Origin of the sequence: Bartonella sp. WD12.1, assembly GCF_002022415.1 — a bacterium.
Classification (GTDB): domain Bacteria; phylum Pseudomonadota; class Alphaproteobacteria; order Rhizobiales; family Rhizobiaceae; genus Bartonella.
Genome location: NZ_MUBG01000001.1, coordinates 807,400 through 865,070 on the forward strand (window position 1 = coordinate 807,400; position 57,671 = coordinate 865,070).

The 57,671-nt window shown below is 36.1% G+C and carries 39 protein-coding genes, 1 tRNA gene and 1 pseudogene (2 of these 41 only partly in view); 23 read left to right on the forward strand and 18 right to left on the reverse strand.

Annotated elements, in window-relative coordinates:
- The 10 genes and pseudogenes from rpe to BWD121_RS03590 all read left to right on the forward strand — a co-directional run.
- A protein-coding gene (rpe, locus tag BWD121_RS03540; RefSeq protein WP_078663408.1) for a ribulose-phosphate 3-epimerase crosses the window boundary here: on the forward strand, nt 1–349 show its 3' portion. Its footprint begins 326 nt before the window's first position; 349 of the gene's 675 nt are visible here — the last part of the coding sequence; the start codon falls outside the window, past its left edge; the stop codon is at nt 347–349.
- Nucleotides 350–358: 9 nt separating this feature from the next.
- Complete coding sequence (gene purB / locus BWD121_RS03545; protein ID WP_078663409.1) at nt 359–1,660, forward strand: adenylosuccinate lyase; 1,302 nt, start codon at nt 359–361, stop codon at nt 1,658–1,660.
- Between the two features lie 76 nt (nt 1,661–1,736).
- A complete protein-coding gene (locus BWD121_RS03550; RefSeq protein ID WP_078663410.1) occupies nt 1,737–2,285 on the forward strand; it encodes an alpha/beta hydrolase in 549 nt (182 codons plus the stop codon).
- Nucleotides 2,286–2,599: 314 nt separating this feature from the next.
- On the forward strand, nt 2,600–3,364 hold the full coding sequence (gene purC, locus BWD121_RS03555; RefSeq protein WP_078663411.1) for a phosphoribosylaminoimidazolesuccinocarboxamide synthase: 765 nt from the start codon (nt 2,600–2,602) through the stop codon (nt 3,362–3,364).
- 80 nt (nt 3,365–3,444) lie between these two features.
- A complete protein-coding gene (purS, locus tag BWD121_RS03560) occupies nt 3,445–3,684 on the forward strand; it encodes a phosphoribosylformylglycinamidine synthase subunit PurS (protein WP_078663412.1) in 240 nt (79 codons plus the stop codon).
- Between the two features lie 12 nt (nt 3,685–3,696).
- Nucleotides 3,697–4,364 (forward strand): annotated as a pseudogene (gene purQ, locus BWD121_RS03565) (phosphoribosylformylglycinamidine synthase subunit PurQ).
- Nucleotides 4,365–4,710: 346 nt separating this feature from the next.
- Nucleotides 4,711–6,921 (forward strand): phosphoribosylformylglycinamidine synthase subunit PurL, encoded by a 2,211-nt coding sequence (gene purL / locus BWD121_RS03575; RefSeq protein WP_078663414.1) that lies wholly within the window; start codon nt 4,711–4,713, stop codon nt 6,919–6,921.
- A gap of 55 nt (nt 6,922–6,976) precedes the next feature.
- On the forward strand, nt 6,977–7,213 hold the full coding sequence (locus BWD121_RS03580; RefSeq protein WP_078663415.1) for a BolA family transcriptional regulator: 237 nt from the start codon (nt 6,977–6,979) through the stop codon (nt 7,211–7,213).
- Between the two features lie 100 nt (nt 7,214–7,313).
- The gene (gene grxD, locus BWD121_RS03585) at nt 7,314–7,646 is read left to right on the forward strand and encodes a Grx4 family monothiol glutaredoxin (RefSeq protein WP_078663416.1); all 333 of its coding nucleotides are present in this window, start codon (nt 7,314–7,316) and stop codon (nt 7,644–7,646) included.
- A gap of 76 nt (nt 7,647–7,722) precedes the next feature.
- Nucleotides 7,723–8,970, forward strand: coding sequence for a multidrug effflux MFS transporter (locus BWD121_RS03590; protein WP_078663417.1), 1,248 nt, complete (start codon nt 7,723–7,725; stop codon nt 8,968–8,970).
- Nucleotides 8,971–9,091: 121 nt separating this feature from the next.
- On the opposite strand, the gene parC is transcribed toward BWD121_RS03590, so the two are convergent.
- Both parC and aspS read right to left on the reverse strand, forming a co-directional pair.
- On the reverse strand, nt 9,092–11,341 hold the full coding sequence (parC, locus tag BWD121_RS03595; RefSeq protein ID WP_078663418.1) for a DNA topoisomerase IV subunit A: 2,250 nt from the start codon (nt 11,339–11,341) through the stop codon (nt 9,092–9,094).
- 284 nt (nt 11,342–11,625) lie between these two features.
- The gene (gene aspS, locus BWD121_RS03600) at nt 11,626–13,416 is read right to left on the reverse strand and encodes an aspartate--tRNA ligase (protein WP_078663419.1); all 1,791 of its coding nucleotides are present in this window, start codon (nt 13,414–13,416) and stop codon (nt 11,626–11,628) included.
- Between the two features lie 137 nt (nt 13,417–13,553).
- Between aspS and rnd the strand changes: the two genes are divergently transcribed.
- Nucleotides 13,554–14,708, forward strand: coding sequence for a ribonuclease D (rnd, locus tag BWD121_RS03605; protein ID WP_078663420.1), 1,155 nt, complete (start codon nt 13,554–13,556; stop codon nt 14,706–14,708).
- Nucleotides 14,709–14,814: 106 nt separating this feature from the next.
- Here the strand turns inward: rnd and ppx are convergent, their stop codons facing one another.
- Nucleotides 14,815–16,326, reverse strand: coding sequence for an exopolyphosphatase (gene ppx, locus BWD121_RS03610; protein WP_078663421.1), 1,512 nt, complete (start codon nt 16,324–16,326; stop codon nt 14,815–14,817).
- Between the two features lie 7 nt (nt 16,327–16,333).
- Complete coding sequence (locus BWD121_RS03615) at nt 16,334–18,514, reverse strand: RNA degradosome polyphosphate kinase (RefSeq protein ID WP_078663422.1); 2,181 nt, start codon at nt 18,512–18,514, stop codon at nt 16,334–16,336.
- Between the two features lie 188 nt (nt 18,515–18,702).
- On the opposite strand from BWD121_RS03615, the gene BWD121_RS03620 reads away from it, so the two are divergent.
- Both BWD121_RS03620 and BWD121_RS03625 read left to right on the forward strand, forming a co-directional pair.
- Nucleotides 18,703–18,951 (forward strand): zinc-finger domain-containing protein, encoded by a 249-nt coding sequence (locus BWD121_RS03620; RefSeq protein ID WP_078663423.1) that lies wholly within the window; start codon nt 18,703–18,705, stop codon nt 18,949–18,951.
- A gap of 27 nt (nt 18,952–18,978) precedes the next feature.
- Nucleotides 18,979–20,217: an FAD-binding protein gene (locus BWD121_RS03625; RefSeq protein WP_078664060.1), complete on the forward strand. Its 1,239-nt coding sequence runs from the start codon at nt 18,979–18,981 to the stop codon at nt 20,215–20,217.
- 60 nt (nt 20,218–20,277) lie between these two features.
- Here the strand turns inward: BWD121_RS03625 and dnaE are convergent, their stop codons facing one another.
- On the reverse strand, nt 20,278–23,766 hold the full coding sequence (dnaE, locus tag BWD121_RS03630) for a DNA polymerase III subunit alpha (protein ID WP_078663424.1): 3,489 nt from the start codon (nt 23,764–23,766) through the stop codon (nt 20,278–20,280).
- 338 nt (nt 23,767–24,104) lie between these two features.
- Between dnaE and recG the strand changes: the two genes are divergently transcribed.
- A complete protein-coding gene (gene recG / locus BWD121_RS03635) occupies nt 24,105–26,213 on the forward strand; it encodes an ATP-dependent DNA helicase RecG (protein ID WP_078663425.1) in 2,109 nt (702 codons plus the stop codon).
- Between the two features lie 366 nt (nt 26,214–26,579).
- Here recG and glmS read toward each other — a convergent pair whose 3' ends face one another.
- The 5 genes from glmS to BWD121_RS03660 all read right to left on the reverse strand — a co-directional run bounded on the left by glmS (nt 26,580) and on the right by BWD121_RS03660 (nt 32,123).
- Nucleotides 26,580–28,403, reverse strand: a complete 1,824-nt coding sequence (glmS, locus tag BWD121_RS03640) for a glutamine--fructose-6-phosphate transaminase (isomerizing) (protein WP_078663426.1) — start codon at nt 28,401–28,403, stop codon at nt 26,580–26,582.
- Nucleotides 28,404–28,577: 174 nt separating this feature from the next.
- A complete protein-coding gene (gene glmU / locus BWD121_RS03645; RefSeq protein WP_078663427.1) occupies nt 28,578–29,927 on the reverse strand; it encodes a bifunctional UDP-N-acetylglucosamine diphosphorylase/glucosamine-1-phosphate N-acetyltransferase GlmU in 1,350 nt (449 codons plus the stop codon).
- A gap of 14 nt (nt 29,928–29,941) precedes the next feature.
- Entirely contained in the window at nt 29,942–30,730 is a 789-nt protein-coding gene (locus BWD121_RS03650; RefSeq protein WP_078663428.1) for a cytochrome c biogenesis CcdA family protein, read from the reverse strand.
- A 46-nt stretch (nt 30,731–30,776) separates the two neighbouring features.
- Nucleotides 30,777–31,733, reverse strand: coding sequence for a carboxypeptidase regulatory-like domain-containing protein (locus BWD121_RS03655; protein ID WP_240536689.1), 957 nt, complete (start codon nt 31,731–31,733; stop codon nt 30,777–30,779).
- 66 nt (nt 31,734–31,799) lie between these two features.
- Nucleotides 31,800–32,123 (reverse strand): iron-sulfur cluster assembly accessory protein, encoded by a 324-nt coding sequence (locus BWD121_RS03660; RefSeq protein WP_078663430.1) that lies wholly within the window; start codon nt 32,121–32,123, stop codon nt 31,800–31,802.
- Between the two features lie 107 nt (nt 32,124–32,230).
- Between BWD121_RS03660 and BWD121_RS03665 the strand changes: the two genes are divergently transcribed.
- The 5 genes from BWD121_RS03665 to BWD121_RS03685 all read left to right on the forward strand — a co-directional run bounded on the left by BWD121_RS03665 (nt 32,231) and on the right by BWD121_RS03685 (nt 39,465).
- Nucleotides 32,231–33,430: a deoxyguanosinetriphosphate triphosphohydrolase gene (locus tag BWD121_RS03665; protein WP_078663431.1), complete on the forward strand. Its 1,200-nt coding sequence runs from the start codon at nt 32,231–32,233 to the stop codon at nt 33,428–33,430.
- Between the two features lie 30 nt (nt 33,431–33,460).
- A complete protein-coding gene (gene argS, locus BWD121_RS03670) occupies nt 33,461–35,218 on the forward strand; it encodes an arginine--tRNA ligase (RefSeq protein WP_078663432.1) in 1,758 nt (585 codons plus the stop codon).
- A gap of 176 nt (nt 35,219–35,394) precedes the next feature.
- Complete coding sequence (locus BWD121_RS03675; RefSeq protein ID WP_078663433.1) at nt 35,395–36,405, forward strand: hypothetical protein; 1,011 nt, start codon at nt 35,395–35,397, stop codon at nt 36,403–36,405.
- 17 nt (nt 36,406–36,422) lie between these two features.
- Entirely contained in the window at nt 36,423–37,814 is a 1,392-nt protein-coding gene (locus BWD121_RS03680) for an SPOR domain-containing protein (protein WP_078663434.1), read from the forward strand.
- 547 nt (nt 37,815–38,361) lie between these two features.
- Nucleotides 38,362–39,465 (forward strand): branched-chain amino acid aminotransferase, encoded by a 1,104-nt coding sequence (locus tag BWD121_RS03685; RefSeq protein WP_078663435.1) that lies wholly within the window; start codon nt 38,362–38,364, stop codon nt 39,463–39,465.
- A 118-nt stretch (nt 39,466–39,583) separates the two neighbouring features.
- Here BWD121_RS03685 and glpX read toward each other — a convergent pair whose 3' ends face one another.
- Together glpX and BWD121_RS03695 are read right to left on the reverse strand one after the other, a co-directional pair.
- Nucleotides 39,584–40,573 (reverse strand): class II fructose-bisphosphatase, encoded by a 990-nt coding sequence (gene glpX / locus BWD121_RS03690; RefSeq protein WP_078663436.1) that lies wholly within the window; start codon nt 40,571–40,573, stop codon nt 39,584–39,586.
- A gap of 167 nt (nt 40,574–40,740) precedes the next feature.
- The gene (locus BWD121_RS03695) at nt 40,741–42,057 is read right to left on the reverse strand and encodes a homoserine dehydrogenase (protein WP_078663437.1); all 1,317 of its coding nucleotides are present in this window, start codon (nt 42,055–42,057) and stop codon (nt 40,741–40,743) included.
- An 899-nt stretch (nt 42,058–42,956) separates the two neighbouring features.
- Here BWD121_RS03695 and BWD121_RS03700 point away from each other — a divergent pair.
- The 3 genes from BWD121_RS03700 to BWD121_RS03710 all read left to right on the forward strand — a co-directional run bounded on the left by BWD121_RS03700 (nt 42,957) and on the right by BWD121_RS03710 (nt 49,315).
- Nucleotides 42,957–43,031: transfer RNA gene (locus tag BWD121_RS03700), tRNA-Glu, on the forward strand.
- 854 nt (nt 43,032–43,885) lie between these two features.
- Nucleotides 43,886–44,023 (forward strand): hypothetical protein, encoded by a 138-nt coding sequence (locus BWD121_RS08285; RefSeq protein ID WP_158078243.1) that lies wholly within the window; start codon nt 43,886–43,888, stop codon nt 44,021–44,023.
- A 309-nt stretch (nt 44,024–44,332) separates the two neighbouring features.
- The gene (locus BWD121_RS03710; protein ID WP_078663438.1) at nt 44,333–49,315 is read left to right on the forward strand and encodes a type ISP restriction/modification enzyme; all 4,983 of its coding nucleotides are present in this window, start codon (nt 44,333–44,335) and stop codon (nt 49,313–49,315) included.
- A 620-nt stretch (nt 49,316–49,935) separates the two neighbouring features.
- Here the strand turns inward: BWD121_RS03710 and BWD121_RS03715 are convergent.
- Nucleotides 49,936–50,574, reverse strand: a complete 639-nt coding sequence (locus BWD121_RS03715) for a hypothetical protein (RefSeq protein WP_078663439.1) — start codon at nt 50,572–50,574, stop codon at nt 49,936–49,938.
- 301 nt (nt 50,575–50,875) lie between these two features.
- Between BWD121_RS03715 and BWD121_RS03720 the strand changes: the two genes are divergently transcribed.
- Entirely contained in the window at nt 50,876–52,090 is a 1,215-nt protein-coding gene (locus BWD121_RS03720) for an NADP-dependent isocitrate dehydrogenase (RefSeq protein WP_078663440.1), read from the forward strand.
- Between the two features lie 915 nt (nt 52,091–53,005).
- On the opposite strand, the gene tgt is transcribed toward BWD121_RS03720, so the two are convergent.
- The 5 genes from tgt to gyrA all read right to left on the reverse strand — a co-directional run.
- The gene (gene tgt / locus BWD121_RS03725) at nt 53,006–54,139 is read right to left on the reverse strand and encodes a tRNA guanosine(34) transglycosylase Tgt (protein ID WP_078664061.1); all 1,134 of its coding nucleotides are present in this window, start codon (nt 54,137–54,139) and stop codon (nt 53,006–53,008) included.
- A gap of 954 nt (nt 54,140–55,093) precedes the next feature.
- Nucleotides 55,094–55,606: a peptidylprolyl isomerase gene (locus tag BWD121_RS03730; protein ID WP_078663441.1), complete on the reverse strand. Its 513-nt coding sequence runs from the start codon at nt 55,604–55,606 to the stop codon at nt 55,094–55,096.
- A 17-nt stretch (nt 55,607–55,623) separates the two neighbouring features.
- Complete coding sequence (locus BWD121_RS03735) at nt 55,624–56,199, reverse strand: peptidylprolyl isomerase (protein ID WP_078664062.1); 576 nt, start codon at nt 56,197–56,199, stop codon at nt 55,624–55,626.
- Between the two features lie 2 nt (nt 56,200–56,201).
- Nucleotides 56,202–56,708 carry a pantetheine-phosphate adenylyltransferase gene (gene coaD / locus BWD121_RS03740; protein ID WP_197684872.1) on the reverse strand — a complete coding sequence of 169 codons (507 nt, stop codon included), beginning with the start codon at nt 56,706–56,708 and terminating at the stop codon, nt 56,202–56,204.
- Nucleotides 56,709–56,731: 23 nt separating this feature from the next.
- On the reverse strand, nt 56,732–57,671 hold the end of the coding sequence (gyrA, locus tag BWD121_RS03745) for a DNA gyrase subunit A (RefSeq protein WP_078663443.1). Its footprint extends 1,844 nt past the window's final position; 940 of the gene's 2,784 nt are visible here — the last part of the coding sequence; its start codon lies beyond the right edge, outside the window; it ends in the stop codon at nt 56,732–56,734.

Genomic DNA, 57,671 nt, shown 5'->3' on the forward strand with positions numbered 1-57,671 from the left:
GGGAAAAAAAGCTGGAGTTTCAATTAACCCAAGCACGCCAGAATACGTGTTGGAGTATTTGCTTGATCAATTAGATCTCATTCTTATTATGACTGTCAATCCAGGTTTTGGTGGACAAAGCTTCATCCCAGAAATGAAAAATAAAATCGAACGAGTAAAAAGTATGATTGCCAATCGACCTATTGATCTTGAAGTTGATGGTGGCATTACAGTTGATACAATTGGAATAGCTGCAAAAGCTGGTGCAAATGTATTTGTTGCAGGATCTGCAATTTATAAAAATGGTAACAAAAATCTTTATAAAACACGTATTCACGCACTGCGCCAAGCAGCAAAACTCTCACAATAAGGAAAAATTATGATCGAGCGTTATTCTCGCCCTGAAATGGTAGCAATTTGGTCACCAGAAACTAAATATCGTATTTGGTTTGAAATTGAAGCACACGCTTGTGATGCATTAGCTCAGCTTGGTGTTATTCCAGAAAAATCAGCTAAAATCATTTGGGAAAAAGGTGCTGCTGCTGAATTTGATATTAATCGTATTAATGAAATTGAAGCGACTACAAAGCATGATGTTATAGCATTTTTAACCCACTTAGCTGAATTTATTGGGCCAGAATCTCGTTTTATTCATCAAGGCATGACATCATCAGATGTGTTGGATACAGCATTCAATGTTCAATTAATGCGCGCTAGCGATATTTTGTTGAGAGATATAAATCAACTTCTTGAAGTATTAAAAAAACGTGCCTTTGAACATAAAGAGACGATTACTATTGGACGTAGTCATGGCATTCACGCCGAGCCCACAACATTTGGAGCTAAACTTGCCCTTGCATATGCTGAATTTCTCCGTTGTCGCAAACGCCTGCTTGCTGCACGGAAAGAAATTGCCACTTGTGCTATTTCAGGAGCTGTTGGCACTTTTGCTAATATTGACCCACGCGTTGAAGAACATGTAGCACAAGCATTAGGTATGCGTGTCGAACCTGTTTCCACCCAAATAATACCACGTGACCGTCATGCTATGTTCTTTGCAACACTTGGAGTTATTGCTTCATCTATTGAAAGATTAGCCATAGAAATACGCCATCTGCATAGAACGGAAGTTCTTGAAGTGGAGGAATATTTCTCACCTGGGCAAAAAGGTTCATCTGCTATGCCTCATAAACGCAATCCGGTTTTAACAGAAAATTTAACTGGATTGGCACGTATGGTGCGCGCATTTGCGGTACCTGCTATGGAAAATGTTGCGCTTTGGCATGAACGTGATATTTCACATTCATCTGTTGAACGTTATATTGGCCCTGATGCTACCATTACGCTTGATTTTGCTCTTTCTCGATTAACATCTGTGATTGAAAATTTAATTGTTTATCCAGAAAATATGCAAAAAAATCTCAATAAATTCCGTGGTCTTATTCATTCACAACGTGTGCTTCTAGCGCTCACACAAGCTGGTATAAGTCGTGAAAATGCTTATCACATTGTTCAACGAAATGCGATGAAAGTTTGGGAACAAGGAAAAGATTTTTTAGAAGAATTGTTAAAAGATGAAGATGTCACAAAAGCTTTAAATGAAGCAGATCTTCGCGAAAAATTTGACCTTGCTTACCATACTAAGCATGTTGATACAATTTTTAGACGTGTGTTTGGATAATAGTAACAACTGTAAAAAAATAAAAGATCTTTTGTTTTTGCTAGTTCAAAATACGTTTTCATAAAGAAAGACATTCATGAAAGCAAATCAACTCGATATTCTTATTGTCCCCGGCTATAAAGGATCTGGTCCGGATCATTGGCAAACACGTTGGGAACAAAAATTATCTACTGCCCGCCGTGTTCAACAAACTCATTGGTCAAAACCTGTATGTGAAGAATGGATTAATGAAGTAAAAAATGCCATCGCACAAGCTAATAAACCTGTTGCTATTATTGCTCACTCATTGGGAGTGCCAACGGTTATTCACGCAATTGCGCAAAATGCAGAAAAAGTTTGTGGTGCTTTCTTTGTTGCTCCACCAGATGTAGAAAATGAAAAAATACGCCCCAAACATTTAATGACATTTGGTCCATATCATCGCAAAAAACTCCCCTTCCCTTCAGTGGTTATAGCAAGTCGCAATGACAAATTTTGCCAATTTTCAGTAGCAGAAAGTCTTGCAAAAGACTGGAATGCGCTTTTTGTTGATGCTGGACAATCCGGACATATTAATGTGGAATCTGGTCATGGTCCCTGGCCTGAAGGACTTATAATTTTCTCCCATTTTCTCGCAAAGCTTTAAAGGTAATATGAATTATTCTCAGAATAATACATTTTATATTACTTTACCCAATATTATTTAACACATACCCTATAAGAAGCTTAAATATTTTTGTCTGCACTGGTTTCATGCTAAAAAACATAAAACAAATTATTCACTTTGCCTGATTGCATTAATGTCTTTGCCAGACTATAAAAAGTTTAAATCTCGTTTAATATGCTTTAAATAATAAAAATTGTAGTAAATATTATAGCAATTCATTGAGAATTGTTATTAATTAAGATAATGTTTTTTCATTAACAACATTAAGATTTTTCAACGAATAGAGAGTTATGATGAACCGTCGTCACCGCATTTATGAAGGTAAGGCCAAAATCCTATATGAAGGGCCTGAACCGGGTACTTATATTCAGTTTTTTAAAGATGACGCAACTGCATTTAATGCAAAAAAACATGAAATCATTGATGGTAAAGGAGTCTTAAATAACCGTATTTCAGAGTATATTTTTACTCAACTTGGTCGTTTAGGCATCCCAACACATTTTATCAAACGGATTAATATGCGTGAACAGCTTATCAAAGCAGTCGAGATTATTCCGCTGGAAGTTGTTGTACGTAACGTTGCTGCAGGTTCCCTTTCTAAGCGCTTAGGATTAGAAGAAGGAGCAGTTCTTCCACAATCTATTATCGAGTTTTACTACAAAAATGATTCTCTTGATGATCCAATGGTAACGGAAGAACATATTACTGCTTTTGGGTGGTCTGCTCCACAAGAAATAGAAGAAATTATGCAACTTTCAATTCGCATTAACGATTTTCTCTCTGGGCTTTTTGCAGGTGTTGGCATTCAATTGATTGATTTTAAAATAGAATTTGGTCGTTTATGGGAAGGTGAAACGATGCGCATCGTCCTTGCTGATGAAATTTCACCTGATTCTGCTCGTTTATGGGATATGCAAACACGAGAAAAAATGGATAAAGATCGTTTTCGTCGTGATATGGGTGGGCTTATTAATGCTTATCAAGATGTTGCAAAGCGTCTTGGTATCATGAATGAAAATGACCCTCAACGACCAAGCGGCCCAGTTTTAGTCAAATAAGAAACAAAGTGATGCAATATAGCCTTGCTTTATAAAAAAGCCATTCTTCTTAAAAATGCTTTAAATAACAGGAAATAAAAATGAAAGCGCGCGTTATAGTTACCTTAAAAAGCAGCGTTCTTGACCCTCAAGGAGAAGCGATCACTAGTGCTTTAAATAGTTTAGCTTTTACTGGTATTCAATCTATTCGCCAAGGAAAAGTATTTGATATCATTCTCGATAACATACCCGCTGAAACAGCAAAACAAAAACTTGAACAAATGTGTGAGCAATTGCTTGTAAATACTGTCATTGAAAACTACACTATAGAACTTCTTTAAGCGGATCACTCGATGAAAACTGCTATTATTCAATTACCCGGATTAAATCGCGATCAAGATATGATTGCGGCATTATATCACATAACAGGCATTCAACCACTTAAGATTTGGCAAACGGAAACAACAATTCCTCAGGTTGATATGATTGTTATCCCTGGGGGTTTTCCTACGGTGACTATCTAAGATGTGGTGCTATTGGTGCGCGGATGCCAGTTATGCAAACTGTGCGTGAAAAAGCACAAAAAGGCGTCATGATTATGGGGGTATGCAATGGTTTTCAAATTCTGCTAGAATCCGGATTGCTACCAGGCGCTTTAATGCGCAATGCTTCATTGAAATTTGTTTGTCGTGAAATAAAACTTGAAGTCGCTAACACCGATACAAAATTTTCTCGATGCTATTCTAAAGGACAAATTATTCGCTGCCCTGTTGCCCATCACGATGGAAATTACTTCGTTGACAATGATACACTGAAACAAATGGAAGACAATAAGCAAATTGTTTTCCGTTATGCAGAAAATACAAATCCTAATGGCTCAATTAGTGATATTGCTGGTATTATCAATAAAACTGGCAATGTTCTTGGTATAATGCCTCATCCTGAAAACTTCATTGAAGATGCGCATGGTGGCGATGATGGCCGTTTATTGTTTCAAAGTGTTTTAGAATCGAAAAATTAATGTATGAAGTGAACCTTACCAAGCAAATTTCTACACTTACAATAATGCAATATATTATTCTAAATATACATCAGGTGTGGTTTGAAAGCTTAAAGTTTCATTATAAATTTGGTTCTTCTTTTAAATTTTATGCTTATTATTCAAACTCAAATCACTTTCATATTTTAATCGTGCTTTATAATTTTTTAAAAAATTTGACCACTGAGTTTAAAGCACAACTAATTAAAGCCTTAACTTATAGTCCTTTAATAGCTTCATTATCAAATAATGAAATTACCAATACACCAAACAACTGGATTAAAAGTGATAATACATATTAAATCTGATCAATATAACGGAAATACTAATGAACTTTCGCAATAACATTGCCATTACACCAGAATTAATCGCACAACATGGCTTAAAACCCGATGAATACCAACGTATTTTAGAGTTAATCGGGAGAGAACCAACACTAACTGAGCTTGGAATTTTTTCTGCAATGTGGAACGAGCATTGTTCATATAAATCTTCTAAAAAATGGCTCAAAACTTTACCGACAAAAGGAAAGTGTGTCATTCAAGGTCCTGGAGAAAATGCTGGCGTTGTTGATATAGGTAACAATCAATGCGTGGTTTTCAAAATGGAAAGTCATAACCATCCCTCTTATATTGAACCTTATCAAGGCGCAGCAACAGGTGTTGGTGGCATTTTACGTGATGTTTTTACAATGGGTGCTCGCCCTGTCGCAAGTATGAATGCATTACGATTTGGATCTCCTGATCATCCCCGAACGCGTTATCTGGTTTCAGGTGTTGTTTCTGGAATTGGTGGTTATGGCAATGCTTTTGGTGTCCCTACTGTTGGTGGAGAAGTCAATTTTGACAAGCGTTATAATGGCAATATTCTTGTTAACGCTTTCGCGGCTGGTATAGCAAAAACAGATTCTATTTTTTATTCCAAAGCGCAAGGTGTAGGACTTCCTATTGTTTACCTTGGTGCCAAAACAGGACGTGACGGTGTTGGTGGAGCTACAATGGCTTCTGCTGAATTTGACGATACAATCAATGAAAAACGCCCGACTGTTCAAGTGGGTGATCCTTTCACTGAAAAATGCCTACTTGAAGCTTGTTTAGAATTGATGGCATTAGGAGCCGTCATTGGTATTCAAGATATGGGTGCAGCAGGGTTAACATGCTCTGCAGTTGAAATGGGTGCAAAAGGAGATTTAGGAATAGAGCTAAATCTTGACAACGTACCTGTTCGTGAAGAAAATATGACAGCCTATGAAATGATGCTTTCTGAAAGTCAAGAACGTATGCTTATGGTTCTTAAGCCAGAACTCGAAAAGCAAGCATCTGAAATTTTTAATAAATGGGGACTTCATTTTGCTATCATTGGAAAAACAACGGATGATTTACGTTTCCGCGTATTACACCAAGGGCAAGAAGTGGCTAATCTACCAATAAAAGAACTTGGAGATGAAGCTCCAGCTTATGATCGCCCTTGGATAGAGCCCCCTAAAAAGCCAATTCTTAAAGTAGAAGAAGTTAAAAAAGTTGAAAACCTCGGTGATGCACTGCTTACCTTATTAAATTCTGCCAATCAAAGCTCACGGCGATGGGTTTATGAACAGTATGATACAATTATTCAGAGTAACAGCCTCACTCGCCCAGGGGGTGACGCAGGTGTTATCCGCATAGACAATAGTGACAAACGTGCCCTTGCTTTTTCCTCTGATGTAACACCTCGCTATTGTGAAGCTAACCCTTATGAAGGAGGAAAACAAGCCGTTGCAGAATGTTGGCGTAATATTAGTGCCACAGGTGCAACACCACTAGCTGCTACTGATAATCTCAATTTTGGCAATCCTGAAAAACCTGAAGTTATGGGGCAGCTCGTCTTTGCCATTAAAGGTATAGGTGAAGCTTGTAGAGTACTCGATTTTCCAATCGTTTCAGGAAACGTTTCCCTTTATAACGAAACTAATGGAGAAGAAATTCTTCCTACACCTACAATCGCGGGGGTTGGTATTCTTAATGATTGGTCAAAAATGGCTACAATAAATAATATGCAAAACGGAGATATTATAGCCTTAATTGGGCCTTGTGGCTCGCATTTGGGACAATCAATCTACGCACGTGATATTTTAAATATTGAGGCTGGCGCACCGCCTTATGTGGATTTACAGCTTGAAAAAAAGAATGGTCAATTTGTTCGCGATGTTATTAATTGTGGTTTTATTCATGCTGCTCATGACATTTCCGATGGAGGATTGGCTATTGCTCTTGCAGAAATGGTAATTAAAGCAAACAAAGGAATTAAAGCAAAATTAAGCAACAAATTACCACATCATGCTGAACTTTTTGGTGAAGATCAAGGGCGTTACTTGTTGGCAGTTAATCCCAATAAATTTAATGACCTTAAAACACTTGCTCAAACAAGTGAAGTTTCTTTAATGGAACTTGGTATAGTTGAAGGCAATGCACTTGATATAAAAGATGTATTAACACTTCCAGTATCTGAACTGACACAAGCTTATGAAAGCTGGTTTCCAGAGTTTATGGGTGATAAATAATGATTTATTTCCATTGGCTATATAAAAATAATAAATAAATAGAGGAGAATAACTCATGGCAATGAATGCTCATACAATTGAAACTCTTATTCGTGAAGGCATCCCCGATGCAAAAGTAACAATCCATGATCTTGCAGGAGATGGCGAACATTACGCTGCAGAAGTTATTTCAGAAAGTTTTCGGGGTAAAAGCCGTGTTCAACAGCACAAAATGGTTTATGATGCTCTTAAAGGCAATATGGGAAGCGCGCTTCATGCTTTAGCACTTCAAACAAGTGTACCTAATAAATAATCTAAAAATTTCTTCTTGCATTCATTTTGTTAATACGATTTAAAATAAAACCAATACAACTGTAATTTTCCTAAAATAATAGCCAATATAAGGAATAAAAATGACTACTGCTTATGATTTTATTGATAATGAAATTAAAACAAACGATGTCGTTTTATTCATGAAAGGAACACCTAATGCTCCGCAATGCGGATTTTCTGGGCAGGTTGTTCAAATCCTTGACTATTTAGGATTAAACTATAAAGGAATTAACGTTTTAACTTCTGATGAATTGCGTCAGGGGATAAAAGATTATTCAAATTGGCCAACAATTCCACAACTCTATATCAAAGGTGAATTCATTGGCGGTTGCGATATTATTAAAGAAATATTTCAAAGTGATGAGTTACAAAAATTACTCAAAGAAAAAGACATTACCTATAATATATCATAAAAATTAACTTTAATTTTATTCAGCCTCTTAAGTGAACTGCTATTCAGCCAGAGTTTTTTTATTTTAAAGGGTGTATATGTCGTATTCGGTTGACGAACAAAAGCATATAGATGCAATCAAAAAAAGAATTGGATATAAAGAATTTGTCATTATCATTGCAGCACTGATGGCAATTAATTCTATAGCTATTGATATTATGCTGCCAGCTATGCCTAATATTTTAAATAGCTTTAATATTATTAACGAAAATGATCAGCATTATATCATTTCTTGTTACCTTATCAGCTTTGGTGTTACACAAATATTTTTTGGTCCAATAAGTGACCGTTTCGGGCGGCGTAAACTTGTTCTCATGGGTCTTACACTTTATTCATTAACAGCACTTGGCTGTGCATATGTAACAAGTTTTCCCTTATTGCTTATTCTACGTATTTTGCAAGGCATTGGGGGTGCTGCAATGCGTGTGCTTACAATCTCCATGGTACGAGATCTCTACAACGGTCGAGAAATGGCAGAAGTTATGTCCATAGTCATGATGGTCTTTCTCATCGCAACAATGCTTGGACCAATAATAGGACAGACGATTTTATTTCTTGAGCATTGGCAACTTATTTTTATATTCATGGCATTTGTTGGTTTTGGATTGATGATTTGGATTTACCTGCGCTTACCTGAAACTCTCCATACACAGCGCTCTCTTTCCTTTTCTTCTATTAAAAGTGGTTTATGCCTTGTCATTACCAACCGGACTGCACTTTGTTACACGCTCGCTACTTCTATTATGTTAGGCTGCATCTTTATTGCTGTTAACACATCGCAACAAATATATGAAGGAATCTATAACTTAGGTTTTTTATTTCCTGTAGCTTTTGCAGCTAGTGCTGCATTTCAAGCAGTATCAGCTTTCTTAAATTCTCGACTTGTTCATCGTCTTGGAATGCGATGCATTGGTCATAGTATGCTTCTACTATTTTGTACCATTTCATGCGTCTGGCTTATCGCATCCATTTTAACAGGCGGTATTATCTCTTTTTCTTTTTACATGATACTGTATTCTATATTAATGTTTACGTGCGGTGGTATTATGGCTAATTTCAATACACTTGCTCTTGAGCCTTTAGGAAAAATTGCTGGAACAGCAGCTTCTGTATCTGGTTTTCTTCAAACATCCATCGCTACAGGTATCGGTTTCTTCATCGCACAACGCTTTGATGAAACAATGATCCCCAATTCAGCAGGATTTTTCTTTCTCAGTCTCATAGCTATCTTTCTTGTATTATGGGCTGAGCGTGGAAGTCTTTTTAGTAAACATCACTCTAAATAAACATAGCTCTTAAAGGGATTTTATAAAAATCCCTTTAAATTGCTATTGTCGATAAATTTAAAAGAGCCTAAAGCCTATTGCTAGTGCACTTTAAGCCAATGATTTATATGCTACTGTTATATTAATTAGAAAATTTTCCTGATTTTGGAAATCCTTTTGGAACCAAGCGCCCCACTCCAGCACGTGTTCCCATCCACTCAATAAGCTCATCAGGCTGGCGATTAAAACTGCGTTCAGCTGTATCTTGCCAACTTAAACCTTCTGACAAATTAAAGGTTTTGGCATCAACAACACCACCATCTTTATAACGTTGCAAACGAACACCTTTACCACGGCTCATTTCTGGTATTTGCTCTATAGCAAAGATAAGCATTTTTCGGTTTTCTCCAACCACTGCAACATAATCACCATTTACTGGAACGCAAAGCTTTACCTTATCAGGAGATTTTACATGCATAATTTGCTTTCCTTTTCGCGTATTGGCAATCACTTCATTTTCAGAAACAATAAAACCATTCCCATATGCTGAAACTAAAAGCCGCTTTTCCTGCGCATTATGTACAAAAGCTGTCAAAATATCATGTTCACCATCCATATCCACTAAAATACGAATTGGTTCACCGTGTCCTCTTCCTCCAGGTAAAACATTTGCACTAATAGTAAAAAATTTTCCACCAGTACTTACCATGACAATTTTATCTGTAGTAAATGCTGGCAATGCTAATTTTAAGCAATCACCCTCTTTAAAAGAAAGCATCTTGTAATCATTCAAATGACCCTTTAAAGCACGCATCCAACCTTTTTCAGAAATAATAATAGTTACTGGCTCTCTTTCAATCATTGCTTGCTGAATATCATTGACATCGTGCTTTGGAGCATCTTCAAACGTTGTACGTCTTTTGCCTAAAACAGTTTCAGGTCCAAAAATTTTCCGAACTTTTGTGATTTCATCTGAAATCATTTTCCACTGTTTCATATTGGAGGCTAATAAGGCTTGTAATTGCGCCTCTTCAGTCTTAAGAGACTGGAATTCTTTACGAATTTCAAATTCTTCAAGTTTCCGTAAAGAACGCAACCGCATATTAAGAATAGCTTCAGCCTGATTATCCGTTAATTTGAAATGTTCAATCAATTCTTTTTTGGGTTCATCTTCTTCACGAAGAATTTGGATCACCTTATCAAGATTTAAATACGCGATAAGATATCCATTAAGAATTTCCAATCGGTAATTAATTTCATTAAGTCGATAACTTGAGCGACGAACAAGCACTTCTTTACGATGCTCAAGCCATTGCTGTAAACTTTCACGCAAAGAAAGAACATTAGGCACTTTACCTAGAGTCAAAACATTAAGATTAAGAGGAAATCTTACTTCAAAATCAGTTAATTTAAAAAGTGACTCCATTAAAAGTTCAGCATCAACTGTACGATTTTTGGGAACAAGGACAATACGAATATCTTCTGCAGATTCATCATGAATATCTTCAAGCATCGGCAAACGCCGTGCAAGTAATAATTCTGCCGTTTTTTCAATAAGGCGTGATTTTTGTACTTGATATGGAATTTCAGTAACAACAATGACATAAGAACCGCGGCTACTTTGTTCTTGATGCCAACGTGAACGCAACCGAAACAATCCACGCCCTGTACGGTATGATTCTTCAATACTCTTTTTAGGCTCAACTAAAATACCACCTGTTGGAAAATCAGGTCCAAGTACAAACTGATTTAAATCCTCATTGTTTGCACTGGGGTGAGCAATCAAATGCAATGCCGCATCACATAATTCAGCAACATTATGCGGTGGGATAGATGTTGCCATACCAACAGCAATACCTGATGAACCATTAGCTAAAAGATTAGGAAAAGTCCCCGGTAAAACAACAGGCTCTTCATCTTCCTCATTATAAGTTAAACGAAAATCAATGGCGTTTTCATTAATCCCTTCAAGTAACAATGCTGCAACTTCAGTCATACGTGCTTCTGTATAACGCATGGCTGCAGCATTATCACCGTCAATATTCCCAAAATTGCCTTGCCCATCAATTAATGGGTAACGAACAGCAAAATCCTGAGCTAAGCGTACTAATGCATCATAAATAGATGCATCACCATGAGGGTGAAACTTACCCATAACATCACCCACAATCCGCGCACATTTAGCATAGGACTGTCCAGGATTAAGCTTTAATAAACGCATCGCATGGATAATACGCCGATGCACTGGCTTTAACCCATCACGTACATCAGGTAACGCACGGTGCGTAATAGTAGAAAGTGCATAAGCCAAATAGCGCTCCTGCAAAGCGGAACACAATTCTACTGACTCAATACATTCTTTATCAAAAGGCTGACTCATTTTACCTGACATAGTACGTGAATAGAAACTTCCAAAATAAAAAATAAGTATGCCATAAGGCCTATTAAGTGCAAATTTTTAGTACCTGAACATTTTATAAAAACTATATTATGTAAATAACTATTGTAAGTAAAAAATAATAAGGAATTAAATTAATCCTGAAAATTCAGAAAAGAATGTTTATTATTTATTTTATCAGTCAATAGGAGAAAATGAAGTATTACTCCATAAAACTTATTTTATCATTTTTAAATACAACCTCTAATAAAATAGCACCAAAATGACAATTAATTTTATTAATCATTTTTAGCTGTGCGAGCAATTCGAATTCCTAAATCAGACAACTGTACAGCAGAAACTTCAGATGGAGCACTCATCAAAAGATCAAGCGCTTGTTGATTCATAGGGAATAAGGAAATTTCACGTAAATTTTTTACACCTTGCAAAAGCATGACGATACGATCGATACCAGCCGCCATGCCACCATGAGGCGGAGCTCCATAATGAAATGCACGATAAAGACCACCAAAACGTTCTTCGACAACCTCTTCAGAAAGGCCTGCAAGCTTAAAAATCTTCAACATCATTTCTGGTGAATGATTACGAATTCCACCTGATGCAATCTCATAACCATTGCAAACAAGATCATATTGAAAAGCTTTGATAGTGAGAGGATCTTGACAATCAATAGCCTCTTCTCCACCCTGAGGCATTGAAAAAGGATTATGTGCAAAATCAAGCTTTTTCTCATCCTCATTCCATTCAAAAAATGGAAAATCAACAATCCATGCTAAAGAAAAACATTCACGATCGATAAGATCTAATTCTTCTCCTACCCGTGTACGCGCAGCACCAGCGAAAGACGCAAATTTTTTCGGATTTCCTGCAACAAAAAAGCAAGCATCACCACTTTCAAGCCCAAGTTGCGCACGAATAGCTTCAGTTCTCTGCTCACCAATATTTTTAGCGATAGGGCCAGCTCCTTCAAAGACTCCATTTTCCTGACGCCAAAAAATATAGCCAAGACCGGGCTGCCCCTCACCTTGCGCCCATGCATTCATACGATCACAAAAAGAACGGCTTCCCCCTGTTTTAGCGGGAATAGCCCATACCTGCGCATGTTTATCACTAGCTAAAATCTGAGCAAAAACCTTAAAACCCGAATCGTAAAAATGTTGAGAAACACTTTCCATAATAATTGGATTACGTAAATCAGGCTTATCTGAACCATATTTCTGGATTGCTTCATCGTACGAAATACGAGGGAAATTTTGTGTAACACACTTTCCATCTGCAAATTCTTTAAAAACAGAACGTATAATAGGCTCCATCGTTGCAAGAACATCTTCCTGCTCAACAAAACTCATTTCAACATCTAATTGATAAAACTCACCTGGCAAACGGTCTGCACGCGGATCTTCATCTCTAAAGCATGGAGCTATTTGAAAATAACGATCAAAACCAGAAACCATTAATAATTGTTTATATTGCTGAGGTGCCTGAGGCAGTGCATAAAACTTTCCTTGATGTATACGACTTGGAACCAAAAAGTCGCGTGCTCCTTCCGGTGATGATGCCGTTAAAAGTGGCGTTGTAAACTCTGTAAAGATACAATCTTGCATATGCTTTCTTATGGAAGCAATAATTTCAGTGCGACGCATTATATTCTTGTGCATAGTTGTTCGACGCAAATCAAGAAAACGATATTTCAATCGAATATCTTCTGGGTAATCAGGTTCACCAAAAACTGGTAAAGGAAGTTCATCAGATTTTGAAAGAATTTCCACCTCACTTGCAAAAACTTCAACCTCACCCGTCAGTAAAGCGGCATTAATAACCTCATCAGCACGTGCACGTACTTCCCCATCCACACGAATAACTGATTCAGCACGCACCTTCTCAACAATTTTAAAAGCAGGTGAATGAGGATCAACAACAATCTGTGTGATTCCAAAATGGTCTCGTAAATCAATAAAAAGAATTCCGCCATGGTCACGAACACGATAAACCCACCCTGAAAGACGGACTTGTATTCCTACATCGCATTTACGAAGCTCGGCGCAATTATGACTGCGATAACGGTGCATAGTTTTCTGCCTTTAAATTATAATTGTTTCATACGCGTTACAAACGATTTTTGGCAGCTACTTGTCAAGATACCCCCTAAAAAACCTAGAAAAAAATACAATAAAAGACAAATTTAACCTACTTATGCTATAATATAGTGATGAAACTTATTACACAAACAACAGAACTTGAAATTGCAATTGCCGCTTTGAGTAATTCTGATTTTGTAACCGTAGATACTGAATTTATCCGCGAAACAACCTTCTGGCCACAATTGTGCTTGATTCAGCTTGCGTCTCCAAATGTTACAATACTTATTGACCCAATGGGACCCGATATTGATCTACAATCATTTTTCAACCTGATGGTAGATGAGAAAATTGTTAAAGTTTTTCATGCTGCACGCCAAGATATAGAAACTATTTATCATCTCGGAGGAATCATTCCCTATCCTCTATTTGACACACAAATAGCAGGATCAATTTGTGGATTTGGTGATTCTATCTCCTATGATCAAATTGTACAACGCTGCACTGGACATCATCTTGATAAATCATCTCGCTTTACAGACTGGAGCCATCGTCCCCTCTCTGAAAAACAATTGCTCTATGCTCTTGCTGATGTAACTTACTTAAGAGACGTCTATCTTTCATTGAAAAAGAAATTAGAAAAAAACAAACGAACTCATTGGATGAATGATGAACTTGAGATTCTTTTAACACCGACAACTTATGATATACCAGAAGAAGACGCATGGAAAAAAGTAAAAGGAAAAGTTAAAGCACCTCGTGAATTGGCTGCATTACAAAAAGTTGCGGCTTGGCGTGAACGTGAAGCACGCAAGCATAACGTTCCACGTCGTCATATTATGAAAGATGAGTGCCTTATCGAACTTGCAATTCAACAACCAAAAGACGAACTTGAACTAAAACGTTTACGCAGCCTAAAAAAAAGCGGGTATCACCCATCAACCACACAAGCATTAATCAAAGCTATCCATGAAAGTTTTGAAGTTGATATTGCTTCTTTACCTGACCTTCCCAAGCATAATCCTATTCATGATAAAACAGCTGCTGCAATTGAGCTGCTTAAAGTATTATTAAAACTTGTTGCAAATGAAAATGACATTGCTCCTAAAATTATCGCAACTTCCAATGATTTAGAAAAAATCGCTCATGGTGGTATAATGGAAAATATCCCTGCCATGAATGGCTGGCGTTATGAAATATTTGGTCAAAAAGCAGAACAAATGCTAAAAGGCCAGCTAGCATTTTATTTTCATAATGGAGAGATAACAACTAAGCGACTTTAACTTAACAGAAGATATTTCTACATAGAGATATATCCATTAAGCGTATAGTAAGTTCGAATGTGTGATTTTTTCAGCAAAATAGATTCTTAATTCATCTATGAGAGAATCATGAAATTTCAAACGTCAGAGATAATTTTGTTATCTTTGATAATTGTTTTAATCGTCCAAAAGGCCGTTCACCTATTAAATCAGCATGGCGCATTGGAATACGTAATATAACATGATCTTGTTTTTTCTGCCATAATAAATCAGGTAAAATTCCTGTAGTAAAAGCACTAAAAAGATTAGCAATACGCATAACCCCCCCAAGGATACGTGCCTTTTCAATCATATCACGAGTCGCTAATTTAAGAATATCTGGAATTTCTTTATCGGCAAATAAACCTGCATTACGAAAAAAAACAGCTAATGCAGCATAAACACGCCCCTCATGAGAAATTCCTGGGTAGGATCCTAACGCTATTTGATTAGCTGCCTCATTACCTCGATAATCTGGATGTATACGCCAACCAATATCAGAAAGAAGGCAAGAAGCTTTACGATAACGATATTCATCTTCAGTTTCTGAAACTCCAAAAGTTTCAAACGCATTTGTAGTAAAATCAATGAGTTCATCTGCCTGCTTTGGTGAACGCGCCCGTAAAATAGCCATTTCTTGACAGGCCGCAATTAAAGGATCAGAAATGCGAACTTCTTGCAATAATTGTGAATAGAGAAAACCTTCACGAACTCCAGCACCAGAAAAAACTATTTTTTTAAAACCCATATACTGAATAAGTTCAATAAGAACGACTGCTCCATAGGCTAAAAGTTGACGACGATTCTTTGAAATAGCTGAAATACCTTTCAAGTTATCAATATTATCACTAGCAACAAGGTGTAGAAAATCCTTCATCTCAAGTGCATCAACTTCATAACCGTGTACAACAGGTAACAAATAATGTTTAGCTGCCATATGAAGTTTTGCCAGATTACGCCACGTACCTCCTACTGCATAAAAATAATGTGGCATACTTTTATGCATAAAAGAAGCTTCATAAAGTTTCTCATGAGCAATCTTTGCTGCTGCTGCAATATTGTTATTAGACATATACTGCAACCGCAAACTACCCAATGGTAGCGTTATTCCTTCACCCAAGTTAGAATCACAAATATTGATAAGCTCAAGACTTCCACCACCAAGATCACCAGAAACACCATTGGGACGATAAAAGGTAGAAATAACTCCATAAGCTGAATAAATTGCCTCTTCATTTCCTGAAAGAATGCGTATGCTATCATGTAGGATTTTTTCAGCATCTTGAATAAAAGCTACCCCATTTTTTGCTTCTCGCACTGCTGCTGTTGCAAAAGCATGAATCTCATCTACACCAATCTGTTGGCAAAGCGCACAAAATCGTTTCAATGTGTGCAATACCATTTCAGTTGATTTTTTTTCTAAAAAGCCAGTCTTTGCAACACCTTGACCAAGACCACAAAGAATTTTTTCATTAAATAAAACCGTCGGTGAGCGTACAAGACCTTCATAAACAACAAGCCGAACAGAATTCGAACCAATATCGACCACAGCAATGGGTTTACATCCCTTCAGCCTGCCTTGAGCACTTATATATGTCATTGATATTTCAGTCTTTATTTGTCTTTTTTTTCTGCCGACGCAATGCAATTAAACGTAAAGCAGAAGATTTAAAAGATTTGTCCCCCTCAGAAAGACTTGCATTGGTCATAAAATACTCCTGCGCATTAAACAGCTTCTCACCTTTTAATGGTGTTATACGTTTTGATGTTCCATCGCTCAATATATCAAAGCTTTGTTGGTTATCAATAATATTAGCTAACATAATTTGTGAAAGAATTTGTTGACGAACTGTCTTATTAAAAACTGGAACCAACACTTCAATACGATGATCAAGATTACGTGTCATCATATCGGCTGAACCAAAATAAACTACGGTATTTTCACTCGGCAAATCTTCACCATTACCAAAACAGAAAATACGGCTATGCTCAAGAAACCGCCCTATTATTGATTTTACACGAATATTATTCGAAATTCCTGGAATACCGGGTCTTAAACAACAGATACTACGAACAATCAAATCAGTCTCTACACCAGCTTGGCTTGCACGATATAAAGCATCAATAATTTCAGGATCAACTAACGAATTCACTTTCATCCAAATAATAGCAGGTCGCCCCTGTTGTGCATTGACAGTTTCTTCTTCGATATGTTCAAGAATACGATTGCGCAATGTTAATGGAGAAAAAGCAATTTTCATTGCTTCCTTTGGCTGCTCATATTGAGTAATATAATCAAAAAGTAATGCAACATCACGACCAATGCCATCATCAGTGGTAAAAAAAGAAAGATCAGTATAAATTTTAGCGGTAATTGGGTGATAATTGCCTGTTCCAAGGTGTACGTAAAAGCGAAGGCGATTTTCTTCGCGTCTCATTACTAAAGACATTTTAGCATGTGTTTTGAGCTCAATAAAACCAAAAACAACTTTAACACCCGCATGTTCGAGATTACGTGCCCAGCGAATATTAGCTTCTTCATCAAAACGCGCTTTAAGTTCTACTAAAGCGGTTACTGACTTACCTCGTTTGGCAGCATCAATCAACGCGCTAACAATCGGACTATCATTCGACGTGCGATAAAGAGTTTGCTTGATTTCAACAACATCAGGATCTTGAGCAGCTTGACGTAAAAACTGCACAACAAAACTAAATGATTCATAAGGATGGTGAATAATAATATCACTCTCACGAATAGCTGCAAAACAATCACCATTATACTTGCGAACACGTTCAGGAAAGTAAGGATTATAAGGAACAAATTTCAAATCATCACGTGGGACAGAAACAATTTCTGATATCATATCAAGCGCCAACAATCCATTTAAAGTACTGATACAATTATCAGGAACTGCAAGTTCACTCGTTATAAGTTGACGTAAATTTTCAGGCATTTTCATATCAAATTCAATTCGAATGACTTGCCCACGACGACGCCTTTTAAGTGCAACTTCAAAAAGATGAACAAGGTCTTCAGCCTCTTCTTCCACCTCTATATCACTATCACGGATAATTCTGAATATACCGTTTCCCTTAACTTCATAATCAGGAAATAAATGGCTAACAAAAAGGCTAATAACATCTTCAAACGTGATAAAACGAAAACTCTTCCCCTCTTGAGGAAGTAGAATAAAACGTCTCAAATCAGCCGGCATACGTAATAATGCCGTCACACAGTGTTGATCAATATGGTGCAACAATTGGAATACAATAGAAAGACCTAAATTAGGAATAAATGGAAAAGAGCAAGAAGAATCAATAAATAAGGGCGTTAAAGTAGGAAGAATCGTGTTAAGAAAATGCTCTTCAAGCCATAATCTTTCAAGTTTTGAAAGGTTGTTAGAGTGAATAATTTCAATATTATTTTGTTTTAATTCATGACATAAAACACAAAATTTCTGTTGCTGATTAGTTTGCAGATACGAAATTTCAGTTAATATAAAATCAAGTTGTTCCTGCGGGGTCCGTCCATCTGCACTGCGTTCTATAATCCCTGCACAAATTTGACCAACAAGGCCAGCAACACGAACCATAAAAAATTCATCAAGATTAGTCGCTGAAATTGCAAGAAAACGTAAACGCTCTAATAAAGGATGCTTCGGATTAGCAGCCTCCATTACCACACGATTATTAAATTCTAGCCACGAAAATTCTCGATTAATAAATCGTGCTGGATCTTGCATCGTTATATTCTGAGCAGCAATCTGATCCGTTATCGTCTGTTTCATATCTCTCAGATTAATCTGTCTTTACATTAATTTTAAAATAATTGGAAGAATTCTCATTTGCAAATTGTCTTAAAAAGCATTTTGCATTATAGCGTATTTAATTACAAATTAATAAAGTTAACGTGTGATTTAAAATATTTGATCCCAATCATGTCTTATTAGACAATTTAGCTGGAGGCTTGTACACAATGTCTGACCACAATATTCTCCATTTCCAAAATGACCGTGGATATAAAATAATTGAAATTGGTGTAAAAGAATTCATGTGTGTAGGTACTACAGAACCATTTGACCATCCTCATATTTTTATCGATATGGGAGCAGATGATGAAAAAATTTGCCCCTATTGCTCAACGCTTTACCGTTATAATCATTCATTGCCATTCAATCAAACAAATCCAACAGGGTGCATATATCATATAGATAACCCGCTATAACTTCTAATATAATATACAATGGCTATCATTGATCAACCGCCAATCATTATCGGGGCGGGAATTGCTGGTTTAAGTTCTGCTTTAGCACTTGCCCAAAAGGGAATTGCAAGTACTCTTATTGAAAAATGTAAACAACTCGATAGTGTAGGCGCTGGCATTCAGCTTACCCCAAATGCAACGCGCATTCTTGCCCACTGGGGGGTTTTAAAAAAATTAATCGAATTAGGTGTTGAACCACATTTTCTTGAGCTAAAAGACGGTATATCGTTAAAAACGCATTTTCATGTTGATCTTATCAATTTATCTGAAAAACGTTGGAAAGCTCCTTATATCACGATTCATCGAGCTGATTTACAGAAAGTTTTATATAGTGCTGTTCTTAAAAACCCTCTTATCACACGCAAATTAGGTGAAAATATCGTATCATCTACTCACACTACAACCCACAGCATTAATATAGAAACTATAAAAACAGAAGAATTAACTAAAATACAACAACACCAATTTTATTCTACATCACTTCTTATCGGATGCGATGGTGTTTGGTCGAAGTTACGCCAACTTGCCCCCTTCCATGAAAAAGCAGATTTTAGTGGTTTAATTGCTTGGCGTGCAACAGCAACATTTGAAAGTCTTCCTCCAAATTTTCGTTCTTTATTGCAAAATATAAAGACAATTACCGCCTGGATGGGACCTAAAAACCATCTTGTTGTCTATCCCATTCAATCAGCAAAAATTTTTAACTTGGTAGCTATCACTCATGGAGACAATGCACAAAAAAAATGGAATCAAAAAGGAGATAAAGAAAAACTTAAAGCTCTCTTTAATAATTGGAATCCCAAAATCCTCGAACTCTTTGATCATATTGACACTTGGAATTATTGGCCACTATTTCAAATGAATCGTGATCGTTTTGTGGGTTTAAAACAGCAAATATTTGTTGGGGACTGTGCACACGCAGCCTTACCTTTTGCAGCGCAAGGCGCTGCTATGGCGATAGAAGATGCCGCCACATTAGCAGAAGTACTTTCAATTAGTGACCTTTCACTCATTGAGGCTATTTCACTTTATGAAAAAATACGCAAACCTCGCGTTACAGCCATAAAAAAACGTGGAGATTTTAATAAACTAGTTTATCATGCAACCGGTCCTTTAGCGATTGCACGCGACTTTATAATGAAAATTCGTTCATCAGAAAATATTATATCCAGCCTTGATTGGCTTTACACTTATGATGCTATGAATCTGGCAGAAAATAACATTTAAAAATGATATAATAAAAACTACAAAATCTGCACTTTAAATAACAGTCACTTCACTGTTGATCTAACTCAACTCTACGTCGATCACACCATGAATTGCTTTTATAGCATTTGCCATCTGTAAATTCACTTTATATCGTTTTGAAAGCACAACTTCAACTTCCCGTACCCCATTTTCTTGAATCAGAATAAATGCCACTTCCCCATTGCCACCAGGCTTTAAATGCTGCTCAATTTGCGGAAGAATGTCTGCTGATTTTATAAAAAGGCGCATTGTTTTACGATCCCGTATTGATTCTTTTTCTAAGGACTGAATAGTTTCAATACGTAAACCAATCCCTTCAGAGCGATCTTCTGCAATCACTGTAACAATAAAAGACTTTCCCGGTTCTAACATATCTTCGTAAATAGAAAGTACCTCAGAAAATATAACTGCCTCATAGTGACCACTTGTATCGGAAAACTGAATAACTCCCATTTTCTTACCAGATTTTGTCTTGCGAATTTGTTTTGCCACAACAGTTCCAGCAAGCCGAGCAGCAGTTGCCCCTTTTTTAACTGCATCAGCAAAATCACTCCAATTTTGAACGCGTTTTTTCGTAAGAACAGTCTGATACTCATCCAAAGGATGAGCAGAAAAATAAAAACCTATTACTTGAAATTCGTGATGAAGTTTTTCAGCCAAAGACCATGGAGATGCTTGTGATAAAATCAAAGGTTCTTTCGGCCCATCCATCATCCCAAATATATCAGTCTGCCCACTACAATTATTATCAAGAATACGAATAGCACGTGCATTAAGAGTTCCAAGACTTGCTAATAAAACCTCACGTGCAACTTGAAAACAATCAAGAGCACCTGCATAAATCAAACTTTCCATCGCACGTTTATTAACAATACGAGGATCAACACGCTCACAAAAATCTTCCAGATCCTTAAATGGCTTATCTCCCCGACAAGCGACAATATGATCAACCACTAAATCACCTATACCTTTAATAGCGGCAAGGGAATAATAAATACACTTTTCACCAATTTCAAAAACACGACATGATGTTTGCACACAAGGTGCAACAACTTCAATTCCTAGCCTTAATGCTTCGCGTCGAAAATCATTCAACTTATCCGTATTTGTCATATCACATGTCATGGAAGCAGCTAAAAATTCAACTGGGTGGTGTGCTTTCATATAAGCTGTCTGATATGAAACAATTGCATAAGCGGCAGCATGCGATTTATTAAAACCATAGTCTGCAAATTTTGCTAAAAGGTCGAAAATAACATCAGCCTGATCTTTATCAATACCACCATCAACAGCGCCATTTACAAAACGCGTACGCTGTTTTTGCATTTCTTTGTGAATCTTTTTACCCATAGCTCGGCGCAATAAATCTGCTTCTCCAAGAGAATAACCAGAAAGTACCTGCGCAATCTGCATAACCTGTTCTTGATAAACAATAACGCCTTGTGTCTCTTTAACTAGATGATCTATTTTAGGATGAATAGAAGCAATTTCCTCTTTCCCATGTTTGCGTGCATTATATGTTGGAATATTCTCCATCGGACCAGGACGATAAAGCGCTACAAGCGCAATAATATCTTCAATGCGGTCCGGTTTCATCCCGATAAGTGCCTTACGCATACCAGAACTTTCAACTTGAAATACACCAACTGTCTCACCACGTGCTAACATAGTATAAGTCGTTTCATCATTAAGAGAGATATTCGATAAATCTATCTTTACACCTTTTCGTGCAACAAAATCCGTAGCCATTTTTAAAACAGTGAGCGTTTTTAAACCAAGAAAATCAAACTTCACCAAACCAGCTTGCTCAACGCATTTCATGTTAAATTGGGTAACTGGCATATCAGAACGTGGATCGCGGTACATTGGTACGAGCTCTGATAACGGCCGATCACCGATAACAATTCCTGCAGCATGGGTTGATGCATGGCGGTAAAGTCCCTCAAGCTGAAGTGCTATATCCAACATGCGTCCAATGACAGGATTCTTTTTCTTTTCTTCCTTAAATTTAGGTTCATCTCGAATAGCCATTGCCAATTCAACATTACTGCCAGGCATAGCAGGAACTAATTTGGTAAGATAATCAACCTGACGATAGGGCACTTCCAAAACACGTCCAACATCGCGCAACACCGCACGTGCCTGCAATTTACCAAATGTAATAATTTGAGCCACTTGATCACGTCCATATTTCTCTTGAACGTATTGAATAACCTCTTCCCGCCGATCTTGACAAAAATCGATATCAAAATCTGGCATAGAAATACGATCTGGATTGAGAAAACGCTCAAACAAGAGAGAAAAACGCAAGGGATCAACATCAGTGATAGTCAAAGCATAAGCAACAAGTGAACCAGCGCCAGAACCACGCCCTGGACCGACAGGAATATCATGACCTTTTGCCCATTTTATAAAATCCGAAACAATAAGAAAATAGCCAGGAAACTGCATACGTGTGATAACTGAAATTTCATAATCCAGTCGTTGCTCATAATCTTCAACTGTATAACCTTCAGCCAAACCAATCGTTTCAAGACGCATTTTTAAACCAGCTTTAGCCTGATTTAATAATTCCTTAACCTCGTCTTCTAAAGCAGAATCTGAATCTACAGATCGTTCTGTAAAACGGGGTAAAATAGGTTTTCGAGTTGGTACAAAAGTATGACAACGTAACGCAATTTCAACGCTATTTTCTAAAGCTTCTGGAAGATCAGAAAATAATGAAACCATTTCATCTTGTGACTTCAAATAATGATCTGGCGTCACACGCCTGCGATTTGGATTGGAAACAATCTGCCCTTCTGCCACGGCCATCAATGCATCATGAGCCTCGTATCCTTCTTTATTCAGAAAAAAAGCCTCATTGGTTGCAACAAGAGGAATTTCATGCGCATAAGCTAATTCAACAAGCGCAGCTTCAACTTTCCGATCGTAAGAACTATGTCGTTGTAATTCAACATAAAGACGATCACCAAAAATTTGCTTCAAATAAGTTAAATGCTCAACAGCCCGTTCTTTTTTATTTTCTACTAAGGCCAAATTAATGGGGCCATTCCACCCCCCAGTTAAAGCAATAATTCCTTCATTTTGCGATAATAGCCAATCAGCCTTAATATGAGGAGGATCCGTATCACCTTTATCAAGATAAGCGCGACTAACAAGGCTAATCAAATGAGCATAGCCAGCTTCGCTAGCAGCAAACAAAACGATAGAAGCAAAATCAGAAGGGTTGCGTGGTTTGATTAAACGTGGATCACAATTCTCATGTTCAAAATCAATCGCAAGCTGACAACCAATAATAGGTTGAATACCATCTGTAAAACAATGTTGAGAAAACTCTAAAGCACCAAATAAATTATTCGTATCTGTAATGGCTATCGCTGGTGCATGATCAGAAATTGCATGCTGAATAATTTGCCTGATTTTCAAAGCCCCTTCAAGAAGGGAATAAGCTGAATGAACCCTCAAATGAATAAAGCGAGGAAGAGAATTTTTACTGTTTAGTATTTTGCTTTTTTTTTCTGGCATTTTCACAATTTCCCATCACAACATAAATGCCAAATTGCAACTATTATGTGTTTCATAATAAAAAGTACTCTAGTTTCCCCTATATTCAATCTATAATTTTAGCATTATTGTATATCTGGAAAGTACTCCAATTCTTTTCATATCATATATAACATTACCGATATTAGCTACCCTTCTTGCATTGTTCTTATCGCATTTGTTAATTTAATTTTTTATTCTTGCTATCTAAGGCTTAAAATTAAAAATAATACAATTTATTCTCATAAACTGAGTAATTTATCCCCAAAAAGCTCCTTTAAAGTACTAGAAAAAATGAAAAGAGCAGGCTAAATTTCCTTATGTATTTAAACCTCTTTAACCTTCTTTCAACCTCTATTCGCACTCTTCCAGGAGTGAACCCCAAAATATATCCCTTACTGGCTAAAATTTTAAACGCCAATCTCTCACAATATGAACCGACCATAATTGACCTTCTCCAACTAATGCCTCATTCGGTTATAGACCGAAGAATGCGACCTGATATTGCTTTTGCGCCAGAAGGAAAAATCGTTACTCTTGAAATCATAATCGATCAACACCGACCACCACCAAATAGTAACAATCGATCACCTTATCGTGTCATTGGTCATGATAAAACAGGAAATATAAATTTAGTGTTTTTTCACGCTCAACGTTCCTGGTTAGAAAGACAGCTCCCTGAAGGAAAAAAAGTAATTGTATCAGGTAAAGTAGAACGATTTAACGGGCAGCTTTCAATAGTTCACCCTGATCATATAGCGCCTAGTGAACAATTAAACCAGATGCCACTAATTGAACCTATCTATCCTTCTACCGCTGGGCTATCAGCAAGAGCATTAAAACGTGCAATGCAAGGTGCTCTTAAGCGTATTCCTCTTTTGCCAGAATGGATAGAGGAAAATCTTAAAAAACAACAACAATTTCCTTCTTTTTCTGATGCTTTGCATCGTATTCATGCACCGACAGACCCTAATGATTTGGCTTTAAAAAGTGCAGCACGTCAACGCCTTGCCTATGATGAATTTCTTGCTGGTCAATTAGCTCTTGGTCTTGTGCGTTTAAAAACAAAATCTCTTTCAGGTGCTTCCCGTCCACCAACAGGCGTTTATACAGAAAAATTGCTTGAATCCTTACCTTTTCAACTGACAAATGCACAAAAACAAGCAATACAAGATATTGCAAGTGATTTAGCTTCACCTGAACCTATGTTAAGACTCCTTCAAGGTGATGTAGGAACAGGAAAAACCGTAGTTGCACTAATGGCAATGGCGCAAATTGCTGAAAATTCAGGTCAGTCAGCTCTAATGGCCCCCACAGAAGTGCTTGCACGACAACATTTTACTATGATTGCTCCTCTTGCTGAAAAAATTGGTTTACAAACAGTTCTTTTAACTGGACGAGAAAAAGGAAAATCACGCGTAAATATTCTTAGTGATATATTGTCAGGGAAAACCTCTATTATTATCGGCACCCACGCCTTGATACAAAAGAATGTTACTTATAATAATCTTGCTTTAACCATTATTGATGAGCAGCACCGTTTTGGTGTAAATCAACGTCTTGCCCTTACAGCAAAAGGTCATAAACCTGACATATTAGTGATGACAGCCACCCCTATTCCACGCACACTGGTGTTAACAACCTTTGGTGACATGGATGTATCAAAAATTACAGAAAAACCAATTGGACGAAAACCAATCACTACAGCAACTGTCCCTTTAGAGCGGATTGATGAACTTATAGAGCGAATTGCAGTTGCGTTAGAAAAAGGAGAAAAACTTTATTGGATCTGTCCCCTGGTAGAAGAATCAGAAAACTTTCAACTCACTTCGATTGAAAACCGTTTTGCCATTCTCCATAAACGATTTGGTGCATGTGTTGGTATGATACATGGAAAAATGTCCACCACTAAAAAAAATGTAGCAATAGCATCTTTTAAATCTGGAGAGACATGTATTTTAGTTGCAACTACAGTTATTGAAGTGGGAGTAGATATTCCTGATGCCTCAATCATCATAATCGAACATGCGGAGCATTTTGGTCTTTCACAATTACACCAATTACGTGGACGCGTTGGACGAGGAGAAAAAAAATCTTCTTGTATTTTACTATATAAAGCTCCACTTACAAAAACAGCTGCAATGCGTCTTAATATCATACGTAACACAGAAGATGGTTTTAAAATTGCTGAAGAAGACCTACGTTTGCGAGGAGAAGGTGAACTTTTAGGAACACGACAATCTGGTACGCCTGAGTTCCACATAGCAAACCTTACAGTGCACCATAAACTTTTGTTAATGGCAAGAAAGGATGCATACTTATTCTTGCAACACGATTCTGATCTTTCTTCAGAACGGGGACAAGCTTTACGCTTACTTCTCTACCTTTTTAGACATGATGATGCCATTCAGCTTTTACGTTCAGGCTAACTTTTAACAAGCGTATTTACGAACAAAATTATCCAAAATTCTATTGCTAAATAAAGTTTTAATCACCCTAAAAAAATGCTCTGCAAAAAACTGTGTGTGCACTAAATGAATATCTGAGTTTTAAAACTTCTATTTTGTATAAGTTATTAGAAAACAAAATATATTATTTTTTCACACTTCCTAAAAGAACTATACCCTATTCTTTCTTAATAACCTAAACAGTAAGTTGATAAATATTTTTATAGTAAAAAAACTTCAATTAGATAATAAAAGCTTTCTTTAATAATGAATGCCAATTCTAATTTTTACATTTTGATTTTTATCTGTAATTATTTTCTATGCCTCCTAAAGACATAAAACTATTTTTTATTCGACTGTTACTGATTTTGCCAAATTACGAGGTTGATCAACGTCTGTTCCCAATAAAACAGCTATGTGATAAGCGATTAACTGAATAGGTAAAGTATAAATAATAGGTGCAATAAACTCTGGAACCTCTGGCAAAATGATAGTCGACGAAGAACTAAAACGTGTGGCCTCCATTCCTCTTTTATCCGTTATCAAAATGATACGGCCATTGCGTGCTGCCACTTCTTGCATATTAGAAAAAGTTTTTTCAAACCATTTATCATAAGGTGCAATAACAATAACTGGTAATGTTTTATCAACCAATGCAATCGGTCCATGCTTCAATTCACCCGCTGCATAACCTTCAGCGTGAATATAGGAAAGTTCTTTCAATTTGAGTGCTCCCTCCAAAGCAATTGGATAAGAAGTACCACGCCCAAGATAGAGAACACCTTTTGCATTCACTAAATCACGACAAATGTGCTCAATTGTGTTATCAAGTTTTAAAACCTCATTTAAAATTCGTGGTACTTCTGCTAATTGTTGAACTAACCGCTGTTCTACCGTTTCTAAAAGACACCCACGTTGTTTAGCTGCACACAGAGCCATTGACGCAAGTGTTGATAATTGACAAATAAAAGCTTTCGTTGAAGCAACACCAATTTCTGGGCCAGCCAATGTCGGTAAAACAAAATCAGCTTCCCTTGCCATTGTTGATTGCTCAACATTTACAACTGTCGCTGTTTTTACACCACAATCCCGACAATAGCGTAAAGATGCTAATGTATCCGCTGTTTCACCGGACTGAGAAACGAATACTGACAACACATCAGTTGTCATAGGTGGTTCCCGATAACGAAATTCAGAAGCCACGTCATTATTAACACTTAAAGCAGCAAGACTTTCAAACCAATAACGCGCAACTAAGGTCGAATAATAAGCAGTTCCGCAGCTTGCAAATAATAATCGGTTAACATTTTTCCAATCAATTGAATTTTCAAGTGGGCGAACTTTATAATTTCCAAGATCAAGATAACGCGCTAAATTATGAGAAATAACATCAGGTTGTTCAAATATTTCCTTGCGCATAAAATGACGATGACCACCTTTGGAAACAAAAAAAGTTCCATCACACAATGTTGTAATGGGACGTTCCGTCTGCTGCCCATCTGCATTATAAATTGTTACCCCTTCACGTGTAAGAACAGCCAAATCCCCATTTTCTATATAGCTTATACGATTTGTAAATGAAGCTAAAGCAATTGCATCTGACCCTACAAAAAATTCATCCTTACCATAGCCAATCGCTAAAGGGGGGCCAGAACGAACAGCAATGATCAGATTATCTTCACCTTCAAAAATAAGAGCAATCGCAAAAGCACCCTTTAATTTTTTCCAACCTGTGCATGTTGCTTCCTGCGGAGAAAGACCATTTTTTAACGCACGGGTAATTAAATGAGCAATAACTTCTGTATCAGTTTCCGTTTCAAAGGTATAACCGTCTTCGATGAGTTCTTTTCGCAATTCTACAAAATTTTCAATAATACCATTGTGCACAATTGCAAGCCGATCGGTCATATGGGGATGAGCATTGCGTTCTACGGGGACGCCATGTGTAGCCCAACGTGTATGGCCAATTCCCAAATTACCCTTTAAAGGTGTGTTTTTTAGTTTTTCTTCTAAATGAGCCAACTTACCTTCGGCTCGAATACGATGAAGGTGCCCATTAAATACTGTTGCTAAACCAGATGAATCATAACCTCTGTATTCAAGACGTCTCAAACCATCAACCAAATAGGATGCAACAGGTTTATTTCCAACAATTCCGATAATTCCGCACATTAGAAAGCTCCAACTACATCCTTAAGTTTATAACAGTCCCAATAAATAATTAGACTAATCCCATTCAAAATTTTAGGCGACCATATGAAATAAAATATGTTACGATCATAAAAAAGGATAAATTTTATTATAATTGCTTAGATCACTATAAAACAAAAAAAGAAATTGAAATATTTACTTTTTTCGTTTGTCTATTGATAAATATGTACGCAATTTTGTTGCACGATTTTCTTTTATTACCTGTCGTGCACGCCCAAAAGCCAAACTGTTTATAGGAACATCTTCAGTGATAACACTTCCTGAAGCTATATAGGAATCTTTTCCGATAATTAATGGAGCAACAAGTGCTGAATTAGATCCAATAAAAACATTGTCATCAATCATAGTTTTATATTTATGAAAACCATCATAATTGCACGTAATCGTACCAGCTCCGATATTAGTATGCGAGCCAATTTCTGCATCACCAATATAACTCAAATGGTTAATTTTAGCAGCTTCCCCTACTTTAGCTTGCTTAATTTCACAAAAATTCCCAACCTTAACTGATCGTGCTAACTCTGTCCCAGGTCGTAAACGTGCATAGGGACCAATTTGCGTATCTGCGCCAACAAAAGCCCCCTCTAAATAACTAAATGCGCGAATAACTGCACCAGATTGTACTTTAACCCCTGGCCCAAAATAAACATTTGGCTCAATCAAAACACCTGGTTCAATTTCTGTATCATAAGAAAAATAAACACTTTCTGGCTTCAATATTGTCACACCAGATAACATGAAATCACGTGCTTTACGTTTCTGCCATAAAGTATCAACTTCAGAAAGCTCAAAACAATTATTAACCCCTATAACATTATCAAAAGGTACTTCAATGGCCTTAACATTTAGCCCTTCACGTGATGCAATAGAAACAATATCTGTTAGATAATATTCTTGCTGCGCATTATTATTACTAATTTTATCCAAGAGAGAAAGCGCATGCTTTCCATTAATAGCCATTATTCCGCCATTACAAAAAGAATTCTTTTTCTCTTCATCACTTGCATCTTTTTCTTCTACAATAGCTATAAATTTACCATCTTTTTCGATAAGACGACCATATCCCGTTGGATCAGGAGCATAAAAACCAGTTATAACAACATCAGCTCCCATAGCAAGAGGAGCGCGAATCTGTGTCAATGAAGTATGTTCAATCAAAGGAGTATCACCAAAGATAATCAGGACATCATCTACTCCTTTTTGTAAAGCTAGTCGAGCAGATAAAACAGCATGAGCTGTTCCTAAACGCTCCTTTTGTTCAAAAATCATGACATCTTTTACATATGATTGAACAACTTTAGTAACATCTTTTCCACCAGCGCCCACGACAACTGCTAATTGTGAAAAACCTGCCAATTCTACTTGTTTCACCACATGGCATATAAGTGGTAACCCTGCCACCTTATGAAGTACTTTGGGGAGAAACGACTTCATACGCGTTCCCTCCCCTGCCGCAAGAACAATAGAAAGACAATTTCTAACCATAAAACACACAGAAATTAATGAAAAAAACTAAACCAACGAGAAATATCATGCCAACTGATAGCTTCGACATTACTCAGTAAAGGATAATTTTCTAAAAGCCAAAATGAAAAATTTTGAATATAACCCGTCAAAAATAAAATACCTGTAATAACCAGAAAAATACCAATAATTTTTTCAACTTTTCCTAAATGAACACGAAAAGCTCCCAAAAACTTCATAAAACTGCTTGAAAATAAAGCTGCCAATACAAAAGGCACTGCGAGACCTAACGAATAAAATCCTAAAAGGATAGCCCCCTCACCTACAGTTTCTTTTGTTCCTGCAAGCGTTATAATAGGCCCTAAGATTGGACCAATACATGGTGTCCAACCAAATGCAAAAGCTAAACCTATAACATAAGCCCCTAAAGGCCCAGTAGGAATTTTACGCGTCTGAAAACGTGCCTCCCGAGATAACAAGTTAATTTTAAAAACATGCAAAAAATTTAAACCAAAAATGATAATAATAATTCCAGCAGCAATAGCAAACCAATCACGATAATAACCAATGAATTTACCAATTGTACTTGCACTTGCTCCTAAAGCAACAAAAACAGTTGTAAACCCAAGCACAAAAGCAAAAACAGAAGATAAAAGTGCCACGCGAACAGATGTGTTTCCATTCTCCTTTTCTGAACGAAAATCATCAACACTAATACCAGCCATATAGCACAAATAAGGAGGAACTAACGGCAAAACACACGGTGATAAAAAAGATAACGCACCGGCAAAAAACACACTCAATATTGAAAATTCTAAAACCAAAATTTTATACCTATTCTCAATTATAGTTTATATTCACAAATGATAATCAATTCATCACTTCATCAAATTTCTGTATATTTTGTGTATTTGCTATAACATTTACATCTTCATCTCGACCAGAAACTACTGAAAAAACTTTTTGATAAATTTGATCTTTATTTTTAGCAATCGCAATATAATCACCTTCAGCCAATACAAGTGAAACATAAGCCCCAACTGTTTCATAAACAATATCACCAGACTCATTAGTAATCGACCAACTTGTATCTGCCAACGCCTCTCCTCCTTCTTGACGGACCAACTTTAATACAATCTGAGCTGCTTGATGTTGAAAGGTTACCTCAATAATTTTGCCCGCATCTACTTGGATATCCGAACGTGTTATGGCATTAACCAAACCATAATGAGAAACAACATGGTAATGACCTGTTTTTAAACGTACAATCGATTGAGGTTTCACATTCGACAAGATCACGCCCGTATCATCATTTTCCTCTGCATCTTTATAGATAGTAAAATGTAATTCCTTTTCGTTAACTGTGCCATTAAGTAATGTGCTGTTAAAAACAATACCACCAGCATTAAGATTAAAATTTTTGACGAACTCTTGTCCATTTTTTAAATTTACCTGATCTACCATACTTGCATGACCAAATGAAACATGCACAAGATAACTGCCCTCTTCTAAATCAAAATGTGCAGTGCCACCTTCAAAAGTTGCGATCAATGGTAATTTATTATCAATGCCCAAGATAGGTGTATAAACACGCCATACTAATCCTTTTGTAATATTCTCACTGTTACGAGTTAATCGAGCATTGAGTGTCAGTTTAGCTTGAGAATGCTCCTGTTCATGATCTTCAGAATGTGTAATGAAAGTTATTGGTTGCTCTTGTTGATAATTTTGAGGCTCTTTTTCTTCAGAAAATGCATTATCATTCCAAATCAACAAAACAGGTATTATAGCTAACCGTAAAGTCTGACGTAATATTTTTGTAAACATGCTCATCTCTACATTGTTGACCAAAGCAACAATCTTTTCAAGAAGCAATATTAGAGAATCATTATTCTAAATTGAAAAACTAACACCACAACCACATGATGAGGCAGCATTGGGATTATGTATTTGAAAAGATTGCTCCATGAGATTGTCAACAAAATCAATTTCTGCCCCTCTCATGAAAGGAAGAGAGAGTGAATCAATTAATATAACCGCTCCATCTTTTTTTATAACAAGATCATCTTCTCTACTTTCAGAAACTAAATCATATTTATATGAAAAACCTGAACACCCACCACCTTCAACAGAAATTCGTAACGCTATTTTATCGGGTTTACTTGAAAGTATCTGTGCAATCCGCTTAGCAGCAAAATCTGATATTTTTACACTCATTTTTACACACCCTTGCATTAAACTGTTGAGAAAGCGTATCCTAAACAGATAAAAGCTTGTTAATAACAAATTGATTTTAAATTTAAGGTGAGAATGGATAACTTGCAATGGATAATAATACCAATTTCAATTACCAATCTCGGGCAATATATAGCACAAATCCACAAAGAAGCCGTGGTAGATTATTTAATGAAGCTATAAGTACCATACGTACACCTTTTCAACGAGATAGGGACCGTATTATTCACTCTAATGCATTTCGACGTCTTAAACATAAAACCCAAGTGTTTATTGCAGACGAAAGTGATCATTATCGCACTCGCCTTACCCATTCGATCGAAGTTTCCCAAATCGCGCGTACATTAGCTCGTGCATTATATCTTGATGAAGATCTTGCCGAAGCCATCGCTCTTGTGCACGACTTTGGGCATACGCCTTTTGGGCATGCAGGGGAAGATGCTCTTAATGAAGCAATGGCACCTTATGGTGGTTTTGATCATAACGCACAAGCATTACGTATTGTTACAAAGCTTGAACATCGTTACGCAAACTTTGATGGATTAAATCTCACCTGGGAAACACTTGAAGGACTTGTGAAACATAATGGACCTCTTTTAGGCCCTCATTCTTCCAATAAAAACGTCCCTATTGATATTTTGCAATATAATGTACAACAAGATCTTGAACTTGACTGTTTTGCTGGATTAGAAGCGCAATGTGCTGCTATTGCTGATGACATTGCTTACAATGCTCATGATATTGATGATGGTTTACGCGCACATTTTTTAACAATTAATCAATTCGAAAATATTTCGTTAACCGCTTCATTATTACACAATATTGAACAAGAATACCCACAGCTTGACCAAACTCGGCGTGGCTACGAACTGGTACGCAGACAAATAACAGTCATGGTTGAGGATGTTATCGAACAATCACAAAAAAACTTAACACTCATAAAACCTGAAAGTGTAAACGACATTCACCAGGCAGGACAAACTATTGTTACCTTTTCTCCCACAATGGCCATTCAAGAAAAACAGTTAAAGGATTTCTTATTTAAAAATCTTTATTATCATGACCAAGTCCTCACACGTCGAAATGCAGCAAAACAGGTTATACAAAAATTATTTGATTGTTATTATAACAATCCAGAACTCATGCCTGAAAACTGGTGCAACAAAATAACTCATTTAACAAATCAGGAATTGGCACGTCTCATTGCTGATTTTTTATCAGGTATGACCGACCACTATGCATTGCGTGAATACCACCGACTATTTGACCATACAGATGATTTCGTTTAATTAATTTCGAATACAATATGGAATTAGAATATGAATATCTTTAAAAGTTTCGAAAAAAAAATTAAAGAATTAATCGAATTATCTGATATAAAAGAAAAAAATAGAGAAACTTTAGATTTATCAAAAGTTACTGTTGACCCCCCACGAGATCCTTCGCACGGTCATCTATCAACCAATGCAGCTATGGTGCTTGCAAAATCTGTTGGACTTAACCCGCGCATACTCGCAGAAAAAATTATAGAACTTCTAAAAAATGATCAGTCTATTGAATGCATTAATGTTGCTGGTCCTGGGTTTATTAATATCAAACTGACCAAATCATTTTGGCAAGACGTATTAAAATCAATGATTGAAGCAGGTGTAGCCTATGGTCGTAGCCAAATAGGACAGAGTAAACGAGTCAATGTTGAGTATGTTTCTGCAAATCCAACAGGTCCAATGCACGTCGGACATTGCAGAGGAGCCGTTATTGGAGATGTTCTTTCTAATTTACTTCAATTTGTTGGCTACAATGTCACTAAAGAATATTACATTAATGATGCTGGTGGACAAGTTGAAGTACTAGCACATTCTGTTTTGTTGCGCTACCGTCAAGCGCTTGGGCAAACAATCAATGAAATTCCAGAAGGGCTGTATCCTGGTGAGTATCTGATACCATTAGGGCAATCGCTTGCTCAAGAGTTTGGTGACCGATTGCTTACTATAGATAAATCTGAAGCTGTATCTATAGTAAAAGAGCGTGCAATTGACGCAATGATGACTATGATTCGCGATGATTTATCTGCCTTGAACATTCATCATGACGTTTTTTTTTCCGAACGAATGCTTTATGCTGATAATGCGCAAGCCATTCGCAATGCAATCAATGACCTCACTTTAAATGGTTATATCTATAAAGGTACACTCTCTCCACCAAAAGGGAAAATCGTAGAAGATTGGGAACCACATGAGCAAACCTTATTCCGTTCAACTGATGTTGGTGATGATCAAGACCGTGTTTTGATTAAATCGGATGGTTCTTACACTTATTTTGCCGCTGACATTGCTTATTTTCGTGATAAATTTAATCGCCATTTCGACGAGATGATTTATATTTTAGGTGCAGATCACGCCGGATACGTAAAACGATTAGAAGCAGTAGCAAAAGCAATTTCTGGAGATAAAGCCAAACTGGCTGTTTTCTTATGCCAATTAGTGAAACTCTTTCGGAATGGTCAACCTGTACGTATGTCCAAAAGAGAGGGGTCGTTTGTTACCCTGCGCGATGTTGTAGAAGAAGTTGGTTGTGATCCAGTGCGTTTTATGATGCTTTATCGTAAATGTGAAGCACCTCTTGATTTTGATTTCACAAAAGTGACAGAACAATCAAAAGATAATCCTATTTTTTATGTGCAATATGCAAGTGCACGTTGTCATTCAGTTTTTCGTCAAGCACAAGAAAACCTGCATGTCGACAACCTTTCAAGTAACATAATGATTCCCTATCTTGACAAGTTAATAGATGATAGCGAAATATTGTTAATACGTAAACTTGCTGAATATCCACGTATTATTGAACAAGCTGTAATTCATAAAGAGCCGCATCGACTAGCGTTTTATCTTTATGATCTTGCTTCAAACTTTCACGGACATTGGAATAAAGGTAATGATAATCCTGGTTTACGCTTTACAAAACTTGAAGATAAAGAATTATCCTTAGCTAGATTAGGTTTGATTCAAGCTGTTATGAATATTTTATCATCAGGACTTCAAATTGTAGGAATAAAAGCATCAACAGAAATGCGTTGAAAAAGTCCTACAAAGCTATAAAATAGACCTTTTATTAAAAATGTTTTTTGTATACTTCTTTTATAAAAATGCATTTTTTTTGATTGAAAGAAAAGATTTTATGATTCCAAACATAATAAATCTAAATTAACAAAAATTTACTGCATTCAAACGCAGATCATCATGTGAGAAAACCTATGAGCGATAATAATCGCAAAAATTTGCAGGAAGAAAAACAAAATCATGGACAGCATGATTCTGTGGAAGAGTTTACGCAAATTTTCAATTCAAACACACAAGATAGAAATCAAAATTCTCATCACACCTACTCTTCGTTAGAACCTGATTATTCCACACCTCAAACTCCATTCCAAAATGATGATTTTGATCTTCCCTTTTTAGAAGACAATTTTGAAAATAATTCAGTGGATGAATCGCCATTTGACAGTCAAAATGAGCAATGGAACTTACAATCAAATGTTAACAATCCAACTTCAATGGATACAGCTGCCCCTGCTTCCAATTACTCAGAAGAAAATAGTTCTTTTTCTGAAGAAATGCATTCTTATTCTCCCCATAATGATGAAGAACAAATCTTAGAAGCACTTTCCCCATTACCTATTCAGAAGAATGAGGGGCTACAAAATAAAACGGCACAAACTAATATTGATCCTTTTTTTGAAACAGATAATTTAAACACAAATTTAGAAAATTTTTTTCTTGATGAGATAGACGAACAAAATAAAAATACAATCACTAAAAAAGTATATGAAGAAACTGAAGCTTTTTTACAAACAAACGCACAACAGCCCACAACTAACAATACACAATCAAATTATGATGATAAGCAAAGCGCTTATCATACACCCGTAAATTCTCCTTATGAGATGCGGGTTAATCAACAAAATTTGGGTAATAATCATTATGATGGTGAATTCTTAAAACAAGAAGATAAAACTGCAAAAATTACAGAATATAAAGATACGCAAACCCAATATTCCCAAAACAATATAAACACTACTGAAGATATTTCTCATCAAAACAGTGCGAGTGAAATTTGGAATAATCAAAATAATTTAAGTGACACACAAGCCTTATCAGAACTTCTTAATACCACACAAACAGAAAATTTTTTCTTGATGAGCATTCTCACAATGACAATCCTCCTCCAGAGGTTGACACTTATAAATTTGCAGACGAAATCGTAGAAAAAACTGAACCCATTATGGCTTCAAAAATTCTCTATGAGGCGCCCAAACATGATGTACCTGCTGATGGTCTTCAAAAAGAATTCTCTGACATATTCAATGTAGGAAATGTCTCTTCAGAAGATTTTTTACAGCAGCAACACAATGAATCCTTCAATGAAATTTCTCATCATACTAAGCAAGATCCAGAAGAAAGTTCATCCATAAGTACCTCGCAACAGAGTGCTAACCATTCTTCTGTTGAAAACAAAGAACAACCTTTTCCCCCTCTTGCCAATAGTTCGCAACATAAATCTGCAGACGAAGTGCCCACCCATGTATTAGCAACTGCATATTCGAAAAATTTTATCAGAAAAAATTTTATTAGAAGTGTTATTCTTTTTGCTCTGATTGCAATTAGTATTTTTAGCTATTTTCGCTTTTTTATATCATCAAGTGAAAATGAAAACCCTCTCATTATTCATGCTGATAACACACCTTTTAAAGTCAAACCAGAAACAACTGACACTGAAAATAATGTTACTCATGATTTAAATATTTACAATCAAAAAAATAGTAAAGACGAAACACAGGAAAGTGCACAACAGCCTCTTGTTGACAGTTCTGAAACGCCTGAAAATTTAACAGTATTAAATGAGAAGGCACCTGAAAATATCTCTTCTGCTTCTTCTCATGATGAACCTAATATTGAAGATGCAATTACAGAAGCTCTCGACCATACCGTACCAACACGAGAAGTTCAAACTGTTATTGTAAAAGCAGATGGTACAATGGTACTTACTCCAGCGCATCAAACAAATGAAAAACTGGCAGATCAGTCTATAGAATCCACTGATCAATCTGAAGCAATTAATCAATCTGCTGATCAACCTCAAGATGACTCTGTAGATTCTGTTCAATCATCTAATATCAACAATAATCAAGTAGAAGATAGCACCGCAACAAATATTGACACAATTATTGCGGAAAGTGCTTCTATCCCTGATGATGGAAATTTCTTCACTCCTAATAAAACTCCTAATGAAAATCCTTCTATTCCTAGTACTGAAAAGAAAACTAAAGATTCATTCATACCAGTGCCTTTATCTGTAAAACCTAATTTAACTGTACAAACACATAGTAGTGATCGTTCAAATTTATCGGCACAAATAACAACACACAACTCAGAAAATTACTATGTACAACTTGCATCGCACCCAACGTCTGAATTAGCTGAAAATTCTTTGAGAAAATTAAAATCTAAATTTGGATCTCTTATTGGTGAGCGTCCTTTCAATATTCAATTTACTTCTATACCAGAAAAAGGGACCTATTATCGTATCCGTATTCAAACTCAAAATCGTAATGAAGCTATAAACCTCTGCGAAAACATCAAAATCTCTGGCGGAAATTGCTTTGTTACACGCTAAATAATATAGTAACAGCCTATTGTTGCTATATGTTTTGCTTATTTTTTGCTTAATTCAATTCTATTACAGCTTTATCCTATAAAGACGCGTTCTTGTGATTTTGTAAAAAATTCAAAAGTAAAAACAAGCAAATAATGAACACAAAGGTAGTCAAAAGCCTTTATTAAGTAAAATACGTGTTTTTATTTTTTGTTTGTTTTACAGCTCCACACGTTTCTCACATACGCGAATGAGTTTAATCAATCATTGTAAATTCCTCTTTTTATTTCCCCTAATTTTAAATCATTTAAATGATGTGCATACGTACAGTTATTCAGATTCTTATTTCAGAAGGATAATAAATATTTACAAAAGTTTTGAGTCTCTCGACAAATTCTCAAATTAAAACTCTGACGATATAATCAAAAAGTATTTAAGAATAATCTCACATCTGCAATAAAAACGTTGACACTAAGAAATTGCTAATCATAATTTACAATTGAAATATCTTGTTATCTTCTCAGTAAAAATATATAAAAATAAAATATAATCTCAGAAGGTTTCATTTATGACTTCTTTTACATCATCTCTCCCATTTAAAATAGAAAAGCATCCGTCACCTTTATCAAATGAAAAACGAGAAGAAATTCTAAAAAATCCTGGTTTTGGTCAATTTTTTACAGATCATATGGGTATTATTCAATGGACAGAAGAGAAAGGTTGGCACAATGCCATTATTTCTCAGTACAAATCTTTAGAGATCAATCCTGCAAGTACCGTTTTACACTATGCTCAAGGAATTTTTGAAGGCTTGAAAGCATACCGTGCAAAAGATGGACGTATTTTATTATTTCGTCCTGATGCTAACGCGCAACGTTTTGCAGAATCTGCCAAACGATTAGCTATGTCTGAGCTACCAAAAGATATCTTCTTAAATGCTATCAATCAATTGGTGAAAATTGATCAAAAGTGGGTTTCTGATCATCCAAATGCTAGTCTTTATTTACGCCCATTCATGTTTGGTAATGAAAGCTTTTTAAAAGTACGTCCTTCTCGAGAATATATTTTTTGCATTATAGCATCTCCAGTTGAGTCATATTTTACAGGAGAAAAAACCGTTAGTGTATGGGTTGAAACAGAATATAGTCGTGCTGGTCCAGGTGGTACGGGAGCTGCCAAATGTAGCGGAAATTATGCAGCAGGTTTACTGGCACAAAATAACGCAATTAAAAATAATTGTAGTCAAGTGCTGTTCCTTGATATGGTTGAACATAAGTGGATTGAAGAGCTTGGCGGTATGAATATTTGCTTTATCATGGCAAATAATACTCTTGTAACACCTGCATTAAATGGCACCATTCTTCCAGGAATAACACGTGATTCAATTTTGAAGTTAGCGCAACAAATGAATCTAACAATAGAAGAGCGTCCTTATTCTTTTGAATCTCTAAAAGAAGATGCAAAAAATGGTAAACTTAAAGAAGTTTTTGCTTGTGGTACTGCTGCTGTTATCACATCAATTGGACGATTTAAATATAAAGGGGGAGAATTTGTCATTGGGGATGAAACAATTGGTGACATCACAGCAAAACTTCACGCACAATTAATTGGCATTCAAAAAGAAAATATAGAAGACAAAAATGGCTGGGTACACCCTGTTCAGCTTACTTAAAAACTCATAAAAACTAGAGAATATCTTTAAGATTCATCATTCTTAAAATTTTATAAGAATTTAACTTCTAAAAGGGTTATTTTATCTTTTAAAAACAACAGCTTAAAAGAATAAAAAATCAACTAAATTTTGATTGTGTTTTGTGCTGTGTCTTAATATTACGAATTGTTCTCGTACATGAACACATCACAATAGTTTCTGTCTGAATATAATTGCGTGTAAATTTAACACCAGAAAGCATATTACCATCAGTCACACCCGTTGCAGCAAACAAGACATCACCCTTTGCCATTTCCTCTATTGTATAAGCTTTATTGGGACCACTAATTCCCATTTTGGCAGCGCGTGCAATCTTTTCTTCTGTATCAAGTTTTAAACGCCCTTGCATTTGCCCACCAATACAACGCAAAGCCGCTGCAGCTAACACCCCTTCTGGTGCTCCACCAGTACCCATGTAAATATCAATACCCGTTTCATCTGGATCAGTTGTATGAATAACACCAGCAACATCACCATCACCAATCAAACGGATAGCTGCACCAGTTGCACGTACTTTACTAACCAATTCTGTGTGTCGAGGCCGGTCCATAATGCATACAGTAATTTGGTCAACAGCCACTCCTTTAGCCTTTGCAAGAGCATAAATATTGTCTGCAGGTTCAGCATCTATATCAACCAAACCCTTCGGATAGCCCGGACCAATAGCAATTTTTTGCATATAAACATCTGGAGCGTAAAGCAAGTTACCTTTTTCAGCGATCGCAATTACTGCAAGTGAATTAGCTAAATTTTTAGCGCAAATTGTAGTTCCTTCAAGTGGATCAAGTGCAATATCAACTTCTGGCCCAGTGCGAAGCCCTACCTTTTCTCCAATATAAAGCATAGGAGCTTCATCGCGTTCACCTTCACCAATCACAACCGTACCATTAATAGGTAAACGATTAAGTTCCTGACGCATTGCATCCACAGCAGCTTGATCAGCTGCCTTTTCATCACCACGCCCTCGTAAACGTGCAGCTGCAACAGCAGCACACTCAGTCACACGAACTAATTCAAGCGTTAAAATACGATCAAGTCCATTTAAGATGTTTTGAGTTACTTTGGGCATATGAAAAATCCTACCAGATTAGTATGAGCTAACAACATTAGCACTCACTATCAAATATTAACAATAAAACTTTCTCGTAAAAATGAAAGCTTTCTACAAAAAATAATCAACTTTCCCCTTTATCACCATAAAATAAACAGGATCATATAAAATAAATTTCCGTAATTTTATGTCATACGTTCGATACGAATGAATCGAGATCTTGCAACAAGATGACCATCTTTTGCGATTCTTGCAAGTGCTTGTTGTATGTTTGCTTCTGTTGTTTCATGCGTAATTAAAATAATTGTTTTTGTCCCCCCAATTTGGCCTTCTATAAAAGACCTCTGAACAATTGATTCCAATGAAATATCATGATCAGCCATATGCTTTGCAACCGTCGCAAAAACACCAGCACGATCATGCACACTCAAACGAATAAAGTAACCCCCTGCGTGGGTAGCAATACATGCTTTTTTATAAGGGATAAGCGCTAATGCTGGCCGTCCCAAAGCAGATCTATATTGAAAACCAGAATGTGCTTTTGCTATGTCAGCTAAATCCCCAATAACTGCTGAAGCTGTCGCTGCCCCTCCAGCACCAGGACCAGAAAATAGTAATTCACCCAATAAATCACTTTGAATGGCAAGTGCATTAGTAACACCATGAATTTGCGCAATCACAGATGATGCGGGTACCATTGCTGGATGAACACGTTGCTCAATTCCTGTATCAGTTTTCAACGCAACTCCTAAAAGTTTAATACGATAACCCAGTTCATCAGCTGCGCGGATGTCAACTTGCGAAATATTGCTAATCCCTTCAACATAAACATCATCCAACGAAATGGCAGTTCCAAATGCCAAACTTGTTAATAAAGCTAATTTATGAGCGGTATCGTGACCCTCAATATCAAAAATCGGATCAGCCTCCGCATAACCAAGTTTTTGTGCATCTGCCAAACAGTCTTTAAATGAGAGACCTTCAGTAAACATGCGCGTTAATATATAGTTACAGGTTCCATTAAGAATCCCATAAATTCGTGACACATGATTACTGGAAAGAGATTCTTTCATCACTTTGATGACAGGAATTCCACCCGCAACAGCCGCTTCAAAATTAAGAAAAACGCCTTTTTCTTCTGCATGAGTAGCAAGTGCTACTCCATGTTGGGCTAATAGTGCCTTATTAGCAGTAACAACATGATGTCCTGCCTTAAAAGCAGCCTCAACCGAAGCAAGCGCAACATCCAATTCACCACCAATCAATTCAACAAAAACATCGATTTCATTAGAAGAAGCCATTTGTACAGGTGAATCAAACCATTTAATATGACTTAAATCAATTCCACGATCACGATTCTTATCACGAGCACTAACAGCAACAACTTCTATGGGACGTCCACAATGACAAGTTAAAGTATTTGCCTTTTCACGTAAAATTCGAACAACTGAAGCACCAACCGTTCCAAGGCCTCCAATTCCAACCCTTAAAGCTTTCGCCATTATTTAAACTGCCTGCTAATTTCTTATCTTTATTGAAAAATATTTGAAATAACGCTTGTCTTTGATGCAAATCATGCTCATTCACAGCGAATACTACGTATTTATTACATCTCTACTCTTAAAATGACAACAACATCTGTTTATTTAATTAAACATTCAAAAACTATGAGAAACACAAAAATTGCATTTTTAAAGAATAAACTTAAAAATTATAATTTGTATGGACATATAAATACTGCAGAATTTAAATAAGGTCACATATATTAAAGAAGCTGCTATTTTCTATATCCAACAGTAAACCCCTCACCTACCCGTTCTAATACTGCAAAGATTTGAGAGTTTGATATAAATTCAACGTTTATATATTATGTTTAAATATCTGAAATCTTGAAATTGATAAATAAATTACCCTCAAAATAAAGCGCTGTATTTAAATAATTACTGATTTCCACTTCATGCAGTATGGTACAACGTTTTTTCAATTTCATAACGCAATATTCTCTTATTTTTCAATTAAATTTAATAAATCTGCGATTTGTGTCTAAAAAAACAGCTTTCATATGATACGCATCATTTTTTTAATTAATAAGAAGCTGTCATTGTGTTTTGTCAAATTGCTCTTTAACTACCAAACGCTACTGATCTTCATCGGTCTCATTTATTTACCGAAATTGGAAATAATAAAATATCATTTGGTTATTATCGTTGCCAACGTTAAGATTTTTCACCGATCTTATAATTAATCTCGTAGATTCTCTCATTTAATGTTGTGTGGAATAGTGTGAATTGTATCGACATATATATTTAAACTAATCCAATAAAATGTGTTTTTTGTAAAAAAATCACTCATAGGGGTTGCGAAGTAAAAAGATCCTCTCTATAAGCCTCATCACTGGTTTGCGCCCATCGTCTAGCGGTTAGGACATCGCCCTTTCACGGCGGAAACAGGGGTTCGATTCCCCTTGGGCGTACCAGTTACTTTTTTATCTCTATATCTATTTGATTTTATTATCCTTTTTAAAGCTCAAAAATAAAGTAGTAAGGTTAGGAAACAAGATTTTCCAACTTGCCCTCTAACAATTTCCTTGAACTCTTGTAAACTGGTTTTTTAACAACCCACACAAATGTTTCCCATATTCATTACTCTTTAAAATATCTCTTGCTAAGCTTGAACTGGTCACAGTATAATTTTTTTGATCCAAATACACCGGCAACCACCTAACACATGAAGTATTTTATTTGTTACACACCCAGTCTGAAAGATCAGAATGCACATCAACGTCAATTTTCTTGTTAATCTCGTCTTTTATTTCAGTCACCGTGTTACTGCTTTTAAAGATGTCTCTGTTTATTTGCGTTGTTCAACTTTCTTTCTAATCTGACAAACATTCACTACAATCTCTAAAAGAGCAGCGAATGCATCAAGTATAATCGCAAGATATTTTTTCACTCCTTGCTCTCCTCTGCCCTTTAAAAGATATCCTTCTAGAGCGCTCTGTCCTTCTTGTAAGCTTTCAAATAAGTTCTTTTGACGCTATCTGACACAAGTATAACAACCAAAACCTACACAAACCGTACTAATTTACCAATGATCCGAAATTGTTTTACCAATACGGGCAAGTGATTCTATAATGGTGTTCATTTTTTCTATCAGACAGTTTGAGATTATCAAATACCCTTATTTGTTCTGCTTTTATAAAGCTACACCGGTAACAATAGCCCCACCTTTCCACCCTTACATTCCCGAAACAATAGAGCATCAAAAGTGTCAAACATAAATTGGATACAGCGGACAGTTATATAACAAACATAAAATGTGAACTGTTTAGTGAAACGCAACAAAATACAGCGCAAAAATATCATAAACACCACACCAAACAAAGGTGACACAATAGATGATAATACCCCGCCTCATGCTTATGATAAAAGTGGAGGTGTTATTCATATGGAAAAGGAAAATACATGACAGAGATTGTAAATATAAATCACATTCGTTAAAAGGATGTAGCTAATAGTTACATAAATGAACAACCGAAGAATATAATATAAATAGCATATCGGTTATGAAAAATAATACTGCTGAATAGTATAATTTCACTGTTTTATTATAGAAAATAATAGAATTTTATAGCTTTATTCTGCCTATAAATAAAACATCTCATTTATTAAATAATTTTGTATCTTTTGTGTAGAACAATATATTGCCAGGTTGACGAATTTGTCTAGACACGATAGTTGAAAACATTTTCATGCGGGATAGTGAGCGGGGAATATTATGGCAGAGAAGACACTACAGTCGCTTTTGCAGACATATCGTGATGAAGCGCGTACTCAACGGGATAAAGGAACATATTTTGAGCGTTTTGCTCTTGCTTATCTCACTCATGATCCTTTCCAGCGTAGGGAATATGAAAATGTTCAAACCTTTCAAGATTGGGCTAAAGAAAATGGTTGGGATGCTCGTGACACTGGTATAGATCTTGTCGCAAAACTTCGTAAAGAAGACGGTTTTGCAGCCATCCAATGTAAATTCTATGATGCAGACTATAGAATTAGAAAAAAAGATATCGATAGCTTTATTTCAGCATCAGGGAAAGATCTATTCAAGCGGCGTGTCATTATAGATAGCACTGAAAAACCTTGGAGTGACAACGCCGAAGCAATGAAAGAAGGACAAAGCATTCCTATTATACGGATCAATCTTTCTGATATGCAACAAAGTCCTATTCGTTGGGAAACTTTTGCAGCTAAAAATCAAATTGTTTTGGCACCCAAAAAAGATTTACGTGGAGACCAAAAAGAAGCATTGCATGCTGTACGTGCTGGACTTTCTGAAGCAGACCGTGGCAAGCTTATCATGGCCTGTGGTACAGGTAAGACATTTACCAGTCTTAAGATTGCTGAAGATTTGGCAGGTAAAGGCAAGCGTGTTTTATTTCTTGTTCCTTCCCTTGCTCTCATGTCACAAACGGTACGTGAATGGGCAAATGATGCACAAATCTACTTAAGGTCCTTTGCAGTGTGTTCAGATACGCAAGTTGGTAAGCGTCGTAAAAATAATGACGATATTGCTGAAATTGATGTGTCGGATCTTGTTTTTCCAGCAACAACCAATGCCGCTCAACTTGCAAAAAATGCTAGCGATGTTGTGGAAAATGAAATGACTGTTGTATTTGCAACCTATCAATCCATTCAAGTTATTTCTGATGCTCAAAACAAATATGGCTTGCCCGCGTTTGATCTTGTTATTTGCGATGAAGCTCATCGTACAACAGGTGCAACAGTGAGTGGAGAAAGTGAATCTAATTTCGTTAAGGTGCATTCTAATGAGTTTATTCGTGCCAAAAAACGCCTTTATATGACAGCAACACCGCGTATTTTTGGTGATAAAGCAAAAAGTCGAGCTAATGAAATTAATGCAGTTCTTGCTTCAATGGATGATGAGGAGCTTTTTGGTAAAACGCTTTTTTATCGTGGCTTTTCATGGGCAGTGGAAAATGGTCTTTTAACGGACTACAAAGTCATTGTGTTGGCAATGGATGAAGGACTTGTAAGTTCAGCTGTACAAAAGCGCCTTAGTGATAGCGAGTCTAAACTTATCCTTGATGATGCAACAAAGATCATTGGGTGTTATAAGGCCCTAAATAAAACCGACATGAAAGCTGATGTTAGCTTTGACCCTGCCCCTATGCAGCGTGTTTTAGCGTTTTGTAAAGATATCGAGAGCTCCAAACTGCTCCGTGATGAGTTTTCTGCAGTCGTTGAAGAATATCTTGATTATATCAACAAAGAGGATACTGAAAACGAGCCATCTCTGAAATGTAAAGTTAAACATGTTGATGGCACGTTCAATGCTAAAGAGCGTGGTATATTACTTGATTGGTTGAAAGCTGATACTGAGGATAATGCTTGCCGTGTTTTGACGAATGCACGTTGTTTATCTGAAGGGGTAGATGTTCCAGCTCTTGATGCTATTATATTTTTACACCCACGTAAGAGCCAAATAGATGTTGTCCAGGCGATTGGGCGTGTGATGCGTCGGTCTGAGGGCAAAAAAATGGGTTATGTCATTCTACCAATTGGAATTCCTTTTGGTATTCCAGTTGAGCAAGCCTTAAACAATAATGAAAAGTATCGCGTTATCTGGCAAATTTTAAATGCTTTACGTGCTCATGATGAGCGTCTTGATACCACAATTAATCAAGCATCTTTGGGGCAAGATGTAAGCAATAGGATTGAAATTATCGGCGTTACCCAAAGCACTGAATTGCAAGCTGTTACTTGTGTTGTAGATGATCTTCCAACGCGGTCAAAATCTGCAGAATTGCGCATAGGAACATCGGGGCAAGATTTTATTGCTACAAATGAAATCCAAGGAGAACTTTCTTTTTGTGTTGATGAACTTTCTCGTGCGATCAAGGCAAGGATGGTCGACAAATGTGGTACGCGTCATTATTGGAAGGATTGGGCTAGCAATATCGCTGAAATTGCCAAAAATCATATCACACGCTTAACAGGCATTTTGGCAGCGCCAAATACTAAAGTGCAGCAGACCTTTGATAGATTCTTGGCAGAATTACGTAATGATTTAAATAACACCGTCACAGAAGGCGATGCGATTGAAATGCTCGCACAGCATATTATCACGCGCCCTGTGTTTGAAGTGTTGTTTGAAGGGAATCAGTTTGTTCGTGATAACCCTGTGTCACGTGCTATGCAACGTATGCTTGATGTGTTGAATGAAGCTAACCTTGAAAAGGAATCCAAAGATCTTGAAAAATTTTACGATAGTGTAAAAACACGAGCTCGTGGAATTACTGATCCACAAGCAAAACAAAGCTTAATTTTAGAACTTTATGATAAGTTTTTTCGTTATGCATTTCCACGCACTGTGGAAAAACTGGGGATTGTTTATACTCCTGTTGAAGTTGTCGATTTTATTATTCACTCAGTCAATGAGGTGTTACAAACTGAATTTGGGCAAACACTTGGTTCGCCGGGTGTCCACATTATGGACCCGTTTACGGGAACGGGAACTTTTATTACGCGACTTTTACAATCTGGTCTAATTAAACGGGAGGAAATGGAACACAAATTCCGTCATGAGATTCACGCTAATGAAATAGTATTGTTAGCATACTATATTGCCGCCATTAATATTGAGGCGACATATCACGGCATTATGGGTGGAGATTATGTGCCATTCGAGGGGATTTGCTTAACCGATACATTCCAGCTTTATGAGCGCGAACAGGAGCAGGGGCAAGAAAAAGACCTGCTTAGCGGTTTAGAGGATAATAGTACACGACGGTTACATCAGCAAAATCTGAATATTCGTGTTATTGTTGGTAATCCACCTTATTCTGTAGGGCAGAAAAGTGAAAACGACAATGCGAAAAATATCAGCTATCCTAAATTAGATAGACACATTTGTGAAACCTACATTGCTCAATCTAGAGGTAATTTAATACGATCGCTTTATGACAGTTACATTCGCGCAATTCGTTGGGCAAGCGATCGTATTGACGATGTTGGAGTTATTGGCTTTATCACAAATGCAGGCTTTATTAATACACGTTCCATGGATGGCTTACGAAAATGTTTAAGTGAAGAATTTTCGAATATTTATGTGCTTAATTTACGAGGGGATATTCGTAAAAATATGTTAAGTAAAGGGCGTGCTCAAGAAGGCCAGAATGTTTTTGGTAGTGGAAGTATGACAGGTATTGCTATTTCTATTCTTATCAAAAATTCCACAGCACAAGAACATGGAAAAATTTATTATTGTGACATTGGTGATAATCTCACGAGAAAAGAAAAACTTTTTGAACTTCAACGTTTAAGCAATATTAATGGCATCAAGCGTGAACATGATTGGCAGACGATTACACCAGACAAGCACAACGATTGGCTCAATAAACGCAACAGTGATTTTGAAAAATTTCTAGCTTTAGGAGATAGGAAAAGTAGTGATTTAAAACTATTTGAAACTTTTTCCTGTGGCATTGTAACTAATCGTGATGCTTGGGTGTATAACTCAAGTCATGAAGCTTTAGCAAAAAATATGAGCAATATGATTGCTTTTTATAATAGTGAAGTAGAGCGTTTTAATGCTGCATACCTAAATTCTGATCGTAAAACACGTGCAAACGCTGTAGAGGATTTCGTTAACACAGATGCCAAAAAAATCAGTTGGAGTCATTCTCTCAAACAACAGTTAGCTAAAGGAAATATTTTTATATTTGAGAGTGATTGTCTTACTCAAAGTCTTTATCGACCTTTCACATGCCAATGGCTTTATTATAATCGTGCTTTCAATGAAATGGTATACCAAATGCCACGTATATTTCCTCTGAAAGAAGCAGTTGAAAACAAAGTGATCCAAATCACAGGAACTGGAGCAAGAGCGGGTTTTTCTGTTATTATGACTAAGGATTTACCTAATCTTGACGCACTGGAGAAAAGTCAATGCTTTCCACGATATGTTTACGAAAATGTTGAGTCTTTAGAAGATAAGGGTGAAGAGCAAATACATTTATTTGCGTCTTGTGCAAAAGAAAACAAGGTAGATGGCCTGCAACGACGTGATGCTATAACTGATGAAGGGTTAACGTATTTTAAAGCAGCTTACCCTAGCGAAGTAATTACAAAGGATGATCTCTTCTTTTACGTCTATGGAATTTTACATTCTGAGGATTATCGTGCCCGCTACGCTCACAATCTTTCCAAACAATTGCCTCGTATTCCAACGGTTAAAAAAGTAGAGGATTTTTGGGCTTTTGTTGAGGCTGGTCGAAAGCTTGGTGATTTGCATACAAATTATGAAGAGGTCGAGCCATATCCTGTCACCTATAAACAGGGTGATCCAAGTACTTGGGTTGTTGATGATAAGGTCAGTTTCTACCGTGTCGAGAAAATGAAATTTGCTGGTAAACGTGGTGCTATTGATAAAAGCACTGTGATTTATAATGCACAAATTACTATGCAAAATATCCCATTGGAAGCTTATGATTATATAGTAAATGGTAGACCCGCTCTTGAATGGGTTATGGATCGCCAGATTGTGAAAATTGATAAAGCAAGCGGCATTATTAATGATGCTAATCGTTACGCTGTTGAGATTATTGGCAATCCTGCTTACCCCTTAGAATTGTTTCAACGGATAATTACTGTAAGTTTAGAAACAATGAAAATTGTTCGTAATCTCCCAAAATTAGAAATAAGAGAAATTGAAGATACCCAAAAAACTATACACTAAAAAATTTAAGTACAGTTTGGAGTTATCCTCCTTAAATAAAAGGAAGCGTTGTTAAATTTTCAAAATATAGGAAAGAATAGTTTAAGGGTGCTTGTACTTTTTTAAATTTTGATTACCAGAGCGTTCCTTATAGTTTGTTGAAGAGAAATTTCCGTTATTTTAATATTATCAATCAAGAGTACAGAAAACTCAAATACCAATATAAAAGTGCTCATTGTTACTTACATACTCTAAATGAACTTCATAAATTTTGAGAAAAATTTTAGAGCTGGATATTTTGCCATCTGCTAATGTTGTGCTGCTATTCTTAAATGCAACACCAAGAAACACTCACACTACTAAAAATCTACGTAAGATTTATGTTAAAAACTTTTAATACTTTTTACGTTTTTTCAAAAACTAGCTCCGAGCTAAGATTAGTAGTTTATTCGTGAGTTACAGTTCTTTCTTTATAGTATTGATTTTATCTAAACTAGTATATCACAGTCTAATGGAAAGAAAAACACCCACAAAAGATTTATAAGCTTTTTGATTAAGCCACTTACAAGAATAGGTATTCTAAAAAATTATCATAAAAATTTAACAAATCTACAAATAGATTAAACAGTTTTATAAAACATCTAATACACAACAGAAAAATGTATAGATCCTATGGCGCCAGTAAATATCTGCTTACCTTCTTGTTCAAACTGTTGAATTAATTTTTCATCAATCATGCGACGATCCCACATTGTACCAAACATATCGTTTTTCTTCCAATCAATAGGTCTTCCAGTAAAATTTTCCATAGTCGATTGATTGTATATTTTAGCAGTATCATGATCTAAAGCTTTAAATAAAGCCTGTGACCCTCCAAGCAATTTGCCTTCTTTTGCTAAGGAATGTACAAGATCTTTTAATTGATTATCACTTACTGTCAAAGGGGCATAAACCTGAAAGTGACCATTTGGAACATCATCATACCCCTGAAATTGCGAAGAATCAGCGTCAATTAAATCTCCCCACAAAACAATAGAATGAGTGGATTCCATTACAGGAGACAAAACTTCGGTAACTTGAACTCTATTATCAGATACCTCTTTAATATGTGACAATGCATCATAGAATTTTAAAGGAAAAATATCTTTAGTATCAATAGATACAGATGGCGCTTGAATAGTATCATGAAGCGGCTCATCAAAATGCCCCTCCATAGGTAAACTGTGCTTTTGATATTCATCAATTTTTATGTTGGACTGAAATGAATCAATAAAAACCATTATTCTCCCCTCCCCATTTTAGCTGGTATATTTTACTAACACTTTTATAGCCTTTTTATATGACACAAATAAATATTAAAACAAAGATAGAAAAAACAAAGATTATTTTATAAAATTTATTTTTATTCATTATAATTTTGTTTTAAAAAATAAAAATTACAAAACAGCTTATTGATATATTCAATAACTCTTTGCTTATGAAATTTAATACTCTTCTATTATTATCACTTATTTTTACTTTTCATCATAGACTTGAAAGTGTTATAGAAGATAATATTACTTAAATGAAAAAGGACTTCTAATGGAAAAGATCAAAGTAGAAAATCCCGTCGTTGAAATCGACGGTGATGAAATGACCCGCATTATTTGGAAGCATATAAAAAACAAATTGATCCACCCTTATCTCGATATTAATCTTAAATATTATGATCTTTCCATCAAAAACCGAGATGAAACCAATGATCAAGTTACTATTGATTCTGCCAATGCTATTAAACAATATGGGGTTGGTGTAAAATGTGCAACTATTACTCCTGATGAATCACGTGTTAAAGAATTTAACTTAAAAAAAATGTGGAAGTCGCCAAATGGCACAATCCGTAACATTTTAGGAGGGGTCATTTTTCGTGAGCCCATTATCTGTAAAAATGTCCCACGCCTCGTTCCTAGCTGGACAAAACCTATTATTATTGGGCGCCACGCTTTTGGTGATCAATATAAAGCAACCGATTTTAAATTCCCTGGTAAAGGGAAGCTAAGTATCAAATTTGTCGGTGATGATGGTCAAATTATAGAGCACGATGTTTTTGATGCCCCAAGTGCGGGTGTTGCTATGGCCATGTATAATATTGATGAATCAATTCGTGACTTTGCTCGTGCATCTTTTAATTACGGCCTACAACGAAATGTTCCAGTCTATCTTTCGACAAAAAATACTATTTTAAAAGCATACGATGGTCGTTTCAAAGACATCTTTCAAGAAATATTTGATACAGAATTTAAAATTGAATTTGAAAACCGCAAATTACACTACGAGCATCGCTTGATTGATGATATGGTCGCTTCAGCAATTAAATGGTCAGGTGGATACGTTTGGGCATGTAAAAACTATGACGGTGATGTTCAATCAGACATCGTTGCTCAAGGTTTTGGTTCTCTTGGTCTTATGACTTCTGTTCTCATGACACCAGATGGTAAAATTGTTGAAGCAGAAGCTGCACATGGTACAGTAACACGTCATTACCGTCAGCATCAGAAAGGTGAAGAAACATCAACAAATTCTATCGCCTCTATTTTTGCATGGACACGCGGGCTGATTCATCGTGCCAAACTTGACAACAATGAGAAATTGAAAAACTTTGCCGTTACATTAGAAAAAGTTTGTATCCAGACTGTTGAGGAAGGTTTTATGACAAAAGATCTCGCACTTTTGATCGGACCAGAACAAAAATGGCTTTCTACAACAGGATTCCTCGATAAAATTGATGCAAATTTAAAAAAAGAAATGGCCAATTAATATAATTGAAATCCCTGAGCTTTGCGAAAAGAGAAAGCTTGGGGATTTTTTTGTAAAATTAAATAACTGTATTTTAAATGAAGCAGGTAATTCCTTTATTAATAGCAAAAAACAATGAAACAACACCTATTGTTTCAGAGAAATAATACTGACGCTTTAAGTTTTAATATTAGTAATGCACATTTGCTAACGTGAATAATTGCAAAAGAGAGATACTTTGAAGGGGCTATCCAACCTATTTATGCAAGAGCTTTTATTATCGAGCCCATAAAACACATAAAACAACAGTCACAAAAATAAAAGCAGCTTATCCACACAAGCTATTCGACCTAAGTTGCATTAATACTTCAATAGTAATCGTAATTGTCAAAAACAAATATAATACTGTTAACAATAGCTTTCAGACGTTATTTTTCAGCATATTTAAATCAACCACAGTCATAATTGCAAAATAAATGTTATTCAAGAAACTGCTTACAAACTGTAACATCACTAATTAAGTAAAACAAAAAATGAGTGTTAATAATATTGGTTGAAACATAATAAACAGCACCATGCCAATAACGCTGCACACTTAAAGCCATTCTTATATAAAAAATGCAATTTTCATACTTCTTTAAGAAATTACTAACCTGTAATTAACATTGTTAATCTAAACAGTTACTCAGAAATAGAAAATAAACTGTTTCTCTCCGGATCAGGTAATGCGTATCGGAGTAATAATCCTCTGTTAAATTGACAGTGCAGAGAAAATATTGTCAATAAAACTGCGCAATTCATTTTTTATGATAGCGCAGTTTTATATTTTTCAAAAAATTACTCTAATCAATCAAAACTGCTAAGAAAATTCTCTCTATGAGAAAACAAACTTAACACAATGAAAAAAATCAACTATCGTCAAAGATAGATACATACTTAATGTGCTAGCGCCTTATTGCTTTGTGTCCATAAAGCATTCGTTTCTGCACAAAAATCAGCATAACATCCTGCTTTAATGGAAGTACGAATGCCTTGCATAAGCTGTTGATAATAAGAAAGATTATTCCAAGTTAACAACATGCCACCAAGAGCTTCATTAGACTTGACTAAATGGTGCAAATAAGCACGACTATAATCGCGTGCAGCAGGACAAGGCGATTGTGGATCAAGAGGGCAAGAATCTTCCGCGTAACGTGCATTGCGCAAATTTACCCTACCAAAGCGGGTAAAAGCTAAACCATGGCGCCCAGCACGTGTTGGTAAAACACAATCAAACATATCAATACCTCGAGCGACACTTTTTAAAATATCATCTGGAGTGCCCACTCCCATGAGATAGCGTGGTTTATTCTCTGGCAAAATAGAACAAGTAGCATCCAATACAGCCATCATAACATCTTGAGTTTCACCAACTGCAAGCCCTCCAATAGCATAGCCTTTCAAATCCATCTCTTTCAATGCCTGAACAGAACGTTCACGCAATTTCATACTATCACCGCCTTGAACAATACCAAACATTGCTTTGTCTGGTTGATTACCAAAAGCTGTTTTACAACGCTGCGCCCAACGCAACGAAAGTTCCATAGCAGCTTCTATTTTTTTTTCACTTGCAGGTAATGCAATACATTGATCGAGCTGCATTTGAATGTCAGAATCAAGCAGTCCTTGAATTTCGATAGAACGTTCTGGACTCATTTCATAATACGCTCCATTAATATGAGAGCGAAAAATCACACATTTCTCTGTAATTTTACAAATCCCTGAAAGGGACATAACTTGAAAACCACCAGAATCCGTTAAAATAGGTTCAGGCCAACGTGCAAATTCATGTAAGCCTCCTAAACGTGCAACCCGCTCAGCCCCAGGCCGCAACATTAAATGATAAGTATTACCCAAAATAACATCTGCCCCAAGATCACGTAGCTGATCCATATACATAGCCTTAACGGTCCCTACCGTTCCAACTGGCATGAATGCGGGTGTGCGAATACGTCCACGTCCTGTTATAATTTCACCCAAACGTGCCTGTCCATCTTGAGCAATTTTGTTATAGTGAAACGTCTTAACCATCATTTTCGTCTTTTCGATTAAACAAATTCATATCGCTATAGCAACAAAAAATACAACTCCTTTTTTGATCGCATTATTATAAGTGTTATAAATGACTTTACTCTACTAAACACTGAAATCAGCCTTAAGAGAATTCAACAAAATAAATGAGAATTTATTATCAGCCAATTAACACAATAAAAAATAGCCTGACCAATAAAATATCTGTAGTGTTTGGCTTGTATAGCTCAAAATACTAACATTTATCCATTACAGTTTTAAATAACCTTAAGTGTTGTACTTAAATAGTAATGACTTTATTTTTGTATGTTTTTAGTACCATAAATACCTAAATACTTTTAGGTATGAATATAACTAATTTCTCTGAATCCATTTTATGATTACGCATATCTGTTACATTCAGAATAAATTACACATCTTCTACATTATGAAACCAATAATAGTGCTGCTCTATTTTATATTTTTGAAGCCCATTTTGAAGTTTCTCGCTAAAATATAGACTGGTAATCAAAGCTGTTACTTTATTTTATAAATAAAAATAATTTAGCATTTCTCTTCTTTTCAATATCTTCTCAACATTCTAAACGCAATTTCAAACGCAACAAATAAGACAGAAACAGCATTCTAACCAAATAAATGAGAGTAACAGAACCCAAAAAATAAATATTTCAACTATATCGGAATAATATTTTATCTCATAAAAACTTGTATATTCTTTTCATTGAAAAACTTAGAAAATTACAAACATAAAAATCTTGTAAGATTACTTTTGAATAATACAATATAAAGCACATGTGCATTTTGATGTAAAAAGTTAATTTCAATAAGGCTCGTTATTTCGAAAAACTCAAAATTGAAAAATTCTATTTACACCAAATACACAGTTCACCCTAACCTCAATAAAATTCCAAATTAAACCGTAAACAGAAATTATCTGCACAATATGCTCTAATATTACTTTGTATCCGCAGCAATTCTGGCTTTGATAATCGCATCAGGCTCTACAACAGGCTCGCCACGCTTGATTTTATCAACATTTTCCATACCCTTCATAACCTGTCCCCATATAGAATATTGACGATCAAGCCAAGGAGCATCTTCAAAGCAAATAAAAAATTGCGAATTAGCAGAATCTGGATTTTGGCTGCGTGCCATAGAAACTGTACCACGTTTATGAGAAATATTCGAAAACTCTGCTTTCAAATCAGGTTTATCTGACCCCCCCATACCCACACGTGATGAATCGAATTTTTCGCTATCTTTTTTTCCAAATTTCACATCACCAGTTTGAGCCATAAAACCATCAATAACACGATGAAAAACAACATTATCATAAGCACCTTCACGCACTAACTCTTTAATACGTACCACATGACCAGGAGCTAAATCAGCAAATAACTCAATCACTACATTGCCTTTTGTTGTTTCAAGAATTAAAGTATTTTCTGGGTCTTTTATCTCAGCCATATAATTATTCCTTTGATTTATTGATTACGTTGCAAATGAGCAGTATCAATAACATCAGGATTTGCCACAGATCCATTGTTACTTACAGTGCCCTTTTTAATTTTATCGACAACATCCATTCCTTTTACAACTTCCCCAACAACAGTATACTGTTCATTTAAAAAAGTAGCATCATCAAAACAAATGAAAAATTGAGAATTTGCGGAATGAGGATCTTGTGAACGTGCCATACCAACAGTACCACGTTTAAATGGCTGTTTTGAAAACTCTGCTACTAAATTAGGATAATTTGAACCCCCCATACCAACGCGCTTAAGATCAAAATCAGTACTATCTTTTTTTCCAAATTTTACATCGCCTGTCTGTGCCATAAAACCAGGGATAACACGATGAAATACGACATTATTATAAGCACCCTCTTCTGTTAATTGCTTAATTCTAGCAACATGTTTTGGTGCAAGATCGGGACGCAAACGAATAACAATATCACCATTTTTAAGAGATAAAACAAGGGTATTATGCTCATTTGCTAAAGCATTAAATGAAAAAAAATAAACAATACATGTTAAAATGGCAAAAATTCTAATATACACAATCATTTTTCCTTCAAGGATTTAAATTTCAAACACAAAGCTTGTGCAACATTTTGAGGAACAAAAGGCATAACGTCCCCCCCCATAGCAGCAATCTGGCGCACTAATGTAGAAGTTATTGGACGACTAGAAACGCTTGCCGGTAAAAAAACAGTTTGTAATTCAGGAGCCATAATCTTGTTCATCCCTGCCATTTGCATTTCGTAATCGAGATCAGTACCATCACGCAAACCACGAATAAGAAACGAAGCTTGAATTTCACGCGCTTTATTAATTAAAAGATTATCAAATGCAATAACTCGCAATCGATCAGGACCTGTATTTAATAAGTCTTTCCCGACTTGTGTAATTAAATCAACACGCTCTTCAAAACTAAAAAGTGATTGTTTTCCACTTTGTATACCAATAGCCACCACCACTTCATCGGCCAATAATAAACTGCCTTGCAAAACATCAAGGTGACCATTTGTAATAGGATCAAAAGAACCTGCATAAAGAGCAATGGTCATCATTTACTCCAATGTTTTCACAATTACACTTCGTCGTCCGCATCAACCACATTGCAATGCTGCTCACTTTCTTCCACATCTGGTTCGCTAGCATTAACTTCAGGCTCAGAAATACGCTCAACTGATACAACCTTCTCACCTTTTGCTGTATTAAAGATCGTTACCCCCTTTGTCGAACGACCAGCTATGCGAATACCATTAACAGGAACACGAATAAGCTGCCCTTTATCTGAGACAAGCATAATTTGATCTTGTGCTTCCACCGGAAAGGCTGCCACTAACTTACCAATTTCAGCTGTTTTGGATGGATCGGTTGCACGAATCCCTTTTCCTCCACGTCCTGAAATACGAAAATCATAAGAGGAAGACCGTTTTCCATAACCAAACTCGCTAACTGTTAAGAGCATTTGTTCATGGGCACTAAGCTCCATATAACGTTCATCTGTTAATTCTGTTACGGTTGTTTCTGACTCTTCATCACCAATGACAATATCTTCATCATCTGCACCAGCTGCACGCCGTTCACTGATCACGCGTTTAATATAGGCAGAACGCTCAGTCGACGTAGCCTCAACATGCTTTAAAATAGTCATAGAAATGACTTTATCACTATCACCCATGTTGATACCACGTACCCCCATTGAATGACGCCCAACAAACACACGAACATCACTCACAGGAAAACGAATACATTGTCCATTCGCTGTTGTAAGAACAACATCATCATACTCTGTACAGGTCTCTACGGAAAGAATCTCATCTCCTTCTTCACCAAATTTCATTGCAATTTTACCATTACGATTAACTTGAACAAAATCTGATAATTTATTGCGACGTACAGTCCCACGCATTGTTGCAAACATAACATCAAGTTTGCTCCAATCTTCCTCATCATCTGGTAAAGGCATAATTGTTGTTATACGCTCACCTTGTTGCAAGGGCAGCATATTAATTAAAGCTCGC

Excerpts from the sequence above, each read along its gene's own strand:
- purB (WP_078663409.1), top strand. The coding sequence starts at position 359 with ATGATCGAGCGTTATTCTCGCCCTGAAATGGTAGCAATTTGGTCACCA.
- BWD121_RS03550 (WP_078663410.1), top strand. The coding sequence starts at position 1,737 with ATGAAAGCAAATCAACTCGATATTCTTATTGTCCCCGGCTATAAAGGA.
- purC (WP_078663411.1), top strand. The coding sequence starts at position 2,600 with ATGAACCGTCGTCACCGCATTTATGAAGGTAAGGCCAAAATCCTATAT.
- purS (WP_078663412.1), top strand. The coding sequence starts at position 3,445 with ATGAAAGCGCGCGTTATAGTTACCTTAAAAAGCAGCGTTCTTGACCCT.
- purL (WP_078663414.1), top strand. The coding sequence starts at position 4,711 with ATGAACTTTCGCAATAACATTGCCATTACACCAGAATTAATCGCACAA.
- BWD121_RS03580 (WP_078663415.1), top strand. The coding sequence starts at position 6,977 with ATGGCAATGAATGCTCATACAATTGAAACTCTTATTCGTGAAGGCATC.
- grxD (WP_078663416.1), top strand. The coding sequence starts at position 7,314 with ATGACTACTGCTTATGATTTTATTGATAATGAAATTAAAACAAACGAT.
- BWD121_RS03590 (WP_078663417.1), top strand. The coding sequence starts at position 7,723 with ATGTCGTATTCGGTTGACGAACAAAAGCATATAGATGCAATCAAAAAA.
- parC (WP_078663418.1), bottom strand. The coding sequence starts at position 11,341 with ATGTCAGGTAAAATGAGTCAGCCTTTTGATAAAGAATGTATTGAGTCA.
- aspS (WP_078663419.1), bottom strand. The coding sequence starts at position 13,416 with ATGCACCGTTATCGCAGTCATAATTGCGCCGAGCTTCGTAAATGCGAT.
- ppx (WP_078663421.1), bottom strand. The coding sequence starts at position 16,326 with ATGACATATATAAGTGCTCAAGGCAGGCTGAAGGGATGTAAACCCATT.
- BWD121_RS03615 (WP_078663422.1), bottom strand. The coding sequence starts at position 18,514 with ATGAAACAGACGATAACGGATCAGATTGCTGCTCAGAATATAACGATG.
- BWD121_RS03620 (WP_078663423.1), top strand. The coding sequence starts at position 18,703 with ATGTCTGACCACAATATTCTCCATTTCCAAAATGACCGTGGATATAAA.
- dnaE (WP_078663424.1), bottom strand. The coding sequence starts at position 23,766 with ATGCCAGAAAAAAAAAGCAAAATACTAAACAGTAAAAATTCTCTTCCT.
- recG (WP_078663425.1), top strand. The coding sequence starts at position 24,105 with ATGTATTTAAACCTCTTTAACCTTCTTTCAACCTCTATTCGCACTCTT.
- glmS (WP_078663426.1), bottom strand. The coding sequence starts at position 28,403 with ATGTGCGGAATTATCGGAATTGTTGGAAATAAACCTGTTGCATCCTAT.
- glmU (WP_078663427.1), bottom strand. The coding sequence starts at position 29,927 with ATGGTTAGAAATTGTCTTTCTATTGTTCTTGCGGCAGGGGAGGGAACG.
- BWD121_RS03655 (WP_240536689.1), bottom strand. The coding sequence starts at position 31,733 with ATGTTTACAAAAATATTACGTCAGACTTTACGGTTAGCTATAATACCT.
- BWD121_RS03660 (WP_078663430.1), bottom strand. The coding sequence starts at position 32,123 with ATGAGTGTAAAAATATCAGATTTTGCTGCTAAGCGGATTGCACAGATA.
- BWD121_RS03665 (WP_078663431.1), top strand. The coding sequence starts at position 32,231 with ATGGATAATAATACCAATTTCAATTACCAATCTCGGGCAATATATAGC.
- argS (WP_078663432.1), top strand. The coding sequence starts at position 33,461 with ATGAATATCTTTAAAAGTTTCGAAAAAAAAATTAAAGAATTAATCGAA.
- BWD121_RS03675 (WP_078663433.1), top strand. The coding sequence starts at position 35,395 with ATGAGCGATAATAATCGCAAAAATTTGCAGGAAGAAAAACAAAATCAT.
- BWD121_RS03680 (WP_078663434.1), top strand. The coding sequence starts at position 36,423 with ATGGCTTCAAAAATTCTCTATGAGGCGCCCAAACATGATGTACCTGCT.
- BWD121_RS03685 (WP_078663435.1), top strand. The coding sequence starts at position 38,362 with ATGACTTCTTTTACATCATCTCTCCCATTTAAAATAGAAAAGCATCCG.
- glpX (WP_078663436.1), bottom strand. The coding sequence starts at position 40,573 with ATGCCCAAAGTAACTCAAAACATCTTAAATGGACTTGATCGTATTTTA.
- BWD121_RS03695 (WP_078663437.1), bottom strand. The coding sequence starts at position 42,057 with ATGGCGAAAGCTTTAAGGGTTGGAATTGGAGGCCTTGGAACGGTTGGT.
- BWD121_RS03710 (WP_078663438.1), top strand. The coding sequence starts at position 44,333 with ATGGCAGAGAAGACACTACAGTCGCTTTTGCAGACATATCGTGATGAA.
- BWD121_RS03715 (WP_078663439.1), bottom strand. The coding sequence starts at position 50,574 with ATGGTTTTTATTGATTCATTTCAGTCCAACATAAAAATTGATGAATAT.
- BWD121_RS03720 (WP_078663440.1), top strand. The coding sequence starts at position 50,876 with ATGGAAAAGATCAAAGTAGAAAATCCCGTCGTTGAAATCGACGGTGAT.
- tgt (WP_078664061.1), bottom strand. The coding sequence starts at position 54,139 with ATGGTTAAGACGTTTCACTATAACAAAATTGCTCAAGATGGACAGGCA.
- BWD121_RS03730 (WP_078663441.1), bottom strand. The coding sequence starts at position 55,606 with ATGGCTGAGATAAAAGACCCAGAAAATACTTTAATTCTTGAAACAACA.
- coaD (WP_197684872.1), bottom strand. The coding sequence starts at position 56,708 with ATGACCATTGCTCTTTATGCAGGTTCTTTTGATCCTATTACAAATGGT.